The 57,671-nt window shown below is 43.0% G+C and carries 38 protein-coding genes (1 of these 38 running past the window's edge); 23 read left to right on the top strand and 15 right to left on the bottom strand.

Annotated elements, in window-relative coordinates; translation table 11 throughout:
- The first annotated feature begins 418 nt into the window (after positions 1-418).
- From ACE01U_RS10075 to ACE01U_RS10125, 11 genes are all read left to right on the top strand, one after another.
- Positions 419-1,777 carry an MFS transporter gene (locus tag ACE01U_RS10075; RefSeq protein ID WP_086210382.1) on the top strand — a complete coding sequence of 453 codons (1,359 nt, stop codon included), beginning with the start codon at positions 419-421 and terminating at the stop codon, positions 1,775-1,777.
- Positions 1,778-1,911: 134 nt separating this feature from the next.
- Positions 1,912-2,475, top strand: coding sequence for a DUF4256 domain-containing protein (locus ACE01U_RS10080; protein ID WP_395579377.1), 564 nt, complete (start codon positions 1,912-1,914; stop codon positions 2,473-2,475).
- 973 nt (positions 2,476-3,448) lie between these two features.
- Entirely contained in the window at positions 3,449-4,927 is a 1,479-nt protein-coding gene (locus tag ACE01U_RS10085) for a sodium-dependent transporter (protein WP_086210380.1), read from the top strand.
- A gap of 10 nt (positions 4,928-4,937) precedes the next feature.
- Complete coding sequence (locus tag ACE01U_RS10090) at positions 4,938-5,081, top strand: methionine/alanine import family NSS transporter small subunit (protein ID WP_086210379.1); 144 nt, start codon at positions 4,938-4,940, stop codon at positions 5,079-5,081.
- A 486-nt stretch (positions 5,082-5,567) separates the two neighbouring features.
- Positions 5,568-8,072 carry an isopeptide-forming domain-containing fimbrial protein gene (locus ACE01U_RS10095; RefSeq protein ID WP_395579378.1) on the top strand — a complete coding sequence of 835 codons (2,505 nt, stop codon included), beginning with the start codon at positions 5,568-5,570 and terminating at the stop codon, positions 8,070-8,072.
- A gap of 15 nt (positions 8,073-8,087) precedes the next feature.
- Positions 8,088-10,745 (top strand): hypothetical protein, encoded by a 2,658-nt coding sequence (locus ACE01U_RS10100; RefSeq protein ID WP_395579379.1) that lies wholly within the window; start codon positions 8,088-8,090, stop codon positions 10,743-10,745.
- Positions 10,746-10,794: 49 nt separating this feature from the next.
- A complete protein-coding gene (locus ACE01U_RS10105; protein ID WP_395579380.1) occupies positions 10,795-14,613 on the top strand; it encodes a prealbumin-like fold domain-containing protein in 3,819 nt (1,272 codons plus the stop codon).
- Between the two features lie 504 nt (positions 14,614-15,117).
- Entirely contained in the window at positions 15,118-15,612 is a 495-nt protein-coding gene (locus tag ACE01U_RS10110; RefSeq protein WP_086210375.1) for a hypothetical protein, read from the top strand.
- 46 nt (positions 15,613-15,658) lie between these two features.
- A complete protein-coding gene (locus tag ACE01U_RS10115; protein ID WP_395579381.1) occupies positions 15,659-18,385 on the top strand; it encodes a DUF7507 domain-containing protein in 2,727 nt (908 codons plus the stop codon).
- 92 nt (positions 18,386-18,477) lie between these two features.
- Entirely contained in the window at positions 18,478-24,492 is a 6,015-nt protein-coding gene (locus ACE01U_RS10120; protein WP_395579382.1) for an SdrD B-like domain-containing protein, read from the top strand.
- Positions 24,492-25,043: a hypothetical protein gene (locus ACE01U_RS10125; RefSeq protein ID WP_395579383.1), complete on the top strand. Its 552-nt coding sequence runs from the start codon at positions 24,492-24,494 to the stop codon at positions 25,041-25,043. Before ACE01U_RS10120 ends, ACE01U_RS10125 begins: the two co-directional genes overlap by 1 nt.
- Positions 25,044-25,152: 109 nt before the next feature.
- Here ACE01U_RS10125 and rsmB read toward each other — a convergent pair whose 3' ends face one another.
- Positions 25,153-26,460, bottom strand: a complete 1,308-nt coding sequence (gene rsmB, locus ACE01U_RS10130; protein WP_110974722.1) for a 16S rRNA (cytosine(967)-C(5))-methyltransferase RsmB — start codon at positions 26,458-26,460, stop codon at positions 25,153-25,155.
- Positions 26,457-27,419 carry a methionyl-tRNA formyltransferase gene (fmt, locus tag ACE01U_RS10135; RefSeq protein ID WP_395579384.1) on the bottom strand — a complete coding sequence of 321 codons (963 nt, stop codon included), beginning with the start codon at positions 27,417-27,419 and terminating at the stop codon, positions 26,457-26,459. The genes rsmB and fmt overlap by 4 nt, the downstream gene beginning before the upstream one ends.
- A gap of 461 nt (positions 27,420-27,880) precedes the next feature.
- Between fmt and ilvD (ACE01U_RS10140) the strand changes: the two genes are divergently transcribed.
- The 5 genes from ilvD (ACE01U_RS10140) (at position 27,881) to ACE01U_RS10160 (ending at position 36,460) form a co-directional block, all read left to right on the top strand.
- A complete protein-coding gene (ilvD, locus tag ACE01U_RS10140) occupies positions 27,881-29,710 on the top strand; it encodes a dihydroxy-acid dehydratase (protein WP_395579386.1) in 1,830 nt (609 codons plus the stop codon).
- Positions 29,711-30,077: 367 nt separating this feature from the next.
- The gene (gene ilvD / locus ACE01U_RS10145) at positions 30,078-31,763 is read left to right on the top strand and encodes a dihydroxy-acid dehydratase (protein ID WP_395579387.1); all 1,686 of its coding nucleotides are present in this window, start codon (positions 30,078-30,080) and stop codon (positions 31,761-31,763) included.
- Between the two features lie 71 nt (positions 31,764-31,834).
- Positions 31,835-33,133, top strand: a complete 1,299-nt coding sequence (locus ACE01U_RS10150; protein ID WP_395579388.1) for a hypothetical protein — start codon at positions 31,835-31,837, stop codon at positions 33,131-33,133.
- A gap of 323 nt (positions 33,134-33,456) precedes the next feature.
- The gene (locus ACE01U_RS10155; protein ID WP_395579390.1) at positions 33,457-35,562 is read left to right on the top strand and encodes a TonB-dependent siderophore receptor; all 2,106 of its coding nucleotides are present in this window, start codon (positions 33,457-33,459) and stop codon (positions 35,560-35,562) included.
- Between the two features lie 160 nt (positions 35,563-35,722).
- Positions 35,723-36,460: a sulfite exporter TauE/SafE family protein gene (locus tag ACE01U_RS10160; RefSeq protein ID WP_086210366.1), complete on the top strand. Its 738-nt coding sequence runs from the start codon at positions 35,723-35,725 to the stop codon at positions 36,458-36,460.
- Here the strand turns inward: ACE01U_RS10160 and ACE01U_RS10165 are convergent.
- The 4 genes from ACE01U_RS10165 to ACE01U_RS10180 form a co-directional block, all read right to left on the bottom strand.
- Positions 36,457-37,362, bottom strand: a complete 906-nt coding sequence (locus ACE01U_RS10165) for a LysR family transcriptional regulator (protein WP_395579391.1) — start codon at positions 37,360-37,362, stop codon at positions 36,457-36,459. The genes ACE01U_RS10160 and ACE01U_RS10165 overlap by 4 nt on opposite strands.
- A 161-nt stretch (positions 37,363-37,523) precedes the next feature.
- The gene (locus tag ACE01U_RS10170; RefSeq protein ID WP_395579392.1) at positions 37,524-38,825 is read right to left on the bottom strand and encodes a solute carrier family 23 protein; all 1,302 of its coding nucleotides are present in this window, start codon (positions 38,823-38,825) and stop codon (positions 37,524-37,526) included.
- Between the two features lie 299 nt (positions 38,826-39,124).
- Positions 39,125-41,809: a phosphoenolpyruvate carboxylase gene (gene ppc, locus ACE01U_RS10175; RefSeq protein ID WP_395579393.1), complete on the bottom strand. Its 2,685-nt coding sequence runs from the start codon at positions 41,807-41,809 to the stop codon at positions 39,125-39,127.
- Between the two features lie 191 nt (positions 41,810-42,000).
- Entirely contained in the window at positions 42,001-42,642 is a 642-nt protein-coding gene (locus tag ACE01U_RS10180) for a TetR/AcrR family transcriptional regulator (RefSeq protein ID WP_086210362.1), read from the bottom strand.
- Between the two features lie 151 nt (positions 42,643-42,793).
- Here ACE01U_RS10180 and ACE01U_RS10185 point away from each other — a divergent pair, with 151 nt between their 5' ends.
- The 4 genes from ACE01U_RS10185 to dnaJ all read left to right on the top strand — a co-directional run bounded on the left by ACE01U_RS10185 (position 42,794) and on the right by dnaJ (position 48,765).
- Positions 42,794-43,894 (top strand): efflux RND transporter periplasmic adaptor subunit, encoded by a 1,101-nt coding sequence (locus tag ACE01U_RS10185; protein ID WP_086210386.1) that lies wholly within the window; start codon positions 42,794-42,796, stop codon positions 43,892-43,894.
- A 2-nt stretch (positions 43,895-43,896) separates the two neighbouring features.
- Positions 43,897-47,034 carry an efflux RND transporter permease subunit gene (locus ACE01U_RS10190; protein ID WP_395579394.1) on the top strand — a complete coding sequence of 1,046 codons (3,138 nt, stop codon included), beginning with the start codon at positions 43,897-43,899 and terminating at the stop codon, positions 47,032-47,034.
- Between the two features lie 130 nt (positions 47,035-47,164).
- Complete coding sequence (locus ACE01U_RS10195; RefSeq protein ID WP_086210360.1) at positions 47,165-47,542, top strand: hypothetical protein; 378 nt, start codon at positions 47,165-47,167, stop codon at positions 47,540-47,542.
- Positions 47,543-47,646: 104 nt separating this feature from the next.
- Complete coding sequence (gene dnaJ, locus ACE01U_RS10200; protein ID WP_086210359.1) at positions 47,647-48,765, top strand: molecular chaperone DnaJ; 1,119 nt, start codon at positions 47,647-47,649, stop codon at positions 48,763-48,765.
- 63 nt (positions 48,766-48,828) lie between these two features.
- Here dnaJ and ACE01U_RS10205 read toward each other — a convergent pair whose 3' ends face one another.
- Positions 48,829-49,065 (bottom strand): hypothetical protein, encoded by a 237-nt coding sequence (locus ACE01U_RS10205; RefSeq protein ID WP_086210358.1) that lies wholly within the window; start codon positions 49,063-49,065, stop codon positions 48,829-48,831.
- Positions 49,066-49,262: 197 nt separating this feature from the next.
- Between ACE01U_RS10205 and dapB the strand changes: the two genes are divergently transcribed.
- Together dapB and ACE01U_RS10215 are read left to right on the top strand one after the other, a co-directional pair.
- Positions 49,263-50,084 (top strand): 4-hydroxy-tetrahydrodipicolinate reductase, encoded by an 822-nt coding sequence (gene dapB / locus ACE01U_RS10210; protein ID WP_151706321.1) that lies wholly within the window; start codon positions 49,263-49,265, stop codon positions 50,082-50,084.
- A 57-nt stretch (positions 50,085-50,141) separates the two neighbouring features.
- Positions 50,142-50,789 carry an START domain-containing protein gene (locus ACE01U_RS10215; protein WP_086210356.1) on the top strand — a complete coding sequence of 216 codons (648 nt, stop codon included), beginning with the start codon at positions 50,142-50,144 and terminating at the stop codon, positions 50,787-50,789.
- 51 nt (positions 50,790-50,840) lie between these two features.
- Here ACE01U_RS10215 and ACE01U_RS10220 read toward each other — a convergent pair whose 3' ends face one another.
- Positions 50,841-51,245: a hypothetical protein gene (locus tag ACE01U_RS10220; RefSeq protein WP_395579395.1), complete on the bottom strand. Its 405-nt coding sequence runs from the start codon at positions 51,243-51,245 to the stop codon at positions 50,841-50,843.
- A gap of 99 nt (positions 51,246-51,344) precedes the next feature.
- Here ACE01U_RS10220 and ACE01U_RS10225 point away from each other — a divergent pair, with 99 nt between their 5' ends.
- Positions 51,345-52,796: an aminotransferase-like domain-containing protein gene (locus ACE01U_RS10225; protein ID WP_395579396.1), complete on the top strand. Its 1,452-nt coding sequence runs from the start codon at positions 51,345-51,347 to the stop codon at positions 52,794-52,796.
- Between the two features lie 28 nt (positions 52,797-52,824).
- Here the strand turns inward: ACE01U_RS10225 and ahr are convergent, their stop codons facing one another.
- The 7 genes from ahr to ACE01U_RS10260 all read right to left on the bottom strand — a co-directional run.
- The gene (gene ahr / locus ACE01U_RS10230) at positions 52,825-53,847 is read right to left on the bottom strand and encodes an NADPH-dependent aldehyde reductase Ahr (RefSeq protein WP_086210353.1); all 1,023 of its coding nucleotides are present in this window, start codon (positions 53,845-53,847) and stop codon (positions 52,825-52,827) included.
- A gap of 33 nt (positions 53,848-53,880) precedes the next feature.
- Entirely contained in the window at positions 53,881-54,435 is a 555-nt protein-coding gene (locus ACE01U_RS10235; protein WP_086210352.1) for a DNA-3-methyladenine glycosylase I, read from the bottom strand.
- A 21-nt stretch (positions 54,436-54,456) separates the two neighbouring features.
- Complete coding sequence (locus ACE01U_RS10240; RefSeq protein WP_086210351.1) at positions 54,457-54,702, bottom strand: hypothetical protein; 246 nt, start codon at positions 54,700-54,702, stop codon at positions 54,457-54,459.
- Positions 54,703-54,717: 15 nt separating this feature from the next.
- Complete coding sequence (locus tag ACE01U_RS10245) at positions 54,718-55,260, bottom strand: M23 family metallopeptidase (RefSeq protein ID WP_395579422.1); 543 nt, start codon at positions 55,258-55,260, stop codon at positions 54,718-54,720.
- Between the two features lie 99 nt (positions 55,261-55,359).
- Positions 55,360-56,394, bottom strand: coding sequence for an A/G-specific adenine glycosylase (gene mutY / locus ACE01U_RS10250; protein WP_395579398.1), 1,035 nt, complete (start codon positions 56,392-56,394; stop codon positions 55,360-55,362).
- 106 nt (positions 56,395-56,500) lie between these two features.
- Positions 56,501-56,863 (bottom strand): HIT family protein, encoded by a 363-nt coding sequence (locus ACE01U_RS10255; RefSeq protein WP_086210349.1) that lies wholly within the window; start codon positions 56,861-56,863, stop codon positions 56,501-56,503.
- 73 nt (positions 56,864-56,936) lie between these two features.
- Positions 56,937-57,671, bottom strand: partial view of a dienelactone hydrolase family protein gene (locus ACE01U_RS10260; protein WP_395579399.1) — the 3' portion only. It continues 6 nt past the right edge of the window; the window shows 735 of its 741 coding nt (coding positions 7-741); its start codon lies off the right edge, out of view; its stop codon occupies positions 56,937-56,939.

The raw sequence follows: 57,671 nt of genomic DNA on the forward strand, positions 1-57,671 counted from the left end.
ACTCAGAAGTGAAACCTCTTAGCGCTGATGGTAGTGTGGCGTTTGCCATGTGAGAGTAAGTCATCGCCAGCTCATTATTCAAAAGCCCCCTAACTTAATTGTTAGGGGGCTTTTTTTATTATGCGGTTAGCGAAATATAGAGGAAAGAAGAGAATGAGAGCGGAGAATATGCGCTAAATTATACAAAAATACATTTATATAAATTAAAATTATGTGAAATATCTACCATTTATCAAAGAATTTGAAGAAGTGCAAATCGTTTTACCGCATTTTTATACAACTTTAGTCTAGTTTTTCCAAAAAGTGCAGTTTTGATTGCTTTATTTATAGACAAAAAATGAATAATGATTCATTTTATATAAAAGTGAACAGTGATTCACTTTTTATAATAAAGCTCACAATTGGAGGTGAGGAAAAAATGACAGCGACAACAATGAATGTAAATGCTGTAATCGATCAGGCGAAGTTTAAACCCTTTCATCTAACGGTTGTTTTATGGTGTTTATTTGTCGTCTTATTTGACGGTTATGATTTAGCCATTAATGGCGTTGCCTTACCGCTCTTAATGAAAGAGTGGGGAATGACAGCAGTACAGGCTGGTATGCTGGCCAGTACCGCTTTAGCAGGTATGATGTTTGGCGCAATGCTATTTGGGATGTTGGCGGATAAAATTGGCCGAAAAAAAGTTATTATTATCTGTGTCACTTTGTTTAGCGGTTTCACGTTTGCAGGTGGTTTTGCATCAACACCTACTGAGTTTGGTATTTTACGTTTTATTGCTGGTCTTGGGATTGGCGGGGTGTTACCTAATTTGGTTGCGCTGACTTCGGAATATGCTCCACAAAAATTTCGCAGCACTTTGGTGACAGCCATGTTTAGTGGTTATGCCATGGGTGGCATTATGGCGGCATTGTTAGGTGCAGCATTCACCCCGACGTTTGGCTGGAAAATTATGTTCTTCATTGCAGGTATTCCATTACTTTTTATCCCAATTTTATGGAAATTCTTACCTGAATCAGTCACTTTTTTGGTGAAAGCTCAACAAACTGAAAAAGCACGTAATATTATTCAACGTTTGGTTCCTGACGAGACGGTGTCGCCAAATACTGTTTTAATCTTGAATGAAGCAAAAGTGCCAGATGCGTCTGTCGCTGCCTTGTTTAAGAATGGCCGTGCTAGAGGCACTATCTTATTTTGGTGCTGCTTTTTCATGTGCTTATTGATGGTGTATGCCTTAGGCAGTTGGTTACCAAAACTAATGATGGCTGCGGGTTATTCGATGGGGAGTAGTTTGATGTTTTTACTTTCTTTGAATATTGGTGCGGTGATTGGAACAGCAGGAGGGGGTATTCTTGCAGACCGTTTCCACTTGAAACCTGTCATTATCAGTATGTTGATTGTTGGCGCAGTCGCGCTTGTTGGTTTAGGTTTTAATTCACCCCAGCCTGTGATTTATCTATTGGTTGCTCTTGCAGGAGCTGCGTCGATAGGCTGTAGTATTTTATTATACAGTTATGTAGCGCAGTATTATCCGCTGGCTGTTCGTTCAACAGGTTTAGGTTGGGCATCTGGCATTGGGCGTGTTGGTGCGATTGTCGGACCAATTGTCATTGGGGTGCTGCTGGGAATGGAGCTACCGCATAAAATGAACTTTATTGCAGTTGCTATTCCAGCAATTATTGCTGCAATTGCCGTCTCTTTCATTCGTCTGAATAACGCTGAAGAAACTGTAACGTCTCAAGTGAAAGTTTCAAGTTCAGTCAAGGCACCATCTTGATGATATGAATGAAATAAAAGGCTCTCAAACAGAGGGCCTTTTATTTTTGAACAACAGCGTAATGGGAGTGATGTGCTCAATTTGCATGGCCAATGTTATGCTCATAGATGCTTAAAATAAGCAGGATAAGAAGAATGACTAAAGTGCATCAGCAACTCGACCCTCAACAAGCCAATAATCTATTCAAAATTTTGAACCAACGCTTTCAGACACATATGGAACGTCATGAGCATATCCACTGGGCAGATATCCATGAACAACTTTTAAGGCAGCCAGATAAGTTATGGTCATTACATCACATGGAGCTTAGTGGTGGTGAGCCAGATGTGGCTGTATTGCCGAATACTCAAGCATTGTATTTCTTTGACTGTGCACTTGAATCGCCAAAAGGGCGGCGGAGTATGTGCTATGACCAGGAGGCTTTACTCACGCGTAAAGATCATCCTCCTGAAAATACGGTGATGGATTGGGTTAAAGAACATGCTGTGATGCTTATGACTGAATCTCAGTATTATGCTTTACAGCAATTGTTCAGTTTTGATTTGAAAACATCCAGTTGGGTCGAAACACCAAATGAACTACGCCAACAGGGTGGAGCGATTTTCTGTGATCGACGTTATGGGCGGACATTTAGCTATCACAATGGTGCTGCCTCATACTATGCAAGCCGAGGCTTTCGAACCTATATTAAACTTTAATATATATAGGTAGATAAAAAGAAACCCCGACATCCTGTCGAGGTTTCTTTGTATTTCAGTGCTTAGATACAACTCCTGTCATATCTCACATCCTGATGCTCAAACTGATTATTGTTGTTTTTCGTTTGGGAAACGTCCTGTCTCCTGATGTTTTAAATATACGTGATGAGCGATGTGTGTCATAGCGGGTTTAACGACGATGCATGTAAGCCTAAACTGACAAAAATGATTTTTTCATAAAATAGGGATATTCTTCATGTAAATAAATAGGCTTTTGGAGCGGTTTAACTTGGGATCATAGAAGATCTACTGATGTTGGAGAGCTTCTATTTTAAGCAATTTTAATTTTATTCAGAATGAAATGGACTGCTCAATATCTGTTCGATACTAAAGAAATGAGGATATGAATAATGTAGGTGAGATAAAGGGGAGGACAATGGTTTATGGTTTTAACACATAGGTCACATGATCATGGGTTTATCTTCTTCTCTGAGAATATTTGAATAAAAACGTGAAAAATATATTTTTCAAATATGGCGTAATAGAGATAATTAGAATATATGAGATGTGCTCATTGCTACTTTGGCTTTTGTGATTCCTCTAAATAGTTTAGCTAATAAATAACGGAAACAAATCATTCTAAAAAGTTTGTTAATTCATAACCAAAACAGTACAATAAATAAGCTGATAAATTGAACGGTTGAATCAGTACATATTATAAAAATGGAATATTTGAAGCAGAAATTACAGAATATTTTTATAAAAGTGAGTATTGTTGAACCATATAAAAGGGAAGTTTAATCGACACACTTTAACCAAGGTCTTGTGAAAACTTCTCTGTTTGTCATTTAGAACCGGGTACCCAAAAGGTCGAAGCTAAATCAAACACTCAAGATTAATATTGTATGGCACTTTTTACTTGCGAGATAAGCAAATAAAAAGCAGTTAAAAAGTGTCTAGGTTTAGGTGTTTTATGTCAGGAACTCGTGAAAACTGGACATCACGATCTGGTTTTATTATTGCAGCTGTAGGTTCGGCTGTAGGCTTAGGTAATATTTGGCGTTTCCCTTATGTTGCTTATGAAAATGGCGGTGGTGCCTTTCTTATCCCCTATTTATTGGCGTTGATTACGGCAGGTTTACCCCTGTTATTTTTAGACTATGCAACAGGGCATCGCAGTACAGGTTCTCCCCCTAAAGCCTATCGGGCTTTGTTTAAAGGCGGTGAAACATTAGGTTGGTGGCAAGTCTGTGTGTGTATCATCATTGGTTTGTACTATGCCAGCGTACTGACGTGGGCGGGAAGCTATGTTTACTTCTCGATTGGTCAGGCTTGGGGCAGCGACCCTGAAAGTTTCTTCTTTAATACCTACTTACAAACGTCGAAAGCAACGGGTTTCGATTTACAGTTTGTGAGCCATTTATTTTGGCCAATCGTGGGAATTTGGGCACTGACCTTAATTATTTTGTTTGGTGGGGTGAAAAAAGGTGTGGAATTATCGAATAAGATTTTCATGCCTCTGTTATTTGTTTTATTCACCATTTTAGTGGTGCAATCGCTCCGTTTACCAGGTGCAGCAGAAGGCTTAAATGCATTCTTTACACCGAACTGGTCGGCGATGATGGACTATAAAGTGTGGTTGGCGGCTTATGGTCATACTTTCTTCTCGCTTTCCGTTGGCTTCGGGATCATGGTGACATATTCCTCTTACTTAAAGCCGAAAACTAACTTAACGGGTTCGGGTCTGATCGTTGGTTTTGCCAATGCTTCAACTGAAATCTTGGCGGGTATTGGTATTTTTGCAGCATTGGGCTTTATGGCACATGCGGCGGGTAAAGAAGTACAAGATGTCGTCAGTGGTGGTATTGGTCTGGCATTTATTGCGTTTCCAAAAATCATTTCAAGCTTGGGTGCAGGTGCTGATTTATTCGGTCTGTTGTTCTTCTCGTCATTGTTTGTCGCAGGTATTTCTTCCATGGTGAGTATCTTGGAAGTACCAATTGCTGCGATGCAGGACAAGCTAAAATGGAGCCGTAAAAAAGCAGTGACCATTATTGGTGGTGGTAGTGCACTGGTATCGGTGATCTTATTCTCAAGTGTGAATGCGATTAAATTGGTAGATATCGTGGATCACTTTATCAATAATATTGGGATTATCGGTGGTGCATTGTTGTCGATTATCAGTGTGGCTTGGTTTAAGCGCTCTGCTTTACGTGAGCTTCGTGATCACGTAAACCGTATTTCGACCATTCAATTGGGTAAAGGCTGGGATTTCACTTTAACAGTTATTACTTCGCTGATCTTATTAATCACGTTGAGCATGACTGTATTTAACTTGGTGAAAAATGGTTACGATACTTATAGCATGAGTCTACAAGGCGTCTTTGGGTGGGGCAGTGTGATTTTCTGTGCTGTTGTTGCAGTCATACTCAGTAAAATGAAAGATCGCTAGGAGAGCATATATGAATACTTCAGCAATCGTGATGATGATTATTTCAATGGTATTTTTATGGGGTGGGCTGATTTTGTCTATTCTACATTTAATGAAAAATCCAGAAGAGCTCGATGATGTTCTTGAAGATGTCAAGGATCAACATACGTTGTAAGCTTATTCGCTAGAAGGCTTAGTTTTGAATTAGATTGAGTCTTGTTCCACATCAACGCCCAATGAATTTCATTGGGCGTTGTTTTTTGCGCAAAGCGGATAGGGTAGCCATCAGGGTTTGCTTTTATCTGCCTTCTGCTTTGGAGGCTGTAAGTGGCTGAAGGGGGGATGTTGAGTTGGATATATCGGTCATTTATATCTGTAGTTCGACCAGCTTTGAATGATGGATAAATTGCGAAATGGCGCTGTACAAAATTTATCTCATAAATGTGTAAACACAATAACAACTATGATACAAAATAGTATAGAATTGTGACATAGTTTGTACTTTTGCTGGCTAATTCATATGAAAATTAACAAAAAGAAATTTTCTGCTCTGACGTTTATATTTTTTTTTTCATTAGAAGCACACGCATTTCCGCAGCCTGGAAGCTATATTTCTAACGTTGCGTCTGGGGACTATACTGATGAGATGGGGAATGTCTTATTGGTTAATTCCAATCCTGTGGCATTGGAAGTGCAAAAAACCTATGCACTAACTTTAGTACAAAATCAAAACCAATATGGTGTGATAGGTGGCGTGGTAAACCTTCCACATGTGTTAACCAATACGGGTAACACGACTGATCAATATTCACTTAGCTTGGTGCAAACTAATAGCGATAATTTTGATTTAAGTAATGTTAAGGTCTATGCAGACCGCGATCAAAATGGTTTACCAGACAATACCGAAGACTTATTGATAGGTTCAATTGAGCTCAATGCGGGTCAATCTTTAGCTATCGTAATAGTGGGCAGTATTCCGACCAGTGTGTCGTTTAATCAGCTCAGTAGTTTAGAACTTAAAGCGGTGAGCCAGCAAAATACGACGCTTTCTGCACAAGTCACAGATACGATTCGCGTAGTCGATGATGCTGTGATTTCACTGATGAAGGCCCAGAGTGTAAGCGAAGGAAATATAGGGGATCAGATTACCTATACCTTGACCTATCGAAATACAGGGACAGCAACACGTCGTGTGGTATTACAAGATGTATTGGATGATTCTTTAGAGTATGTCGCAGGTTCAGCAATCTGGAACCAAAATACCACGGCATTAACCGATGCTAATGATACAGAAGCATCGGCCAATACAGGGATTGCTTATCAGCTCAAAGCGGATGGAAAGAGTCTCGAAGCGAATATTGCAGCGGTTGCACCACTCACATCAGGCACACTCAGTTTTAAAGCCAAAGTCAAACAAGGTGCTGCCAATAAAATTCCAAACACAGCAGGTTTTGTGCAATATGACACGGATAACACCACTGTAAAACTAAGTAGTTTTTCCAATACCGTGATTTATAACTTGGCGGCTGTCTATGGTGTGGTTTTAAATAATAAATCTAGTTCAGCAACGAACTTAGGCAACCCGAATAGCAGTCCAGACAACTTGGTGATCCAAGCCAGTTTAAAACCCGGCCAAGAAGTTTTCTTTAACAACTATGTTTGGAACGTTGGTAATACGACAGATACTTATAATTTAAGCTATAGCTCAAGTAATTTGCCTAGCTGTGCCAAAGTTAATTTTTACACACAGGATGGAAAAACCTTACTCACAGATACCAATGGCGACGGTAAAGTGGATACGGGTTCAATTTCCAATGCAGCAGTGAAACAAATTCAGCTTGGGGTGTCTGCTTCTACGGGTTGTACCAGCAGTGTCAGTGATATCAATATTGATGTGGTTGCGACATCCATTGCTTCGAGTTCCGCCTCTGACCCAATTCGAAACCAAATTACAAGCTTAACAGCAGCATCCAGCAGTAGTGACTTATACAACGCCGATCAGTCGGGATTAGGTGTGGGTGTTGTGGATAATGCAGGCCAACCTTTGCGGACCGTTAAAGTGGTTTCCGGGAAAGCCGTTTTTCCTTTGGTGGCAAAGAATAATTCAACTCAAGCCAATAACTATAATGTGTATGCTTCATTTAGCGTGATTGATGTAGCCAATATCATGCCGACCAGTAAAACGGGTTTTAGCGTCAAATTTTATGAGGGAGATGCCAGCTGTCAAACGGTGGGTAAGCAGATTACCAATACAGGTACTTTAGCTGCGGGTGCGAGCAAGAGCTATTGTGCGGTGGTTGATGTTGATGCAAGCCAACAGAATTTTACAGCACCAATTTGGTTTGCGATTCAATCACCTGTCAATCAACAAGCGGACTCCATTAAGAACCAAATTGAAAGTAATGTGGCACGCTTACTCACGTTAACCAATGATCAGCAAGGTCAGGTAAGTGTGGGCGGCACAATTGTCTATGCGCATACTTTAAAGAATTTGGGCAATATGGCAGAAGGTGCAAACGCTGGTTCTCAAGTGAATTTGAAAGTGGTTCCACTGAAAAATGATGGCTTTGTTTATACCCTTTATTATGATGCGAATAAAAATGGTCAAATTGATAGTGCAGACCAAATTATAAGCGCAACAACCAGTTTAAATCAGCTTTTGGGCAGTGCGGGTTTAGTGGCTCAGGCTGATATTCAGTTATTACTCAAAGTTCAAGCAGCGCCTTCTGCAACGGAAGGGGTCGTGAGTCAGGCTGATATTTTAGTCGAGATTTCTGACTTTAATGGCATTCATTTAGAGAACTTAAAAAATACTGACGTAACCACGGTTGCAACAGGGCATCTGCAACTACTGAAAACACAAGCTGTGAATAGTAGCTGTACAACCAGTAATTTAGCATCTTTAAGTTATTCCACTCAGTTGGTTTCGGTTAAGCCGAACCAGTGTGTAGTGTATAAGCTAACGCTGAAAAATGATGGTAGTTCCGTGGTGAAAAATGTGCAATTTAATGATGTTGTCCCAGCCTATACCAGCCTAGTAGGCACGCCAGTCATTGTTCCGACTGGAACAAATTTATCTTCAGGTGACAAAGTTTCCGCTTTGGTGAGTAGTTTAGATCCAAATCAAGAAGCCAATTTCTACTTTGTTATTCGTGTTAACCCTTAAGCGTAGGTTCGGAAAATGTTTGCAGAAAAGAAAATGATTCGAAATTTGCGTATGGCGATGTTGGGCTTATTGGGGGCAACTGCGTCGACGTGGGTTTTAGCTGATGCTTTGGTTATCAGTAACATGGCGGTGGGTGAATACAAAGAAGAAGGCTCTACCGTAGTTCAAGTGGCACGTTCCAACTTGGTTCAAACGACGGTGATTCCAGTTTATAACCTCAGTTTAAAGGATAACCGCACGGAATATGTACGTCCGGGTCAGGCGGTTTATTATCACCATATTTTAACCAATACAGGCAATGAACGCGATCTTTATAATTTATTGGGAAGTCAAGTTACAGGTGGCAGTTTTACCCATAACAATATTGAAATTTATTTGGATGCAGATCGCAATGGTGTCCCAGATAATACGACACCAATTACCCAATATAGCTTAAATGCTGGCGAAGCGGTTGCCCTGATTATTAAAGCAATCATCCCTTCAACAGCAGCCGTAAATAGCACCAGTCAGATTCAACTCGTAGCGACGTCTACACAACAGCCGAGCCTGAGTCAAAATAATATTGATACATCTCGTATCACCGATCAGGCGGTTTTAAGCTTAACCAAGAGTTTTGATAAAACAAGCGTCGTAAATGGTGATATTGCAACGGTTCGTTTAACTTATTTTAATAACGGCAATAACAGTGGTGTAGTCAATATCAGCGACCTGTTGGATACGACGCAATTGACCTATGTCACGGGTAATGAAAACTGGAATGGACAAGCACTGAATTCTGCGACAGGGACAAATGATCCGACAGGCATCAATTATTATCTTGATACGGATGGTAAAACGATTCGCGCACAGATCACCAATGTACCTGCCAATGCGCAAGGTTATATTGAGTTCCGTGTTCGCGTGGCGCGTACAGCGCCGGGTGAAATTCCAAACTTGGCCAATATGGACTATGACCATGACGGTCTTTCCACAACAGTAAATTTAAGCACACAGTCGAACACCGCCGTATTAACCATTAAGCCGATTTATGGGGTGGTGATCAATGCTGATGCAAATAGTGTTAGTGGCGCAGATACACTAACTAAATCAGCGGTGAGTAGTGGTGGAACAGTTGTCTTTGAAAACTATGTCTGGAATACAGGAACGGTGGCTGATCGGTTTAATTTAAGTTTTAACAGCCATAATTTACCCGCAGGCAGTGTGTTGGAACTCTATCGTGCAGATGGTGTTACGCCACTATTTGATAGTAACAATGACGGCATTGTTGATACGGGGTCACTCGATGCGGGCGCGAAGCTTCCGATTATTGTAAAGCTTACATTCCCCGCGGATTTTGTGGATACAGCCAACACGACCTATAGCATTGTACCTAAAGCACAATCAATTGCGGACAGTAGTAAAACAGATACAGTACAAGATCAGACATCGTTGATTCAAAGTACAGCTTCTCGTCTGGTGGACTTGATGAATAGTCCAGAAACCAGCGCAAATGGTACAGGAAATGGCAATGTGTCGAATGGAGGTTCGCCGTGGAAAACCTTAGCTGCGGCAAACAATCAAACGGTGGTGTTTCCACTCACGGTACGCCATACAGGTCAAGCGACCACATATAACTTTAGCGCTGATGCGGACAATAATTTTGCAACTGTGGCACTGCCAAGCGATGTCAGCTCGGTACGCTATTTTGCTACATCGACTACAGACTGTTCGGTACTTGGGGCAGAAATTGCTTCAACGCGTTTGCTCAACAACGGCGAGTCACAGTTGTATTGTGCCGTGGTTGAAATTCGGGCAGATGCCAAAACGACAACACAACCGATTCCAATTTATTTTAAAGTGGCTTCTTCTAGTTTGCCGACCTCAGCGCCAAGTAATGGTTATGACGTGATTCAAAACACCATTACGATTAACTCAAATGCGAGTCAAGGGGGTGTGAGTTTAGAACCTGATTTGCGAGGGCAAATTGCACCGGGGGGCAGTATTGTTTATACCCACACCTTAAAACCGTGGGGAACGTCTGTGCTATCTACAACAGATACTTTAAGCATAGTGAATGATCGAACTGGTTTTACAACAACACTTTATTATGATGCCAATAATGATGGGCAGTTAGACGCGTCTGACCCGATTATTCAAAACTTATCTATTGTGAATGCTTCTATTCTTAGCAGCAAAGCACAGATTCGTATTTTTAATAAAGTTGAGAATACCGCATATAACACGGTCGGAGTGGTAAATACCTCTGTGATTAGCCTAAAAAATAGTGCAGGTACGTTATTAGACACAGCAACAGATATTACCACCATCACCAGTGCGCCTGTGCGTCTAACTAAATTACAAGCCAAGGATAATAATTGTGATGGTGTAGCGGATACGGCGTATACCTCAAATGTGTTACCGATCACGCGTAATTCAGATGGTTCTGGGCAATGTGTTTTGTACCAATTGACAGTGAAAAACTTGGGGGCTTCGGCCATTGGGCGATTTAATTTTTATGATTACACCCCTGAAGCGATGGTGATGAGTAAAGCACCAACTTGTACAAGTTGTGAGTCTGGTTCGCTCAGCGCGCCTACACTTGGACAGTCGGGTGCAATTAAGGGTTCAGTTGCGGCAATAAAAAGCAATGAAAGTCATAGCTTAGAGTTTGGGGTGAAATATGTGGGGAATTAATAAACAAGCAAGGAATTGCAGTGCTACGCATTCACAGATGCTCAAACTCATGCACACACTTCGTACTTTGTCATTATTCATTACGAGTTTACTTTTTGTCACGCTTGTAAATGCTGCAACGCCTACACTTGAGATTATGTCGAATTCCTATACAGGAACACCTTATGTGGGAGCGACAGTATCAGCACAAAGAAATACCTATGTATTTAATGCAAATAACCCGAATGATAATACTGGTTCCTTAAATTATTTTCCAAAAATCAATGTTGATTACACATTAACGAATCAACTCTACGATTCAAATAACAACCCTGCACTTTCCTTTGGTGCAACTAATCTTACAGTTTTCCCAAAATTAGTTGATCAAGGAAGCCCAAGTAATTCCCACTTTTCTTCAACCCGAACACTGCCGGGACAAGGTATTGATGTAAATTCAAACTATGGTTTACGGATGACAGCAGATACAAGTAAGTTTTTGGGTAGTCCAGCCAATACGGCTAATGTAAATGGAGGATTGGGATATCAAGTAGGAGAAGTTACTTTAACGTGGGATAGACCCGTTAGGAATCCAGTGATTAATATATCAGGCTTAGGCGCTGTCCGTACACTAACGAGTACTGGTGAAATTTTGTTAGGGATATCTGCTCAGTTCAAATTAACTACTACTGCAAATATTAGCAGTGTATATGCGTTATCTGGTGTAAATTTCTCTGTAACCAATAATGGTGAGATAAGAAATACATCTTCTGTATTGGGAGCGAGTGCGTCAAATGGTGGGGCTAGCGGTAGTATCCAAGTTTTAACATCTGCACCTATTACAGTTCTAAAATTTAATGTTTATTTTAAAACAGACCGAACTACTGGAGTAATTACGGAAAGCTCAACAACAGGTACTGCATTGCAGGATGCTTTTGTGTTTAGCAGTTCTAGTGTTGACTCGATGGTTGGGGATTTAGTTGTTTCTAAAACCAATGGTAAAACTCAAGTCTATTCAGGTGACTCAACGATCTATACCGTTCGTGTGACCAACACTGGGCCTGATACGTATACAGGAACCTTGCTGAAAGATGTAGTCGGGACAGGCTTAACCGCCACAGCTGTGGCCTGTAGTACAGTTGCCAATAATAAATGTACCACTGCCCCAGCTCTCAGTGGTTTGGGCTCGATTGATACTGGAGCTTTAGCTGCTGGTGAATTCTATGAAATTTTAGTTACTGCACGTGTGGATGCGGCCGCAGGCAGTACAGTTACTAATACAGCGACAGTTGAACTGCCAACACTTGGTTCATCCACTGGTGTTAGTTGTACGACCTTAAATGCAAACGGTATTACCCGTTCATTTAACTCCACCACAGGTGCATGTACAACAGCAGACCAAGATACCGTCCTTGCCTCTGCCGACTTAGAAGTTTCAAAAACATCAGAAAAAGCCACTTACAATACGGGCGATGTTGTTAAATATACGATTAAAGCTTGGAATAATGGTGCATTGGCAGTTACCGATGCGATATTAACAGATACTGTTCCTGCAAATATTGCGGGTTTAAGTTGGACATGTACCAAGTATGGCACGGCTGTTTGCCCAACAACTGCAAATATGGTCACTTCAGAAAGTAGCAATAGTTTAACTGCGACTGGGTTGAACCTGCCCGCAAATGGGAAAGATGTCAATTATTTAGAGTTCACCATAACAGGATTGGCTTATAAAGCTGGGGCTGTAGCCAATACGGCATCTATTTCAACCACTGTTTTTGACCGAAACTCTGCTAACAACAGTGCAACTGCGAACATGACCATTACGCAGAATACGCCCATTACAACTGGAAACTCGCAAAATCAGTGTCTATCTAGTCAGGCTGTCAATCTTGTCTCGAATACCGCATTTACCAGCTACGATGCTGATAACACGTTGACCGCTAAGAGTTATGATCTGAAAACGGCGGGGACTAATCCAAGCATACTTCCCAATACGGTGATGTATGGCACAGGAGCAAATGGTGCTTTACAAGTAAAAGGTCGACTCAGTTGGTCTTATGGTAGCCCGCGTAGTAATACGACAGGTGTAACTATGCGAGTGCTGGTTGATGGCGTTATTTATGCAGTGTTGGTTACCCCAGGTAAAAGTTCAAACACTACGGCAACTTTTAATGCCTTAAATGGAGCACAAGTTGCACAAGCAGAATATGCTTTGACGTCTTACCAAACCGATCCTGGATCAATTAATTTTACCATTACATTGCCGACGACAGTGACAAGTGTAAAAGTCGTGAGCACAGAGTTTCAGAGCTATGCCAGTTCTGGTGTTGCAGGGGATGATATTGGTATTGGTTTAAATGAAGTCAATGCCTGTTTAAAGCCAACGTTTGCGATAAACAAAGTATCTGAAAATGGCACAGATAGCTTCAACTTTGGCTCTTTTACAAATTTGACCAATAGCAATGCTGAAACTATTACCAGTGGTGAGGTGGTGACAACAGTGGTTGGAACGGCACAATCGGTACGCTTAAAGAAAAGTACATCTCCTGTCGAGCAAGGTTCTTTATTGGCTTATGCGACACCGAATACCGCAATTAGTTTTGCTGAATCTGCCTCAACGCTATATTCGCTCAAGACGGTAGAGTGTACGGATACGAATACAGCTGTTTCGGGCAATAGTACAGGTAATTTGGGTAGTTTAAGTGGGTTGACTCAAACGATTCCAGCAGCGAATGTGAAATTTGCGTCCAAGTTTGTTTGTCGTGTAACCAACAGCAAAAATGCTGGCTATGTATTCTCTGGACGAGTGTTTAATGACAATAGCGGAACGACCTCAGATACATCTAAGGCTTATAACGCTGTTGTAGATACAGGTGAAGTGGGCATAGCGGGTAGTGTGGTTGAGTTGCAAGACTGCAGTACCAAAACGGTTCTAGCCTCGACTACAACGAATGCAAATGGCGATTTTAAAATCCAAACATTACAAGATGTCTTTTCTGGACGTAGTAATGTTTGTCTTGTACAACGTAATGTGACAGGTTTTGACTCGGTAAGTTCTGCAAAAGCAAGCACGGTCACAGCGACCGCTGATAGCAGCAATGATCAGTTCACTATTCCTAAAGCGAACAATGTCACCAGTTATGACGGCTTCTTATTTGGGGATGCCGAGTTGCAGTTAGTTCTCACCCAAAATGGACAAAAAACCATTGTGGCGGGAGATGTGGTGGATTATCCACACGAGTTAACTGCTAAGAGTGTGATGAATGTTCAAACGCTAACGGAAACTAAAGAACAACAGCCCGCTAATAATCAGCCTTGGCAGAGTTTGGTTTATGTGGATAGCAACTGTAATGGGCAGTTAGATCAAGGCGAGAGTTTGCTTGCGAGCCGAACGATGAAAGCTAATGAAAAAGTCTGTTTGATTCAGCGTGTGATTTCTCCGACAACAGCTCAAGGAGGAGATCGTTTCATTGCTAGCTTTAAAGTGAACGCAAAAGCCTCTTATACTGCAGCAACGCTGAAGGAAACGAATAGTGTCAATGATATTACGACGATTGGAACGGCTGGCTTAAACATCAGTAAACTGGTTCGTAAAACGACAGCATGCCCAGCACCGAGTAATGAGACAACGCCATTTACAGTATCGAACCAAGCAACAAAAGGGGATTATTTAGAATACCAAATCACCTATACCAATAATTCAAATAAAAATTTAGTTGATATTGTTTTAAAGGATAGTGTTCCAATTGGTACGGTCTATGGAACGATGTCTTGTACGGCATCTGGGTGTCAAACTCAGGAAAGTTCAGGGCAGTTAAAATGGACGATTCCAGGTGTGTTAGCACCGAAGCAAAAAGGACAAGTTGGTTTCTGTGTCAGGATTCCAAATTAGTTCATCTGAGCAGTGAAAAGCCCCTTTTCTGAGTAAGATAAAGGGGCTTTTTTTTATCCATCCGTCTTGATATTTTTTCAGTGGTATTTGTGCGTATTTGTTTGAAAAATATATTAAATGGAAGATTTGATGTGAGTGATTTTAAGACAGGTATTGCTCCTATTTTATGCAATAGAGTGGCACATAAAAAGCACAAATTCAGGCTAGAGTTACACATTTTGTATTTTTTTATATATGTAAGTTTTTGTATCACACAGCAATGTTGCCTTGTGTAAACTCACCAAAAAAATAAATATTAATAAATAACAATAAGATAAATATTATTGTGTGACTGTATATATCCATTTATATTTTATTAAGGAGAACCAGTTAACATTTTTTTTTAATAATGTATGGTTGTTTGTGTGTTTTTTGTTTAATATTGCATTGAGATTTGTTGCATTAATTTAAAAGAAAGTGATTAGTGTCACAAAAAATTCGCATTGGTTTGCAATGGATAAAATCATGTTAAACAAAAATTCTATGCTGAAAAAAATGACAATTGCTCTGATGTTTGTTGGAGTTGCAGCCAATGCGATGGCTGTAGCTGCAGCAACCAATAATGAGCCAGTCTCTATTCAGCTTAAAGCTTTCAAAAAAGTTGTCGATAACAAAGGGAATGCACAGTTTAAAGCTGCAGACTCGATTAAGCCGCAGGATGTCATTGAATATCGTGCGACTTATACCAACAACACCACAGGGAATATCAAAAGCTTAAAAGCAACATTGCCTATCCCTGCGGATACTCAATATTTGGGTTCAAGTTTACCTTCAGGTGCACTAGCAAGCACAGATGGGGTCAACTTTGCCGCAATGCCATTAAAGAAAAAAGTAGACGGCAAATTAGTCAATGTCCCATTGAAAGAATACCGCGCTCTACAGTGGCAAATTGCTGAACTACCTGCAAAGAAAGCCGTAACGGTCAGCGCACAAGCCAAAGTAAATACTTCAAACGATTAATTTCTAAATTTCACACACATCATTCCGATGGAGTCGGGGGACTTTCATGTCTATGAATTTGAAAACAACAAAGCGAAATAACCTTTATTTGTCTATTGCGACAGTTCTAGGTGGCTTTGCTTTCTTCGCTACAGGTGCCACACATGCAGCTGCACCTGCTGCGGGAACGAATATTAGTAACATTGCTACGGCATCGTATGTGGATGGCACATCGACTACACGTACAGTGACGTCAAATGAAGTAAAAACGACTGTATTACAAGTGGGTAGCTTCACACTTGAGCAGAACCGTACCGCAACTGCTAACCCGAATGGTGTAGTGACTTTATCGCACGTATTGACCAATACGGGTAACGGAACGGATGAATTCACGCTAAGTTTAGCGAATGTGACAGGGGATAATTTTGACTTCTCGAACATTGCTATTTATTTAGATGCGAATAAGGATGGTGTGCCAGACAATGGTACGAATTTGGCTGGGCAAAAAGTGACTTTAAATGCTGGTGAGTCTGTAGGCTTGGTGGTGGTTGGTACAACAGCCGCAACAGCTACAGCTGGCAATACGGGTCAATTAGAACTGTCTGCAGCAAGCACGTACATTACTGTCGTAGCAGACAAAACCAAAAAGAATACGGACACCGTAACGATTGTTTCAGGTGCGGTCATTCAAGTGACGAAGTCTGCCAATGTAACGGCAGTGGCACGTGGCGATACTGTAACGTATGAATTAACCTATAAAAACACGGGTAATGCAGACGCAACCAATTTAACTATTGAAGACGTTTTACCTACAGGTGTGACTTATGTTGCAGGTTCAGCACGTTGGAGTGGTCAGACTGCGGCATTGACCGATGCGACTGGTGATGAAGCGGCGGCAGCAGCGAAATACGAATTTACGAGCAATAAAGTGCAGTTGGTGCTTGCTTCTGTGGCGCGCAACAGTACGGGCAAATTAACCTTCCAAGTGACGGTAGATAGTACCGCTCCTGCAGGAAAAATTACCAACATTGCGACATTTGATCCAGATGGTCCAGGCACTGAGACTTCTCAACCAACTAACCCGTATGATGTCACTGTACAGTCTACTTATACAGGTACGATCAACGATAACGCGACCGATACTTATTCGGATGCACAAAAAGTATCTGGTAATACCGCTAAAGATGACTTGATCACTACAACAGCAGTACAAGGTTCTCCTGTTTTATTTGGTGCCTCAAGCTCTACAGAAGATATCTGGATTCACAATCTGGGTAACGTATCTGAAACCTATAACATTACAGTTAATAAATCTGCATTACCTGCGGGTTCTATTGTTGAGCTATTAAAATCAGATGGTAATACCCCATTAACTGATACTAATGGTGATGCAAGTGTGGATAGTGGTCCATTGGCATCTGGTGGTCATCTTGAAATCTCTGCACGTATTACTTTGCCAAATGGTTATACAGGCCCGATTACAGCACCTGGTCTAGATACAATCTTAACCATTACACCTGTACATGCCCCTGCATCTTCAGATACGGTGACTTTAAGAATTACCAATATCACAGCGTCAAAAGTCGATTTAAGTAACGGTAAAGGTAATAAAAACTATACTGAAGACGATACAGGCTTAACGGGTGAGGGTGCTTACGTTTCTGGTAATGTTGTAACTACCGTAACAACTAAACCTGGTGTGGCGGCTACGTTCCCTATTGCTGTAACAAATCATGGTTCAACATCAGATAACTATAACTTTGGTACTGAGCAAGCATTGCCATCTGGTTGGACAGTTGAATACTTTGTTGCGGACTCAAGTGGTGTATGTACATCAACTAAAGTAACCAACACAGGCGCAATTCAGCCAAATGCAACGGCTTATTTCTGTGCCAAAGTAACACCTTCAGCGGATGCGACTCCTACTAATAGCCAAGATATCGTCTTTACGATTAACTCTCCTGCGACAGGCTTAACCGACAAGATGAAAGATCACTTGACGGTAGAAGCAGTACGTGGACTGTCGTTCTTGGCCGACCAACAAGGTCAGGTAGCACCAGGTGGTACCATTGTTTATAAACACACTTTAACCAACAACGGTAACGTTGTGGAGGGTGTTTCTGGTGGTAGCACACTTCCGTTTACAGTTACGCATGATCCATCAAACACAGGCTTTGTAACTTCTGTTTATGTTGATAAAAACAATGACGGTATTGCAGATGCGAGTGAGTTGGTTACAGGTGCTGACCTTAATGCATGGTTAACGGCAACTAACGGTGCAGATGGTCTTTCTCCAAAAGAAAGTATCAACATCTTGGTCAAAGTTGAAGCGCCAAGTAATGCAACAGCAGGTCAGGCCGACTTGTCGATCATTACGGTAACGCCGACAGGTGATCTCAATGGTACGGTAGCTCCAACAGCAGTTACTGTAACAGACAAGACCACAGTCAACATTGGTCAGGTACGTTTGGAAAAACTACAAGCACTTGATGCTGCTTGTGATGGTACGCCAGATGGTAGCTTTGGTACTTCGACTCTTCAGGCAAAACCAGGTGCTTGTATCATTTACCAAATTAAAGCGGTGAACGACGGTAACCAAGCAGTAACTGATGTTGAAATTACCGATGCAGTGCCAAGTTACACCACTTTGGGCTCAACGCCAGTTGCGGCTTTAGAACCTGTGTCAAAAGGGACAGTGACGAATACTACAAATAATTTGAAGTCTTCGAAATTTGCCTTGGCACCTTCTGAAACCGTGACGATGAAGTTCAGCGTCAAGGTCGATGGACAATAATTAAGCCATAACATTAATAACAACTTTTGTGGATAGGCATTTTTTCGTGCCTATCCCATTCACTTGCTTTTGCTCGGTATTGGGGTATTTTCGTGATTAAACGAGTTCAGCCGTTACAGAATCATAAGATCAAGCTTATTTTCTCAAGCTTAGCGACCGCTATGGCTTTGGTAAATCACGCTTATGCTGTGATGCCTGCTGCTGGGCAAAATATTACCAATACTGCGTATGCAAGTTTTGTACAAAGGGACGGTTTGATTGGTCAGGCCGTTTCAAATACTGTTCAAGTCACGATTACACCACAGTACGTGATTAGTCTGACTTCACCTGCGCGACAAGAAATCAATGCGGGTGATAAAGTCATTTGGTTAAATACGTTAACCAACCATAGTAATGCGCAAGCCGAGATTTCAATTGATCCTACTTTGGTTGCAGAATTATCCAATATAAAAATATATGTCGACAGTAACCAAAATGGTGAGTTTGATCGTTCAGACTTATTGGTAACGGGGCATCTCACTTTAGAAAGTGGTCAAAAAGTTGACTTATGGGTCGTTGCAGACTCATCAACTAGTTTAAAAGACAGTCAAAACGTTGATCTGCCACTTCGTGCTTATGTCATTCAAGAGCCTACAGTAGTTGCTGATGCAGTGAATGGATTGGTGAGTTTCTTGCCACAGCTCATCGCAACCAAATCTGTAAATAAAAGCAGTTTTGAACCACAAGCTGGGCAGTCTTACGATTTAACTTATACCTTAAATATTAAAAATACCTCTGCACGTAATTCGGGTACAAAACCGATTGAGGTCGATGGACAGACCATCAATGCAGTGGTGTTATTAGATGATTTACCTGCCAACACCACGTTTAAATCGGTAAAAGCAAATAATTCCAATGCCTTGATTTTATATCCATTAGGGCAAGATAAATTTACCCAGCAGATTCCGAACGATAAATCACTCATCAATACCTTGGTGGTGGCTTATCCGCAGGCTTTAGCAGCCAATGCGACTGAAAGTGTCGAATTGGTTGTGGCCATGAACTCGAATATTAGTCGTACCTCGATTTCCAATATCTTTAGTGTCGAGCATGGCTTAGTTTCAAATATTAAAAAAACGCTGTCGAATGAAGTCGTGACGACTGTGGGGGGAAGTTCTTCCATCAGTAATAACAGCAAAGATTATTCCAGTATTTTAGCAACAGGTAGTTTAAGCAAGCCGTTGTATATCGCAGCAAATAGTGCCATGTGTAATGCAACACGTAGCAGTGCCGATAAAGTTAAAATTAAAGTTCAGTCGACGAAAACGGGTGATATTGAATACGTACAAGGTATTGAAACAGGTATCAATACAGGCATATTTCGGTTCTCTTTAGCAACGCAGGAATCTGCAACTGCAATACAAAATGACCAAATTTTACAGACGGTTAAGCGCGATCAAGTGCTGGTGAGTTTAACTGATTGTTTAGATGAAAATGGTAATTCTACGGCCAGCATCAGTGATGTCGATACCAATGTGTTGATTGATCCATATGGTGTGGTTTTTGACGCGAAAACCAATCAACCTGTTGCGGGTGCAACCGTGACATTATTGGATGCCAATGGTAAGCCTGCTGACAATGTCGCTTATAAACTAGATGAAACGACAGGGGACAAAGTTGCTATTCCTGCAACGCAAGTCACCAATAGCGATGGTGAGTTTGTTTATCCTTATGTCGAGAATGGTACTTATAGTTTATATATCGACACTTCAACGATTGCGGGTGGAACCAGTTATAAATTTACCAGCGATAAAACGGTATATAACAATTTTAACAATCGCGTAGTTGATGCGTCATGGTCTTATGGCGGAAACTTTACCTTAAAAACGGGTGATGCGGCACTTAATATTGATATCCCAATTGACCCTGTTGATATTGTGACGCCAATTAATGACAAATTGGTCATCAAGAAAGAAGTGGTGGGCGATAAAACGGCTGAAATTGGTGACTTTAAAGATTATATGGTAACGGTTGCCAATATGGGTGACTCAACGCTATATGATGTCGATATGAAAGACACTCTGCCACGTGGCTTTGTGTATGTATCAGGCACTACGCGTGTCAATGGTCAAAAGAGTAATGACCCACAGGGTGGCAAAGGTCCTTATTTAACTTTAGGTTTAGGGACACTGACACCGAAACAAGAAGCGAAGATTCAATACCGTGTATACATTGGCCCAAATGCTTTAAGTGGCGATGGGATTAACCGTGTTTATGCGCAGGACAATAAAAATACGACTTCAAATGAAGCACGTGCGGCGGTTAAGGTTACGCCTGGAGTATTTAGTCCAGATGGTTTTGTGGTGGGTAAAGTCTTTACTGACTGTAACCGCAACGGTGTGCAAGATGCAGGTGAGCTAGGTGTACCGGGCGTTCGTATTTACATGGAAGATGGGAACTTTGTGGTCACTGATCGTGAAGGGAAATATAACTTCTATGGCATTAAGCCCATTACGCATGTGCTGAAAGTCGACAATACCACTTTACCGAATAATGCTGAATTGGTACTGATTAGTAACCGTCAAGCCGGTGATCCTGCCAGCCGTTTTGTCGATTTAAAACGTGGCGAATTACACCGTGCCGATTTTGCGATTGCGGATACTGCGGGTGAATGTAGCCAAGCTTTGGCTACACAAATTGAGGCACGCCGTAGCAAAATTGATGCGCAACTGGATGCACTTGAACAAACTTTACGTCAGGACTTAACGGTAGATCCGCTCAGTAGTTATGTGACCGATGTTCAAGGTCAACCTGCCAGTGGTTGTATTAGTGCTTCTGGAGCTTCGGCAAACTGTAATATTGAATATAAAAAAGAACAGATTAAAGATGTGAAAACGGTTCAGCTTGAACCAGTTAAAGCGCCCGTAATTTTAGATTTAGAACAGGAATTACAACGTTCTGAATCGAACCAACTTGCCATTTTGAATCTAAAAGAACAACAAGTCTTGCCAGCCCAACAAGCCACCATTCAGGTGAAAGGGGCTTTAGGTACGGATATCCGTTTGTTTGTCAATGACGAGCAAATTTCGGAAAAACGCATTGGTAAAAAAGCCACCTATCAAGAGCATGGCGTTGCGGGTTTAGATTTTATTGGTGTGCCACTTACGGCAGGAAAAAATACGGTTTCTGTGCGTCAGTACGACAGCTTTGGCAATTTACGTGACCAACAGCAATTGACTGTGATTGCACCCGATGCAATGAGCCAATTGGCCACACAGTCTGTAGAGCAAGTGGTCTATGCCAATGGTAAGGACGTTTATCAAGTTGTAGTGAAGATTCTGGATCGTAATGGCACGCCTGTTGCAACGCGTACCCCTATCACTATAGAAACATCGGTAGGCACGATTCAGCTCAAAGATTTAGACCCTGATAAACCGGGTATTCAAGTTTTTGCAGAAGGCGGTTCTATTGTTGTTCCAGTACTCGCGCCATTGGAAGCGGGTTCAGGTGTGCTACGTATTCGTAGTGGTATTTATGAACAGACTGTACCTGTACATTTCTTGGCGGAACTGCGTCCAATGTTAGTTGCCGGGATTATCGAAGGTTCATTTGCACTGAATAAGTTCGACCCAAAAAATCTGTCGAAAAGCTCGACTCAAGATGGCTTTGAAGAAGAACTGAATGATTTATCCAGTTCAGGCGATGGTGAAACGGCCATTCGTGGTCGCGCCGCATTGTTCCTGAAAGGAAAAGTGCGTGGGGATTATTTACTGACTTTGGCTTATGACTCAAGCAAAGAAAATAATCAGCGCTTATTTCGTGATATTCGTCCAGATGAATATTATCCCGTGTATGGTGATGCATCTGCCAAAGGTTTTGATGCGCAATCTACCAGTAAACTTTATGTCCGTGTAGATAAAGGCCGCTCTTATGCGATGTATGGTGACTATGTTACACGTACAGAAAACGATGAAGGGCTTTCATTGGGTCAGTATAGCCGTTCATTGACAGGTCTGAAGTCTACTGCTGAAGGGGAGCGTTACCAAGTTTCTGGTTTTGCAGCTCGTACCAATGCAACGCAAATCGTGAATGAATTGCGCGCAATGGGGGTTTCTGGTCCGTACTCTTTGGGTATAGATAGTGACGATATTTTAGAAAATAGTGAAAAAGTGGAAGTGATAGTCCGTGATCGTAACAATCCTGGCTTGATTATTTCACAGCGCACATTAACCCGTTTTAGTGACTATGAAGTTGATACCTATACCAACAGTCTTTACCTGACCTCACCTTTAAGCAGCATTGATGAGAACCTGAACCCTGTTTATTTACGTATCACGGTTGAGTCTGACCAAGGTGGTAAAGAATATACAGTTGCAGGTGTGAATGGTCGTTATAAGCTGAATGATAAAGTGACGGTGGGTGGTTCTTATGTGCAAAATGATGATCCAATGGATCAAGAGAAAATTGCCAGTGCCAATACCGTGATTCGTTGGAATGATAAAACTAAACTCATTGCGGAATATGCCTACTCTGATCACGATGCGTTAAACCTTGATCAATTAACCGATGTGAATGCATCAAATAGTACAGACAAATCTGGCGATGGCACCGCAGCTCGCGTTGAACTTGATTACAAAAATGACAAGGTTGATTTACGGGCTTACCATCAACAGGCGGATGAAAACTTCCGTAACGCCGCATCTTCGATTAGTTCAGGACGCAAAGAAAGCGCAGTGAAACTGAATGCACGTTTAGATCAATTTGGGATTTTACGTGTTGAAGCAGTACGGACTGAAGATATTGCCAATGAAGGTATTCGTTATGGCGTCAGTGCATCAATTGAAAAAGCAATTAACCGCATAGTGAGCTTGGAACTGGGTACACGGTATTATAACGAATCGGCGAGTGCAGCGAGTGCTTCAACGCAAAGTGTTGAAACGCCGTATGACGGCACTACGGTTCGCGCTAAATTGAAAACAGCGCTCCCTTTTGATGGCTCAAGTGCTTTCTTAGAATATGAGCAAGATATCGCTGATAGCGACCGCCGTGTATTTGCTGTTGGTGGTGATGCTCAAGTCTATAAAAATATTCATGCCTATGCGCGCCATGAGTTCATTTCAAGTATTGGTGGATTATACGAACTCAATGACACGCAAAAACGTAATACGACTGTTTTTGGTTTAGACAGCGAATACATGCGTGATGGCTCAGTATTCAGTGAATACCGTGTACGTGATGGTATGAGTGCACGTGAAGCTGAAGCCGCGATGGGGGTGCGTAACCGTTGGCAGCTCAAAGAAGGCCTATTCTTTAATACCAGCTTTGAAAAAGTGAAAGTGTTTGAGGGTGAAAATAAAAATTCTTTAGAGTCAACTGCGGCAACCTTCGGCTTTGAACATCTGTCTAATCCACGCTGGAAAAATGTGGCACGCATAGAAGGGCGTTGGTCGAATCAAAGTGATAGTTATTTAAATACTTTAGGTACCGCGTACAAGTATTCAGACGAAGTGACTTTATTGGCTAAGAATGTACTGAACATTACCGACAATAAGTCTGCGGACTCTGGCGATCGCATCATTGATCGTGTTCAGGTTGGTGCTGCATATCGTGATTTGGCGACCAATCGTTTTGACTCATTGAGCAAAATTGAATATCGCTATGAAAAGAATGAAACAACGCTTGATGATCCGTATGAACGTAATGTTTATATCATGTCTCATCATATGAATTATCACCCAACACGTTCTATTCATTTATCAGGGCAATATGCTGTTAAATACCTTGATGAAACCTATGATCTTCTACAAACCAGTGGTATGACGCAAATGCTCAACAGTCGGTTTATGTATGACATTAATGAGCGTTGGGATGCAGGTGTCAATGCTGGAGTAATGTGGAATAGTGTTTCGGATGGAACCAAATATATGGCTGGAGTGGAAGTCGGTTATCTACTGGCAGCGAATCTTTGGGTTTCTGGGGGGTATAACTTTGTTGGCTATCAAGATAAAGATTTAATTGATAGTGATACAACGATGGATGGCGCATATTTCCGCTTCCGCTTCAAGTTTGACGAAAACTTATTTAATAAAAATAAAACCTCAGTCAATAAAGCTTTGGAGTCAAAATAATGTTGAGAGTCGCGACTAAGCATCTGTTATGGCTGACAGCAGTAGGTGTTGTGCTGACACATGCTAACGAAGCCCCAGTTCCTTCAACCTATCAGGCTTCGCAGCAGCAGGTGCATGTAGAATTACAAAGTGCATTTGGGCAAGCAACGGATATAAAAGAAAAATATCAGTTAGAAAAAGCGCGAGCGTGGCTGAGCTATGCTGACCATGCCTATAGTGCAAAAGCGAAGCGTCAAAATATTGAATTGATTTACCAACAGGTCTTAGACATTTTATATGCAGATCAGCGTGCAAATTTAAGTGTAGAAACAGCAATACTGCCGTTTTCTCAAGTCATGCGTCATGATTTATGGACGCGCGCTGAACGTATCAAAGTACAAACGGGGTTTCAGTGTGCCTATAAAGAACTGGCACAAGCGGAAGTGAATTTGGTTTGGGCCGCTGCTGAATACCGTCAATTGGGTTGGCGTCATTCGCGTGAGATTTTTGCTTCAGCAGAGCGTCTGATGGATCAAGCGATCTATTTGTCTGAGAACTGCAGTACGCTTTAAGTTTGGTCGATATTATAACAAGACAAAACGCGAAGATTACGGTGCATATTGGCATGGGGATTTGTATTTCATCACAATAAAAAAGGAACCATTTTGGCTCCTTTTTTATTTAAATCTTTTCAATACGGCAATAATAAAAACCATCACCATGGTCAGGTGTCGGGAAAAGCTGACGACCGTGAATCTGCTCAATACCCCAATCTGCGTGAATTTTCACTTCTGTGGCATCTGCATGTTGTGCGAAGAAATGTTGCATCTGCTGTTCATTTTCAGCTTTTAAAATTGAACAGGTGATATACAACAAGGTGCCACCGACTTTCAGCTGTTTCCACATCTGTTCCAAGATCTGCTGTTGTAGTTCAACCGTTTGCTGGATGTCGGTAGATTGGCGCAGTAAACGAATATCAGGATGGCGACGCATCACTCCAATGGCTGAACATGGAGCATCTAAAACGATGCAATCTACAGGTTCAGATGTTTCCCAAGTCGTTGCGTCGGCCGCGAGAATTTCAACCTCGGTGAATTGGTTGAGCTCAAGCCGTTCTAGGTTTTCAGCCACACGGACTAACCGTTTAGCATCCTGATCAAGTGCGATGAGTTTCTTCGGTGTATATTTTTCCAGTAAGTGTGCTGTTTTGCCACCAGGTGCCGCACAAGCATCAACGACGAATTTGTCATCTAAGTTGGGCAAAAGCGTTGCACAGAGCTGCGCATGTTCGTCTTGAACGGAAAAGCCACCATGCTCAAATCCTGGGAGTGCAGGAATCTGTACAGCTTGTTCTAAAACAATCCCTACTTCAGACAGCTGACAGGCATGAGCATCAATATCTTCTTCAGTCAAAATTTCGAGGTATTCTTCACGGCTGACCACGCGCTCATTGGTGCGTAAGGTTAGAGGTGCAACACCTTTTAAGTCACGGCAAAGCTGTTCAAGTGTGTCGACGCCCCAATCTTTTTTCAGGCGCTTAAATAGCCAGCTAGGTAAGCCATGTGCTTGTTCTAAGCTGTGTTGAAATTCAGATGTTTCACGTGAAACACGGCGAAGAATTGCATTGACAACACCACTTAAGGCTTGATAGCCGAGCTGTTTGACCGCAGTCACCGTTTCTGAAATTGCTGCATGGTCTGCAACACGGGTGCATAAAATCTGATACAGGCCTACATAGAGGCAGGTTTCAACTGTTTCATTGTTCAGCGGTTTGACCAAGAGTGGCAAGGTAATACTTTTTAAACCGTACCATTGGCGCAATGTTCCGAGAACTAACTCATGAAAAAGTGCGCGATCACGATCGGCGACTTTAAGCAAATGCTGAGGAAGCACGCTTGCTAAAGACTGACCTTGTTGTACAGCTAAAAGTGTGCGAATCACTTGCGCACGTAGGTTTAGGTGAGACGTGCCGGGTTCAATTTTACTCATGCGAAAACTTGTCCTACCTGTAATTTTTGAGTTTGCTGGATTTGTACAGGGTTAAGCGTTTTACCCCCTGGCCATTGTAGTGCGGTTAAACACACCGCTCGTCCATCTCCACACACGACATGCACGCCTTGTTTGTCGATGGCTAAAATACTGCCAGCGGTTTGGTTTTTGGGGGGTTCTGTAGACAGTACAGAACCCCAAACGCGTAAATTATTATTTTCATCCAGTGCAATAAATGCCACAGGCCATGGGTTAAAGGCACGAATATTACGGTCGACTTGCGCTGCAGTTGATGACCAATCAATACGCGCTTCTGCTTTTGACAACTTATGCGCATAAACTGTTAACGCTTCGTCTTGTACTTCACGTTGCTCTAAATGGTGCTGTAATGTGCTTTCAGAGGCCAACACTTTAACGATAGCTTCTGCCCCTTGAATCGCCAATTTGTCATGCAAGCTTGCAGAGGTATCTGTGGCTTCAATTGAGCAGTAGGTTTTATACATCATATCGCCCGTATCCAAGCCTGCCGCCATTTTCATAATGGTGACCCCAGTTTCTGCATCTCCAGTAGAAATTGCGCGTTGAATCGGGGCAGCACCGCGCCAACGCGGCAGGAGTGAACCGTGAATATTGAGACAACCATATTTCGGCGTATCTAAAACCACTTGTGGCAAAATAAGACCATAGGCAGCTACGACCATCACATCGGCATTTAAGGCTTTGAGTTCAGCCTGAGCCGCCAAACCCTCTTCCGTTGAAGACTTAAAGTGCAGTGGTTGATAGACAGGAATTTGATGCGCTAAAGCCAGCTGCTTCACGGCTGAGGCAGTCAGTTTTTGCCCACGACCTGCTTTACGGTCAGGTTGTGTATAGACCGCGACAATCTCATGTTCTGTTTTTAGCAACGCGTCTAAGGCTACAGCCGCAAATTCGGGCGTGCCTGCGAAGATGATTTTCAATAAAGACTCGAAAAAAATGACAAGATTAGATCAATTATAACAAAACTGGAGCAGTTACTGATTTTACCATTATAAAAAGCTGACTAAGACCGTCTAAATGAATGATGTATTAATATTTTTATGAAGAAAAAAGTTGCGGGTATTCGGCACAGATCAAGGGGGGATTTGCATTTTATATAAATAAAACTCATGCAAAATTTAAAAATTATTCATAGAAGTTTTGTATTGAAAGGTCAGTGAACGGGTTATAGTAGCTTCAATATGCAATTGAATGTCAACTCATTGGTTAAAATGTAGTGTCTAGCCTAGATGCCTGATCTGTTTTCGGTCGAGATGCCTAGAAACGATATTGGGAAAGAATACGGAGATGCTATGTTTAACTGCTTGACACTCATCGAACTCAGATTTTAGCCAGAGTGAATGTGCACATTCATCTCAAGCACACTTTGTTGGAAAATATAATGCCTGACTATCGTTCAAAAACATCGACACACGGAAGAAATATGGCGGGTGCGCGTGGCTTATGGCGCGCAACGGGGATGAAAGACGAAGACTTTGGTAAGCCGATTATTGCAGTGGTTAACTCATTCACTCAATTTGTACCAGGTCACGTTCATCTTAAAGACTTAGGTCAACTGGTGGCTCGTCAAATTGAAGCGTCAGGTGGTGTAGCCAAAGAATTTAATACCATTGCGGTCGATGATGGGATTGCGATGGGACACGACGGCATGTTGTATTCATTGCCTTCACGTGACTTAATCGCAGACTCGGTGGAATACATGGTGAATGCACACTGCGCTGATGCCATGGTGTGCATTTCAAACTGTGACAAAATCACCCCGGGCATGTTGATGGCGTCTATGCGTCTAAATATTCCTGTGGTTTTCGTCTCTGGCGGACCAATGGAAGCGGGTAAAGTGAAAATTCGTGGCAATGAACACGCGATTGACCTTGTCGATGCCATGATTGTCGCAGCAGATGACAGCTTTACTGATGAAGAAGTAGCTGAGTATGAACGTTCAGCATGTCCGACCTGTGGTTCATGTTCAGGCATGTTCACTGCAAACTCAATGAACTGTTTAACCGAAGCTTTGGGTCTATCACTTCCAGGCAATGGTTCAACTTTAGCAACCCATGCGAATCGTAAAAAATTATTTGAAAAAGCAGGTCAGTTGATTGTTGAAATCACCAAACGTCATTACGAACAAAATGATTACAGCTTATTGCCACGCTCAATTGCGACTAAAGCTGCCTTTGAAAATGCCATGACCCTTGATATTTCAATGGGTGGTTCAACCAATACCGTTCTTCACTTATTGGCCGCTGCGAATGAAGCAGAAGTTGATTTTACCATGACAGATATTGACCGTCTGTCACGTAAAGTGCCTGTACTGTGTAAAGTTGCCCCTGCAAAACAAGATGTACACATGGAAGATGTACACCGTGCAGGTGGCATCATGTCGATTTTGGGCGAATTAGATCGTGCAGGATTGTTGGATACATCTGTACCGACCGTTCATGAAAAAACGCTAAAAGATGCTTTGGATAAGTGGGACATCATCCGTACAGAAGATGAAGAAGTGTATCAATTCTTCCGTTCAGCACCGGGCGGTGTACCGACGCAAACGGCATTTTCACAAGACCGTTACTACTCTCGTTTAGATGGTGACCGTGACAATGGCGTCATTCGTAATGTGGAACATGCTTTTTCTCAAGATGGTGGTTTGGCTGTCCTGTATGGAAATATTGCACTTGAAGGCTGTATTGTCAAAACAGCAGGTGTGGATGATTCCATTTTGAAATTCAATGGCACCGCACGTGTTTTTGAAAGCCAAGATGCTGCGGTAGAAGAGATTCTCGGTGGAAAAATCACTGCTGGCGATGTGGTAGTGATTCGTTACGAAGGTCCACGTGGTGGTCCGGGTATGCAGGAAATGTTGTATCCAACCAGTTACTTAAAGTCGAAAGGGCTTGGTAAGGATTGTGCTTTACTTACCGATGGTCGTTTCTCAGGTGGGTCATCGGGTCTATCTATTGGTCACGTGTCTCCTGAAGCAGCTGAAGGCGGTGCGATTGGCTTGGTTGAAGATGGCGACCGTATCGAGATTGATATTCCAAACCGTACCATTCACTTAGCTGTGGATGAGGCAACCATGGCTACGCGCCGTGAAGTGCAAGAAGCTAAAGGCTGGCAACCTGCTGAACAGCGTCCACGTAAAGTCTCTAAAGCCTTAAAAGCTTATGCGATGCATACCACCAGTGCGTCTAAAGGTGCGGTTCGTGAAATTTAATCGCTAGTCTTTGACTGATTAAAAAGAGCACTCCATTTGGGGTGCTTTTTTATTGATTGATGAAAATAGTACAGTCGCATTTTACAGTACGATTTGCTCTGTTATTGCGTAGATGAGGTTTTACTTTTGATGGTACAAAAGTAACAAAATGCCTTTGTTTCCCTGATATGGCATCCCTGCCATACAGTGAAACAGCGACATCCATGTCGCTTCATCATGTGACTTGATTTGGGTAAAACAACAATAAATGGGTTTATGTAATACCTAGCGAGTCGCTTTCATGTGTAGCCTGCTTTCTATACAATAAAAACAGAAAAAATTGCCAAGACTGTAGAGCAATACGCAGCCATCGCTAAGGACAAATACAATGAGTAAAGACAATATCCGCGAACATTCAGCTCCTGTTTATGAGGGCATTGAAAATGCGCCTGCACGTTCCATGATGCGTGCAACAGGCTTTAAAGATTCCGACTTTACCCGTCCGTTTGTCGGTATTGCGTCTACGTGGGCCAATGTCACGCCGTGTAATATGCATATTAATGAACTGGCGCGTGAGGCTGAGAAAGGGGTCAATCAAGCTGGCGGCAAAGGCATTATTTTTAATACCATCACCATTTCAGATGGTATTTCTAACGGCACTGAAGGCATGAAGTATTCATTGCTGAGCCGTGAAATTATTGCTGATTCGATAGAAGCCGTGGTGGGGTGTCAAGCCTATGATGGGGTGATTGCCATTGGTGGTTGTGACAAAAATATGCCGGGTTGTATTATGGGCTTAGCCCGTTTAAACCGTCCAGGTTTGTTTGTTTATGGTGGGACAATCAAGCCGGGCGCAGGGCATACTGACATGATTTCAGTCTTTGAAGCAGTGGGTCAGCACGCCAAAGGTGAAATCAGTGCCATTCAAGTCAAACAGATTGAAGAAGTGGCGCTGCCGGGGCCGGGTTCATGTGGCGGTATGTACACTGCAAACTCGATGGCTTCTGCGATTGAAGCCTTGGGCATGAGTTTGCCGGGCTCCTCTGCACAAGAAGCAGTTTCAGATGACAAACGGATCGACTGTCAAAAAGCAGGCGAAGCGGTGATGAATTTGCTGCGCTTAGATTTGAAACCACGCGATATCATGACCAAAGCTGCATTTGAAAACTCGATTAAAGTGCTAATAGCCTTGGGTGGTTCGACCAATGGCGTGCTGCACTTACTGGCAATGGCACATACTGCTGGGGTTGAACTGAGTTTGGATGATTTTGTCCGTATCGGGCAAGATATTCCCGTGGTGGCTGATGTGCGCCCATCTGGCAAATATTTGATGTCTGAGCTGATTGCGATTGGGGGTATTCAACCGCTGATGAAGCGGATGTTAGATGCTGGCATGCTCGATGGTTCATGTTTAACGGTAACGGGCAAGACCTTGGCAGAAAATTTGGCGGAGGTGGAAGATTACCCTGAAGGTCAGCAGATTATTTTACCCTTCGACGCGCCTATTAAAAAAGACTCTCACTTGGTGGTGCTTAAAGGTAACCTATCTCCAACAGGTGCTGTGGCTAAAATCACGGGTAAAGAAGGCCTGTACTTTGAAGGGCCAGCGCGTGTCTTTGAAGGTGAAATTGGCGCGATGCGCGGCATTTTAGACGGTGAGGTTCAAGCGGGTGAAGTGGTGGTGATTCGTGGAGAAGGGCCTAAAGGTGGGCCGGGTATGCCAGAAATGCTGAAACCGACCTCAGCGATTATTGGTAAAGGTCTCGGTAAATCTGTGGCCCTGATCACCGATGGTCGTTTCTCTGGCGGCAGTCATGGCTTTGTCATTGGTCATGTAACCCCAGAAGCCTATGAAGGTGGGCCAATTGGTTTGGTGCAAAATGGCGATAAAATCTCGATTAATGCAGAAACCCGCGAAATGACGTGGCATGTTTCGGCAGATGAGATCGCCGCACGTCAAGTGGCTTGGGTGAAACCGCAGCCGAATTATCGTTATGGGGCCTTGGCCAAGTTTGCAAAACTGACCACTGGCGCAGAAAAAGGCGCGGTAACTGATCTAAATTTAGATGTCTAATTGATCATTTTGCTGTGAATTGATATAAACCCTTGTAGTACTTTCAAGGGTTTAATGTAGAGGCTTTGCTCATGTCACTGTTGCGTCGATGGTTCGATCCGATTCGATCGCGTTGGTTTTACCAAAAACCGATTCGTCAAACGGTCGTATCTACAGAACAAGGCTTGAGTATTCATTTACGCCTCGACGATGTATACAGCTATTTAGCCGTTCAGCAGTTACCCCAAATTGAAGAAATTTTAGCGGATGAACTAAAACCATTGACGGTGGTCATTTCTCGTCAGGCTGCTGAACCGCCAAATCAGATGTCAGCATTGGAATGGCAGACCTATTGTTTAAATGATGCCAAAATTCTGTCGCGTCAGCACCGTTTTAGTTTTCATGAAACCCCGGAGCAACCCAGTATAGAGGCATTAAGCCAAGCAGAAACTATTTTGCGACTTACGCCGCTACGTGGGCAGGACTTTTTGTATTTGCTCGAAGACGTGTTTCATATGTTATGGCAAAAGCAAGAGGGGAAACTGCGGACTTTATATGCGATGGCCAGTCGTCATCATCAGGAGCAAAACTTTCCAGAACGTATTTTTAATGATGATGTGGTGCTGGCGAGCTACTTTCAACTCGGTGACCGCCAATATCATGCTGTTGATGATCTACTACGTTTAACCCGTCGTTTAAAACAACAAAAACTATTTACCGATAATCCGATTTTCTTAATCAATCATATAGATTGGCGTGAGCATTTGATTAGTGATGCGGAAGAGTTAAATGAAATTCAGGCACTCGATCCTGAGTTGGATTTATACGTTGCACTTGAAGATCCGATTTCATGGTTATTGTTGGCTTATATCAAAGAAGAGCTGGCAGATTATTATAATATTCAGCTTAATGTTTACCCACTGAGTTATCATGGTCGAGACTGGTTTGACTGGAGTTTGGCAACGCGGTTGTCTAAGCGAACAGAAGTACAGTTCACGCCGTTTTGTCGCCCGACCCAAGTGGCAACTTTGGCGATGGCACAGTTATTTTATAGTGTGCCCGAAGAGCAACGTATTGATGCCATGTATCGGATATTGAAAACGGTTTGGACTCAAGGTAAGGATTTATCTTATAAAGCACATTTTGATCAGTTGATGCAGGAGCTCGATATTACAGCGTTGAGTGTTGACAATGTAGAGACCAAGCTCAAAGAAAACGATATCTTGTGTGAAATGAAGTCTCAACCCGATTTTCCCGTGCTTGAACTGCGTGTTGATGGTCAGAGCTATGTCTTTAATAGTCTGTATCGGGTTTGGATGATTGAAAGTATTTTCAGTAACGTACTGGAAGACCAGTACAAAGCAGATAGTGCTGATGAACAGCAAGGTTAAACGGTTTATTGTATTTAAGTTGGGTTCAAAGTGCGCTTGAACCTGCATGATAAAATTTATCTTAAAAATAAATACTTAGTTTGCTAATGCTGAAAACGTTTTCAGTTGTCTTGAGGGCATGCTTGTTTAATCTGTGTGAAGGCCAAGCCCCTACGATATAAGCAACATGCTTAATCTGGATCATTATTTTTCAGGCACTTGAATTCTTATTTATAAATTTAATGAGTGTTAACAGTTTAAATCATTGTTAAATTCTATTAATTAATATGTTTACAAATGAAAATGATTATAATTGAGATTCTTTCTGTTTGTTGATTGATGCTATGCGTTTTCATATTTCTTCTTTGAGCTTATCCATTCTGGCCGTGATGACTACAGCAGCGTTTGCTCAGGGCGAGACACAGGAGACAGCATCATCTCAAGTTTTACCGACTTTGCAATTTGAAGCCCAAGATGCAGATGCAAAAGCGGCATATGCAGCCAAAACGGCCTCAGCCGTGCTACGTTCCGATGCGCCACTCTTTGAAACTGCACAATCGATTAGTGTTATTAGCAATCAACAAATTGAACAAAAACAAGCCAAAACAGTGGCGGAAGCACTTGAAGGTGTTGCAGGTGTGACGTCTGGACAGTATGGACGCCGTGGTTGGGATGATTTTATTATTCGTGGGCAAATTTCTAGCTCACAGACTTATGTCGATGGCTTGCGTATTCAAACTTCGGATAATGCCCTACGTTCAGAAGACATCACTGGCTTGCAGTCGATTGAAGTGGTGAAAGGGCCAACATCGACAGGTTTTGGCTTTGCCTTACCAGGTGGTTTAGTCAATTTAACCACTAAGCGTCCACAAGCAGGGACCGCTTATAAAGGGGCATTAAGCTATGGGAGTTATGGTTTAAAAGAAGCGACTTTCGATCTTAATTATGCACCAAACAATACAGAGAAAGGGGCATTTCGTGTTGTTGGACGAGTGTCTGATCAGGATGATCCAACCGATCATGTTTATTTTAAAAATTATTATATCGCACCATCTTATAATTTTGATTTAGGCGAAAAAGATGATTTGTCTGTCATCGCCAGTTACCAACGCCGTGAATATGTCCGTCAACAGGGTATTCCATATAGTGGTGGAAATTATAAGAATTATTCGCATAGTCTGTTCTTTGGTGATCCTGACTATGGTTATGACGTCGATGTTTATCGTTTAGGTGCAAATTATGCACATTATTTTGACAATGATTGGACCTTTAAACAAAACTTCGCAGTAACGAAAACCGAGACATTAGGTGATTCGATTTTAGCATCTGGTCGAAATACATTACCTACAATTAAACGTGCGATTAATAATCAAGATAAACAAGATGTGAATTATACCTTGGATAATAATTTACAGCGTAACTTCAATTTAGGACGTATCAACTATGATGTGATGGTTGGTGTGGATATGATGCGTGAGCGCAGTGATTATTATCGTCGTACAGATACAATCAATGACTTTGATGCAAGTAATCCTAGTTATGGCAATATCAGTATTAAAAAAGTAGGTACGCCAACTGAAGAAATTACCTATAGCCAATATACTGGTTTATACCTACGCAACACCATTAAAATTGATGATGACTGGATTATTGGTTTGTCTGGTCGTCATGATTGGACACAAGTTGAAATTGACAATATTTTAGCCAATACAACGACTAAAAATTCAGATAATGCTTTTACCGGTAGTGCTTCGGTGATGTATCGTATCAATGATATGTTTGCGCCGTATATCAGTTACTCGACCTCTTTTATGCCAGTGACCGATTCTGGTGAAAATGGTTCATTACTTGATCCAGAAGAGGGGAAACAAGCTGAGGTTGGGGTAAAACTACAGGCATTTGATCAACGTTTTCAGGGGTATTTAGCTTATTATGATTTAACCCGTCAGAATGTCACTGAAGCAGATGCTTCTGGAAATTTCTCTATTCAAACAGGTGAGCAGGTGACCAAAGGCTTTGAAACTGAATTATCCGCAGCTTTAACTGATCAATGGAACCTGACCGCAACCTATAGTTATATTCCTACAGCCAAAATTACTGAAAGTGAAACCAGCAGTGATATTGGCAAGCGAATTAATCATGTGCCTAAAAATACAGCGACATTGTCGACGCAGTATTATTTTGCCCCTGATCAATTGGGTTGGAATATTGGCGCCGGAATTCGTTATCAAGGTTCTCGTACTGCACAGCGTAGTACGGATTATGTTTATCTACCAAGCTATGCTTTATTTGATGTCAATGCAGGCTATGAGGCGAAAAAGTGGGGTGCAGGCTTAAGTATTAAAAACCTATTTGATCGTGAATACTTGGCTGGAACAACGCCAAATGCACAGTTAGTGAATTGGGGTGATCCACGTATGATCCGTTTTAATGTGAAATTCAAATACTAAGCAGAATCACAGCCATCACATCTGGATTCAGTAACAGTTGAGTCCAGAGCATGCTTTCCAGTAAGCCTCAATCTTTGATTGAGGCTTACTTCTAAAAACAGTGATATGACCCCGCATTCAAATTTTATAGCATGGCACTAAGTGTTTAGAGAGAATCGTCATGCTTGCTTTTGTTATTTTTGTTTTTGCTGTCGCAGGTATGATTAAAGGCACCATTGGATTGGGCTTGCCCGCCGTGTCGATGGGACTTTTATCTTTGGTGATTAGCCCATTTCAAGCGGCAACTTTGCTCATAATCCCTTCCATGGTCACGAACGTTTGGCAATTGTTCGCAGAAGGGCGTGTACTGCGACTGCTACAGCGCTTTTGGCCCTTGTTGGTGGGCATGATCATCGGTTCAGTTTGGAGTGTTTTTCCTACGCTCGGACATGGCGAATTTCAAAGTGAAGCGTTGTTGGGCGGAATGCTGGCCATTTATGGTCTATATGGTTTGTTTGCCAAAAACATGCCCAACTTAGCCCCCTATGAAAAATATCTATCGCCGATCATGGGCTATTTGGGTGGTGCTTTGACAGTCGCGACAGGGGTGGTGGTGATTCCTGTGGTGCCGTATTTGCAGTCTTTGCATTTAAAGCGGGATGATTTGGTACAATCGCTTGGCCTTGCCTTTACCGTTTCAACTTTGTGTCTAGCTGCATATTTACATCTGAATCCTGTTGAAGATACCCCAATTGACTATCAATTGTCGTTGATCGCACTACTGCCTGCATTGCTCGGAATGTGGTTGGGCACTAAAATTCGCTACCGCATCCCTGAGCAAGCCTTTCGTAAGGTGTTTTTTGTGGGCTTAGTGCTATTTGGCAGTTATATGGTTTTACATCAATTGGGCTGGCTTTAATGCGCAATGAGTTGATCATGTTGGCTCAAGAGGAATTGACTAAAGCGTTGGTAATCTGCGGGGAGCTGATCAAAATACCGTGTCGCTAGCAGCAACTTGCGGTTGGCCCATTTGCCTAGTAGTTCAATCTGCTGAAAGTCATACTGCACGTTTAAACGCTGTGCTGCCCGTTTGGGAATAATGGCAATGCCGACGCCATTGGCAACGACTTGTGCGATTGCGGCAAAGTTCGGGACCCGTAGCCGATAGTGAATCTCACAGCCTAAACGTTTGGCTTGAGCCTCGATTGACTGTTGTAGGGAATGGTATGGCATGAGGCCTACAAAAGGATGTTGCACTAATTCACCCAGTTCCAGTTGAACCACAGTGGCAAGTGCATGCTGATTTGGACAGATCAGCACCAACGGATCGTCAGCAAATTCTTGGGTTTCAAGTTGTCCTGCATCGAAAAAACTGGAAATCAGTCCCAACTTCGCCGTGCCTATGCTGAGGGCCTGAATAATGTCATTGGTTTCAGCTTCCTTTAATTCGATATGAAGTTTTGGATTTTCCATCAAATACTGTGGCAATAAATGGGGTAAGTACTCACTTTGCGCTGATGAGTTGCACCACAGAATAATGTTACTCGTTGCACTGTGGGCAAAGGGCAACATAGCCTGTTGTAATTGTTGCTGCTGTTGTAGCAAATGTTGTGCATGTTCAGCAAAAGTTTGTCCAGCAAGGGTCGCTTTTACCCCTGTTGCATGGCGGGTAAATAAACTGACTTCAAAATGCTGTTCTAATTTTTTAATCCGCTCACTGGCTGCCTGTAAAGAAATGGCGGAACGTTCTGCACCTTTGGTGAGACTGCCTGTACTCAGGATATTGATAAACAATTGCAGATCAAAAAAATCAAGGCGCATGGCAGGGTCAACGCGGAAAAAGTTGCTTTATCTTAGTCCTTTTTGCGTTTTGAGACATCCCTTTAGCAGAGTGGCATATGAAATAGAAGGTAGCGCATCCGACCAAAAAAAAGCAGCCCGAAGGCTGCGATCAAAAACGAATACTCAAAAAATAAGGCCGATTAATCTTTTTGCCCTAAGCTGAAGAACCAGTTGAGGAACAAAGCTGCAAAGGTTGCAGTACCAATACCGCCCAAGTTAATACTGCCAACTTGTAAGGCAAAATCACCTGTACCTAAAATGATGGTGACTGCAGCCACCATCAGATTTTTATTCTGTGAAAAATCGACTTTGTTTTCAATCCAGATTTTTGCACCTGCGATGGTGATCAAACCAAACACCACAATCGACGCACCAGTTAAAATCGCGGTCGGAATGGTATGGATGATGGCACCAAACTTCGGTGACAGGCCTAAGAAAATGGCAAACACACCTGCGATGGCAAAAATGATGGTCGAGTAAACTCGTGTGACTGCCATGACCCCAATGTTTTCACCATAGGTGGTCATGCCTGGTGCACCGACGCCCCCGGCTAATGTCGTTGCGACACCATCGGCAACAAACGCTTTACCAATGTGCGGATCAAGGTTTTCACCAGTCATCGCACTCACGGCTTTAATGTGACCGAGGTTTTCTGCCACCAAAATTAACGCGATCGGTGCAATGATCATCATGGCATTGGCATTAAATTCAGGCGCATGAAAAGTCGGTAAACCAAACCAAGCGGCTTGCTGAATCGGGGCAAAATTAATCGCTGTGCCATAGCCCATGACATTGGTCACAATAAAGTAGACCAAGTAAGACAGTAACAAACCAATTAATAGTAAGAGACGTTGCAATAAGCCACGGGTAAAGACTGCAATTGAGCCCATACATAACACGGTAACCAGTGCCATCCACATATTAAAGGTATTGCCAGCAACGCCTTTGACTGTAACAGGGGCAAGGTTTAGACCGATGATCATGACTACAGCACCTGTCACTACAGGTGGCATCAGTTTTTCAATCCACTTGGTACCTGTTGCCATAACCATAAAGCCAAACAATGTATAAAGTAGACCACAAGCGATGATCCCGCCACCCGCCATGGCTAAATTTGGATTGAGTGCGCCTGTGCCCGATGCAGTATAGCCCGTTGCAGCGATCACCACGCCAATAAAGGCAAAACTTGAACCCAAATAACTTGGAACACGACCACCCGTCATAATAAAGAACAAGATGGTACAAATCCCTGACATTAAGATGGCAAGATTAGGATCGAAACCCATTAAGAATGGTGCAAGAACTGTTGCACCAAACATAGCAAAGGCATGCTGAACACCTAAAATTGCACTTTGTGAAGCTGGAAGATATTCACTTGTACCAACAGGGCGTGCATCTATGTTGCCTTCGTACGGGCGCCATTTGGGGAACCAATTGGACATTTTTTGAGCACTCTAAAGATAAATTGTGCACATCATACTCTTGTTTTTTAGAAGATTTAATCAGTGATACAAAAAATTGTTCAAACTAATCTTATGACTTTTCAGAACTTTTTACCGCATGGTAAAAGTTTTAATTTTTAAAAATAACGATAAATCAAGGCTTAATTGGTAATTTTTGCCAACTATTTATTCATAAATAATTATGATTAGATTGATAAATTTTTTTAACAGGTTTGACCATGCGGTCAATAAAAAAGCACACCATAGTGATGTGCTGTAAATTAAACAGGCTTAAAATTTTAACCAGTATTTCGTAATCCAGCCGCAATGCCTGCAATACTGACCATCAGAGCATGGTCTACAGGTGTATTGGTTTCTTGGCTACTTTCTAAGTAACGGCGACGACGTTTCATTAACTCTGCCTGAAGCAAATGTAGCGGCAATAAATACGGCTTACGTACACGCATGGACTGGTCTAAAACTTCGTTACTGCTCAGTAGTTTCGATTCACCTTTAAGTGCTAACAGGGTTTGCACTGCATATTTTAAACGTTGACGCAGATGTTCCCCAAGCACTTTCAAATCTTCATCATTGGTCAGGTGTGATTCATAATACAGCGCCACATGACCATCCGATTTTGAGAGCACCATTTCCAACATATCAATCAGGGTCTGGAAATACGGCCATGCCACCAGCATTTCATCTAAGGTAGCTTTATGTCCTTGATCAATCACTTGGTTAATTGCCGCTCCTGTACCTAACCAAGCGGGTAGCATCAAACGAATCTGTGTCCACGCAAATACCCAAGGAATAGCACGTAAGGACTCAATGCCGCCAGTGACTTTACGTTTTGCAGGGCGTGAGCCAAGCGGTAGCATTTGCAGTTCAAGCTCTGGCGTGACTGTGCGTAAATATTTGACGAAGTGAGGGTTTTCTCGCACGGTTTGACGATACACCTGTACCGACAAATCGGTCATGCTGTGCATCAACTCACGCCACTCAGGTTTTGGAACGGGCGGTGGCAGTAAAGTGGCTTCTAAAGTGGCAGCGGTATAAATCTCTAAGTTTTGTAGCGCAATACCTTCTAGGCCAAACTTGAAGCGAATCATTTCGCCTTGTTCAGTGACTCGGATGGCACCTGAAATTGAGCCGGGTGGCTGTGAAAACAGGGCTTGTTGTGTTGGTGCACCGCCACGACTGATGGAACCGCCACGACCATGAAATAGCGTAAGTTGTACGCTATGCTTTTTCGCAACCGCGGTTAATTCTTCTTGCGCACGGTACTGTGCCCAATTGGCCGACATAAAACCTGCATCTTTTGCCGAGTCCGAATAGCCAATCATCACTTCATGCTTGCCCTGAATATGCTGTTTATACCAATGCATATTGAATAGGGTATTCATCGTGCTTGCGGCGCCATCTAAGTCTTTTAATGTTTCAAACAAAGGCACCACACGCAGCGGATGTTGGATCCCTGCTTCTTTTTGCAAAAGTAGTACCGCCAGTACATCACTTGGATATTCCGCCATCGAAATAATGTAGGCACCTAAACTTTCTTGAGGCTGCGCTGCCAAAGTGCGCATGGTGGCAAACACTTCTTGTACTTCGGGTTGTTCAATTAAGCTTTGTGCAGGCTCATTTAAATGTTTCGGCAACAGCGGACGTTTGCTTTGTAGTTCCTGCAATAAAAAGTTTTGGCGCGCTTGTTCAGTCCACGTTTCAAAATTACCCAGACCTAGATATTCAGTAATCGCGGAAATCGCTTGGCGATGCCGTCCTGACTCTTGGCGAATGTCCAATTTCAGCAGTTCAATCCCGAAACAGTTCACCCGATGGATAAAATCGAGCAGTTTCCCATTGGCAATTTCAGGTAGATTGCTGGCAATTAAAGAGCGATAACACAGTAGTAAAGGCTGTAGCAGTTCATCTTTAGCTTTAATGACACGGCTGTCATCGGCATCGGCACCGCGCAGTTTTTCTGCTAACCAATGGCGCGTAGCTTTTAGCCGTTCGCGAGTATCGCGTAAATATTCACGGTAGGGTTCAGGATGGTCTTGACCCAAGGCTTGACGCAGTTCATCGCTACAGCTTTGAATCGAGAGTTCCCAACGTAAATCTTCAATGTCACGTAAGTACAGATCAGCCGCTTTCCAACGGGATAGCCACAGGACTTCTTGAGTAATATTGTGGGTTACATTTGGGTTGCCGTCACGGTCACCGCCCATCCATGAAGCGAAACGAACAGGTGCAACATGGAGGGGCAGACGTTGCCCACAGTGCTCAATCACCATGTCGTCCAGTTCACGCATGAACTTCGGTACTGCATTCCATAAGGTTTGCTCAATGGTGGTGAAGCCCCATTTTGCCTCATCCACAGGGGTTGGGCGATGTTGACGGATTTCATCGGTCTGCCATGCCGAACAGATCAATTGTTTTAAGTCTTCAAGAACTGTTTGGCGCTCACGTGGGGTGAGTTTCTGCTGATCCATTTTAAAGAGAGCGTTATTGATACCATCATATTTTTGGATCAGGGTTCGGCGACTGACTTCTGTTGGATGAGCAGTCAGCACCAGTTCAATATTCAAATCACAGATTTGCTGAAATAGCGTATCAGTGGGAATGTCATTATTCTTGAATTTTTCAAAGAGGTGGTCGAGCGGATTCGGAGACGGGGTGTTTACATCAAATTCGCTTTGACGACGGCTACGTACAACGTGATATTGTTCAGCAATGTTGGCAAAATTCAAAAAGTGAGTAAAAGCACGAGTCAGTGGGAGAATTTCATCATCTTCAAGACTTAAAAAAAGTTGTTCGAGCTGTTTTTCAGCTTCAACTTGTCCGTCGCGAGCACCTTTGGATAAGGCACGAATTTGCTCGACCTGATTAAACAAATCTTGTCCAGCATGCTCCTTGAGGGTTTCACCCAACAAGTTGCCGAGTAATCGGACATCTTCACGTAGTGGAGCATCAATTTGTTGAATCATGATTATTATTCCCTCGTTGTTCTTAATTTGACTATACCCCGATTCGGTGACAATCCAAGTAGGGGCAGACAAAAGTAGGGGATTAATTGCTGAATTTAGAAACAAATGAAAGACTTATATCGCTGCTCTCTATTGAGTCAATCACATGAATAAGTGACAAATCACTGAATTTGTTATTAAAAAATTCAAAGTCACTCTATTTGCTTTTCGTGTTTTTGTATCGGGTATCTGAATAAAAAAATGCTGATCGCTTCTTGAATGATTTGTTCACATTGTTCTGCACTAGGAACCTCGTTCATCCCCAATAGCATTTCTTGATGACGATAACCAAAGAGCAAAGACATTAATAAGGTGATGGCATCATTGACTTGTTCAAACTGAAGTACGCCTAGTGTTTGGGCCTGATGAAAAAATTGCTCCCAAATAGTCTGCATTTTAAGATGAGATGCTTTATAGAAGTTATGTAAAAGAGGATTTTGCTCTGCCGCTAGTTGTAATAACAAATGTTCCAGTTTAATTGCTTCGGGCAGATTAATAATATACATCGACAGCGTACAGATTTGTTTGAGCATAGGTTGGAAGTCTTCTGCACATTGCAATTGAAATGAACGACCCAGCATCAGCTTTTCACAGGTTTCCTCAATCGCACAACTAAACAGGTTGGCTTTATCCTGAAAATGATTATATACCGTCAGTTTAGTGACATGGGCTTCTTTGGCAATCTGATCCATACTGGAGCCATGATAACCATGTTGTAAAAACAACTGACGTGCAACATTCAAAATCCGTTGCCGTTTTTCTAAATCCTTTGGACGTCCTGCTGAAGCTTGCACAAGTGATCCTAAAAAAAAGTTCAAAAAGTCATTTACATCTTAGTCTATTTTTAATTAGTGTACTATGCAGTATATTAATTAAAAAACAACCATGTTGCATCTGGATATTGTGCCTGATGAGCAGGTGATTTTGGAAGAAGAGCAGACTTCAATGAGCAGAATTCAGACCCTTGTGGCAAGTATGATGGTGGTATGTAGTATCACCTTGTGGGGATGCAGCAAAGACACGGCTGAATCAGAACCCATCCCTCTAGTTATGGTGAGCCAACCGAATACCACACATTTAGAACAAAAAAGTTATGCGGGTGAAGTACAAGCCCGCCAACAAACAGCATTGTCGTTTCGTGTTGGGGGGCAAGTTACAGAGCGATTGGTCGATGTGGGGGATCAAGTCAAAGTTGGACAAGTCTTAGCACGCTTAGATGTGCAAGATGCTCAGTTACAGTTAAATTCTGCCAAAGCCCAACTCGAGAGTGCACAAGCGGCTGAGAAAAATGCACAGGATGAACTTAACCGTTTTAAGCAATTATTACCCAGTAATGCGGTCAGTCGTTCACAGTACGACAGCGTTGAAAATCAATATAAAGCAGCACTGTCGAGCTTAAAACAAGCCCAAGCCAATTTTAATGTTACACAAAACCAAACCAGCTATAACCAACTGATTGCCAATAAAAATGGCGTGATTACCGAGCGAAATATTGAAATTGGGCAAGTGATTTCAGCAGGACAGCCCGCTTTTCAACTGGCGATTTCAGGTGATCGCGAAGTCGTGATCGGTGTCCCTGAACAAGCTATTCCTAAAATTACAGTGGGACAGGATGCCGTCGTTACGCTATGGTCTCAGCCCGATCAGCGTTTTGCAGCCTATGTACGTGAAATTTCCCCTGCAGCCGATCAGTCCCGAACCTTTAGTGTCAAAGTGGCGCTGCGTGAAGGGCAAAATGCGATTCAGTTGGGGCAAAGTGCACGCGTATTCTTTAGCTCCACCGAGAGTAATGTGCTGAGTGTGCCGTTAGCCAGTGTTTCAGCGAGTGGGAAAAATGCCTATGTCTGGGTGGTAAACAGCGATAACAGTATTCGTAAGGTGCCTGTGGTTGTTGGCGAGTATGGTCGCGATACGGTCACTATTCGCTCAGGGTTACAGCCAAAAGACTATGTGGTGGTGGGCGGAGTCCATTTACTACGTGAAAAACAGAAAATTAAACCGATTAGCCGTGATAACAAAGCGGTCCAGATTGCGGCAGGGAGTTAAGCATGAACTACAACCTGTCCGAATGGGCACTTAAAAATAAAGGTTTGATCCTCTATTTTATGTTGTTACTCGGGATCATTGGGGTGGTGTCTTATTCCAAACTTGCTCAAAGTGAAGACCCGCCTTTTACCTTTAAAGTCATGGTGGTGCAGACATACTGGCCTGGTGCAACTGCGCGTGAGGTATCGGAACAAGTCACAGATCGTATTGAAAAAGAACTGATGACCACGGGTAAATACGAACGCATTATGGCGTATTCACGACCTGGCGAGTCCATGGTCACTTTTGTAGCACGTGATGCCATGCGCTCGAGTGAAATACCTGATGTTTGGTATGATGTTCGTAAAAAAGTCAATGATATTAAGCATGAACTCCCAGATGGTGTTCAGGGTCCTTTCTTTAACGATGAGTTTGGTGACACTTTCGGTAATATCTATGTATTGACTGGTAAAGACTTTGACTACGCGGTGATGAAAGAATACGCCGATCGTTTGCAGTTACAACTACAACGTGTCAAAGATGTGGCTAAGGTGAACCTTGTTGGTTTACAAGACCAAAAAATTTGGATTGAAATTTCCAACACCAAAGCTGCGCAGTTAGGTATTCCCGTCACAGCTATTCAACAAGCGTTGCAACAGCAAAATACCATGGCCAGTGCAGGTTTCTTTGAAACGAAGTCTGACCGCATTCAACTGAGAGTCACAGGGCAGATTAAAAGCGTTGCAGAACTGCAACGTATGCCACTCTTGGTCAATGGAAAAACCATCCAGCTGAGTGACGTTGCTGATGTCTATCGAGGCTTTAGTGAGCCAGCTCAACCCCGTATGCGTTTTATGGGCGAAAATGGTATCGGGATTGCGGTCTCGATGCGCAAAGGTGGCGACATCTTGGCTTTGGGTAAAAACCTAGAGACTGAGTTTTCTAATCTGCAAAAAACCTTACCCCTTGGTATGGAACTGAAAAAAGTTTCAGATCAGCCCGTTGCGGTGAAGCGCAGTGTCAACGAATTTATGAAAGTGCTTGCAGAAGCGGTCATTATTGTCCTGCTAGTGAGTTTCTTTTCACTGGGTTTCCGTACTGGGCTGGTGGTGGCATTCTCCATTCCACTGGTCTTAGCGATGACCTTTGCAGGCATGAATATTTTTGATGTTGGCTTGCATAAAATTTCGTTGGGGGCTTTGATTTTAGCACTGGGACTGTTGGTTGATGATGCCATTATTGCAGTCGAAATGATGGCCATTAAAATGGAGCAGGGCTATAGTCGGCTACAAGCCGCGGGGCATGCGTGGCGAACCACGGCCTTCCCAATGCTGACGGGAACATTGATTACCGCTGCGGGCTTTTTGCCAATTGCAACAGCAGCTTCAAGTACAGGTGAATACACGCGTTCTATTTTCCAAGTGGTGACCATTGCTTTAATTGTGTCGTGGTTTGCGGCTGTATTGTTTGTACCTTATTTGGGCGACAAATTATTGCCTGATTTCAATAAGGATCTCATCCAAAAAGCACCGTGGTATAGCCGGTTGTGGGCACGATTGCGCCAGCAGCCTGAGCCACAGTCAACGGTGCATCATCCTGGTGAGCAGCATGATCCCTATCAAACCAAGTTCTATCAAGGTTTTCGTCGTTGGGTCAATCTGTGTGTGACTTATCGAAAAACGGTCATTGCGACAACGGTTGGGATCTTTGTGCTCTCGGTGCTCATGTTTAAATTGGTACCACAACAATTCTTCCCGCCTTCGAATCGCGCAGAAATTTTGGTCGATTTAAAACTCGAGGAAGGTGCGTCTTTAACCGCAACTGAAAATGCAGTGAAAAAGGTCGAACAGTTCCTATCGAAGCAAAAGGGGATTGATAACTATGTGGCTTATGTGGGCACAGGTTCACCGCGCTTTTATTTACCGCTCGATCAGCAACTGCCACAGGCAAGTTTCGCACAGTTTGTGGTTTTGGCCTCTTCATTGGATGATCGAAATGAAATTCGCAAGTCTTTAGATACACAAATCCGTCAGTTACTGCCAGATGTTCGTACTCGCGTTTCTCTGCTTGAAAATGGGCCACCTGTTGGTTATCCAATCCAGTATCGAGTATCAGGTGAAGATTTGACACAGGTTCGTGCATGGGCGGACAAAGTAGCTGCGCTCATTGGCACAAACCCGAACACAACGAATGTACACCTTGACTGGGGTGAGCCAAGTAAGGTGATTAGCTTAGAGATTGATCAAGACCGTGCCCGCCAAATGGGGGTGTCTAGTTTAGATTTAGCCAATTTCTTGAACAGTTCTATTTCGGGTGCCACGATTAACCAATACCGTGAAAAGCGAGAACTGATTGAGATCCGCTTACGCGGAGACCAAGCGGAACGGGCTGAAGTAGAGTCCCTTTCCAGTCTGGCTATTCCAACCTCAAGTGGTGGCACAGTGCCACTCGCGCAAATTGCGAAAATTAATTATGGTTTTGAAGATGGATTGATCTGGCACCGTAACCGCTTACCGACCATTACGGTGCGTGCAGATATTCGAACCAAATTACAGCCTGCCACTGTAGTGGATGAAATGGCTGAACAGATGGATCAGTTACGTGCCGAATTGCCAAATGGTTATTTGGTTGAAGTGGGTGGTACCGTGGAAGAGTCTGCACGTGGTGGTAAATCGGTTGCAGCGGGCATGCCTTTGTTCTTGGCCGTGGTCATGACCTTGCTGATGATTCAACTGCGCAGTATGTCGCGTGCGACAATTGTACTGCTTACCGCACCTTTAGGCTTAATTGGTGTGGTGCTATTCTTGCTGCTGTTCAATAAACCCTTTGGTTTTGTTGCAATGTTAGGCACTATTGCCCTGTCGGGGATGATTATGCGTAACTCGTTGATCTTGATTGATCAGATTGAGCAAGACATTCAAGCAGGGCATGAAACATGGGATGCGATCATTGATGCAACCGTGCGACGCTGTCGTCCGATTGTGCTGACGGCATTGGCGGCTGTCCTTGCCATGATTCCACTGTCCAGAAGTATTTTCTTTGGTCCCATGGCTGTTGCGATTATGGGTGGATTGATTGTAGCGACGCTATTAACCCTGTTCTTTTTACCTGCCTTGTATGCGCAGTGGTTTAAAGTAAAAAAAATTAGCCATAAGCTGTAAATTTATGCCAATATCAGGTGCGAAACATTGAAAATTTCAATATAGTAGCACCTGAAATTTATGGCATTTTTATAAAGCAGTTTTTGCTACACATTACAAAACGAACGATGTAGCAAATGGGGTTAAACGCATGATGCAAGACAATATTACCAAGTATCGCCGCTCTATAGCGATTTCTTATGTCTTCATGTTTTTAGCTTTGTTTACTGTGATTAGTGGCGCATTTTCATATTGGTATGCACGGAAAGTCACGCAGATTGATCACGCTGAGGTCTGGTTACAAGCCCAAGCCCTTTGGGTGATGCGTAATATTGTGATTTATAGCATCTTGGCTTTGTTTGCAGCATTGTGGTTTATTCCGCTCATGTTTTTCACTTGGGACAGCGCATTGTGGGTCACTGCATGTACTGTTGCAGGTGTCGTTTTTAGCTGTATTGCATTTCTTTTTCTTTTAAATGCATGGTTTAAAGGCTTCTCTAAATTTTTGAAAAATAAGGCTGTTTTCTAAACATACTGATTTTTTTCAAACATCCCCTTGTAAAACTTGGTTTGACCCCCAATTTCAGACCACAGCCCAGTATTAAATAAATTCCGTGAGGAGCATCGCCAGACATGGCTAAACGTGATTATTATGAGGTTTTAGGTGTTGCTAAAACCGCTAGTGATGATGAAATTAAAAAAGCCTACCGTAAGTTGGCGATGAAATATCATCCAGATCGTAACCCTGATAATGCCGAAGCTGAAGAGAAGTTCAAAGAAGCTGCTGAAGCTTATGAAATTTTGTCGGATAGCGAAAAGCGCAGTATGTATGACCGTATGGGGCATCAAGCCTTTGAAGGTGGTATGGGCGGCGGCGGTGGCTTCGGTGGTGGTTTCAGCGCAGAAGATATCTTTAGTCAATTTGGTGACATTTTCGGTGGCGCATTTGGTGGCGGCGGCGGTCGTGGTCAACAGCGTGCACGTCGTGGTTCTGACTTACGTTATGTAATGGAACTGACCTTGGAAGAAGCAGTAAAAGGAGTGAAGAAAACCATTACTTTTACTGCACCAGCACCGTGTGAAACGTGTGATGGCAAAGGTTCTAAAAACCCGAATGATGTTGAAACCTGTAAAACCTGTCATGGTGCAGGTCAGGTTCGCATGCAACAAGGTTTCTTCTCTGTACAGCAGACTTGTAGCACTTGTCGTGGTCAGGGCAAGATCATTAAAAACCCATGTAATACTTGTCATGGTTCAGGTGTTAAAGACCGTCAACAAACCCTTGAAGTGACGATTCCTGCGGGCGTCGACAATGGTGACCGCGTTCGTTTAACGGGTAAAGGTGAAGCGATTCGTGACGGTCAGTCAGGTGACTTGTACGTAGAAGTGGTCGTGCGTGAACACGAAATCTTCCAACGAGATGGTGCAGACCTGTATATGGATGTGCCTGTAAGCATTGCCGATGCTGCTTTGGGTAAAGAAATTGAAATCCCGACACTCGAAGGTCGCGTGAGTTTGAAAATTCCTGAAGGTACACAAACGGGTAAAATGTTCCGTTTACGTGGCAAAGGGGTTAAACCTGTACGTACCAGTATGCAAGGTGACTTACTCTGCCGTATCGTGATCGAAACGCCAGTCAACTTAACAGCACGTCAACGTGAGTTGTTAAAAGAGTTGCAAGAAACTCTGGATGGAGATGATCACAAATCATCACCGAAGAAAAAGTCTTTCTTTGACCGTCTGTTTGACTGATAAAACGTCATATCGGTTAAATAAGATTGAAAAGAGCGGGAAAATTTTCCCGCTTTTTTTATGTTACTGCACTTCTGTTGGAAGTTCAGGTTGATCAATCTGATCTACAGAGACGGTCTCTTCAACAGGTGTAACAGATGGTGCTTGTTGTTCAGTATTGACCTTTGGGTGTGTACTGGTGCTAATTTTGACTTGTGACAAACTTTCCAAAGTGTCGCCTGCTTGAACAGCAGGTTCAGCCTGAACATTTGCCAGACAGCCCCCAAACGCGATCGCTAGAAAAAGTACCTTTGCTTTCATTCTATTTTCCTCATTTTAAAGTTGTTTTTTAACGCGAACCTAGTCTGCGTAATATTGATTGCAAATTTGTGAAAATGACGAGAAATGATGTTTGAAAATAAAGCGATTTTTTCGATGAAAATGGCTAACAAAACTTAGTCTGGGCAATGAGTTTTGCTATAGTAAGAACAATTTTGAAGCTACATTAGGAATATATTATGTCAGCAGCTCCACGCATTGGTGTCTTGGGTGCAGGCGGTCGTATGGGTCGCATCCTTATTCAAGCAGTAAACGAAGCAGGCTATCAATTGGCTGCAGCCGTTGAACGTCCTGAAAGTTCATTGATTGGTGCAGATGCAGGTGAGCTTGCAGGAATTGGTAGCCTTGGGGTGAAGGTGGTGGGTAGCCTAGAAGCGGTAGTGAAAGAGTGTGATGTGGTGATTGATTTCACTGCACCAGTAGCGACTGTTCAACATTTAAAAATTTGTCGTGAAGCGGGTGTAGCCATTGTGATTGGTACTACTGGCATGAATGACGAACAAAAAGCCTATTTGGATGACTCTGCGACTCAAACACCTGTGGTGTATGCAGCCAATTATTCTGTGGGTGTCAACGTTTCGATTAAACTGTTGGAATTGGCTTCTAAAGTCTTTGGTGACACGGTGGATATTGAAGTGATTGAAGCACATCACCGTCATAAAGTCGATGCGCCATCAGGCACAGCGCTGATGATGGGTGAAGCGATTGCTGGAGCTTTAGGGCGTGACTTAAAAACGGATGCAGTATACTGCCGTGAAGGTCATACAGGGCCTCGTGAACGTCAAAGCATTGGCTTCCAAACTATTCGTGGTGGCGATATTGTCGGTGAACATACCGCGATGTTTATTGCCGATGGCGAGCGTGTTGAAATTACCCATAAAGCGACCAACCGAATGAACTTTGCTTCAGGTGCAGTACGTGCTGCGGCTTGGGTCATCGGGTGTGAAGCAGGTAAATATGATATGAAAGATGTGTTAGGTTTTAACGATATCCAGGTATAAAACCCGTTTCATTCGTAATAAAAACAAGATAAAAACGAAAATAAGACGAAGAATAGAATGAAAAAAGTCATGTATATGGCTTGTGTTGTTGCCCTAATGAGCACAGCACAAGCCAAGCCTATGGATCAAGCCAAACTGAGTATTCATAAAAATAATATTAAAGTTTGGACTTATCAAAATGCACAAAACCCCGTTTTTTTATATAAGGCTGAAACCACGTTTGATGTGCCGATTGAAAAAGCCGTTTCACTGATTTTGGATGTAGATCACGCAGTGAAATGGGTACCGTATATGGGCAGTGTCAAAGTTTTGTCCCGCGATGATAAAAAAGGTGAATTCCAGTTGTATATGGTGCTCGACTTTCCTTTTCCTTTAAAAGATCGCGACTTGGTGGTGCAAGGCAAAATGATCAAGGACAGTCAGGGGGTGATAAGTATTAAAAACAAAGCCATTGATAAAAATATTCTGAAAAATCCAGACTATGTACGCTTAAACCACTATGAGGGCGATTGGACTTTCCAAAAACTCGGACCAAACAAAGTGAGAGTTTCCACTTCGGGTTATGCCAATCCTGAAGGCTCGATTCCACTGAGTATCGTGAACATGTTCGTCCAACAGCAGCCTTATCAAATGCTACAGAAAATGAAAAAGCAATTGCAGGAACAGCGTGATCTGCCTGTGCAGTTACCTGTGGCTTTACGTTAGAACTGCTGAAAGCCTGCACTGCGGTACAGGCAATTGATTTTGATGGTGGTTTTATTTAGGCTGTTGGTAAGCAGTCAGTTGCTGAAAAGTCGACGCCTGAGGTAAATCTAGGTGCATTAAACTCAGCATGACATGTCCTTCACCAGCAAGTGAGATTTTGAAATGTTTGGCACTGCTTTGATCACATTGAAATTCTAAATGTTTCTTGTTGGGTAAATTTATCTGCATTTGTCGTTCATCGTTCAACCGATATTCATAGGTTCGCTGTGTTGCCGTTTCCGTCAAGCTCGGCTGTAAACTTAAAAATTGGTAGTCATTTAAGTTCTGTGTTTTGAGAAACCCTTCAATGAGCGCTTTACAAATAAAGTGCTGTTGCTGTACTTGCTGTGAAACCTTTTGCGGTTGGCATGCAGATAAATTCAATACACAAAATAAAGAAATCATTATTTTTTTCATAAAGGCACCTATTGACGTTCGTTGACGGATGACAGGAGCATAATTCTGTGCGCATAATGGATACAGATACATAAAATTTAAAAAAATAGGTACAGATGCATGGCTTTTCAGTATCAGAGCTTGGCGACGCAGTTACTTGAGAAAATTCAAAATGCGGAATTACCCGCAGGACAGAAATTGCTGTCTTTGCGACAGTTTGCAACTTTACAAAAGGTCAGTCTAAATACTGCCAAAAGTTGTTATGAACTGCTCGAATCGCAGGGCTATATTCATGTAAAAAATAAATCAGGCTATTTTGTCAGCTATCAGAAAAAATCCAGTCCCTCTATTCCTGTGCCACAGCATCCAGACTTTCAGTCCCAAGAGCGTGAGATCTCAAATTTAGAACTGCAACTTGAAATTCAACAGTCTTCTATTAACAGTCGTCTCATTCATTTGGGTGCTATTCAGCTTTCGCCTAAACATGTGCCTGTAGAGGCACTCCGCCGTTCAATCCAACGTGCACTAAAGCATAGCCAACCAGAAGACTTTTTATATAGTGATAAGCAAGGTCATATTCGCCTAAGACAAGCTTTGTCGGAGCATTGGGCTGAAGATGGTTTTTACATTTCGCAGGATGATATTTACATCAGCAATGGCTGTATGCCTGCATTGTCGGTAATCATTCAAAACTTAAGCCAAGAAGGGGACAGCGTGATTGTCCCAACACCGAATTTTAATGGTCAGCTGCAAATGTTGGCTGGCTTAAAGCGAAAAATCATTGAAATTCCAGCCGATACTCAAGGTTTTGATTTGGAACGTTTAGAGCAAGTCATGCAAAGTTCAGGCGCAAAAGCATGCTTACTTACGGCCAATTATCAAAATCCCTTGGGGTTTTGCCTAAGCAATGCAGAAAAAGAAAAAATCGCACAACTGGCTGCACGTTATCAATGCTATGTAATTGAAGATGATATTTATGGTGAGTGTAGCTTCAGCTCGAGTCGTCCGTTGCCGATTAAATATTGGGATCAGCAGGGTTATGTGATTTTCTGTGGTTCGGTTTCCAAGTCACTTTCAACTGCGTATCGGGTAGGTTGGTTCTGTATTCCGCAGCGCTTAGCGCATTTGAAGGCTACTTTGCTGATGCAAAATATCACCGTGAATACACCTTTGCAGTTGGCACTGGCTGACCTGATTTATAGCCGTGCCTATCGCGAACATTTACAGCAGCTTAAACCGATTTTGAAACAGCAAGTTGAACAATATCGACACATGATCATGCATGCCTTTGACGGGGTAGAGTTACGGATCAATCAGCCCTTGGGAGGATATGCGCTATGGCTACAACTTCCCGAAAGTATTGATGGTTTAGACATGTACTATTTTGCGCAACAACATGGTATCAATATTGTGCCCGGAGAGGTTTTTGGAGAAGGGCAGCGTTATAAAAACTGTATCCGTCTCAATGCTGGACATGAACTTTCAGGAGATATTCGGGAGGCCGTTAGCTTGTTGGCCGATTGGGTCAAAGCGCAAATTAATCGTTCGGTAGGGGTTAAACAAGCGGTCTAAAAAGCGCCTCTTTTGAGGCGCTCATCGTTTAAAAGTCGGCTTTGAGGACAATACGATAACGTGCTTGCCCTGAATGTAAACGTTCCAGCGCTTCATTTAACTGCGACATGGGATACAGTTCAATTTGTGGCGCAATATTTTTACGTGCAGCGAACTTGAGGAGTTGGCGTAATGCCGCAGGAGATCCTGTCGGTGAACCTGTGATAGATTTGGCCCCACCAATTAGACTACCCGCAGAAATTTGCATCGGTTCTAAGGGCAGTCCCAACATATGTACCGTACCATTCGGAGCAAGTGTGGCTAAATACGCTTGCCAATTGAGCGTGACATTCACCGTACTGAGCAACAGATCGAATTTGCCTCTTTGTGCTTTAAGTGCATCCACATCTCGGCTATTTACGACATGGTCTGCCCCCATAGCCTTGAGCTCTTCAGCTTTGTCTAAATTGGACGTGAATGCCGTAATTTCACAGCCCCATCCTTTCAGAAGCTTAATCGCCATATGGCCAAGCCCACCAATGCCAATCACACCAACATGGTGAATAGCTTGAATTTGGTGCTTTAAAATTGGATCAAAAACAGTAATCCCGCCACACAGCAAAGGCCCTGCTGATTCAGGGTCTAGATCTTCAGGTAAGGGAATAATCCACTGCCAGCCTGCCCGAACTTTGTTGGCAAAACCACCTGCATGCCCTACGATGGTTGCTGTTGAACCGCCTGTACAGAGCACCTGCTGCCCCGACACGCATGGGTCACAGTGTTGACAACTTTCAGCGGTCCAACCGATACCTACGCGTTGCCCCAGTTTTAAGCCTTTGGCCTCTGAGCCTAAGCGAATGATAGTACCAATAATTTCATGGCCTGCAACCACAGGGTAGACCGATGAATTCCAGTCATTATTGATGACCGAAACATCAGAATGACACAGTCCACAATATTCCACCTGCACTTCAACTTGATGTGCTTGCAGTTCGCCTGCATCGAATTGATAGGGTTGTAAGGCCTCGCCTGCTTGCATCGCCGCATAGGCACGAATGGTGTTGTCAGTCATATTCGGTGTCCTTATTTATCGTTTGAGATGGTTTTATTTAAAATGACAGCCATTTTCATGATCATTGACCATGCCGACCGCTTGCATAAAGGCATAACAGGTGGTCGGGCCAACAAACTTGAAGCCCTGTTTTTTCAGTGCTTTTGACATGCTTTGGCTTTGAGGTGTTTGTGCAGGTGCTGTGCGGTAGTCAGGAACATCATTGTGGATGGCATGTTGCTCGACAAAGTTCCAGAGCCATTCCACAGGGTTGATGCCTTGTTGTTTCAGTGCAACCCATGCAATCGCATTGTCACGAATCGCAGTGAGTTTTCCGATATGCCTGATTAGCCCTGCGTCTTGGACTTTAGTGGCTAAGTCTGCTTCGCTAAAACTTGCAATTTGCTCGATGGAATGCTGGAAAAAATGGCGATGATAGTGTTCACGTTTTTTCAGGACGGTAATCCATGACAGCCCCGCTTGTTGACCTTCGAGGCAGAGCATCGCAAAGAGCTGCTTTTCATCATGTAGTGGTTTACCCCACTCATGATCATGGTAGTCGATGTAGAGCGGGTCTGAGGAGCACCATCCGCAGCGTTGAGTGGTCATCTGGAAATGCTCCTTTTTTATTTATAGGGTAAACGTTGCCCATTGGTCGAGTTGATTATCCCAATAAAATAATTGGGCGTGTTCGAGCTCGGAGAAGTTAATCCAAACATCTTTTCCGGTCTTTTCTGCAAATCCAGTGCTGATTAAGAGTGCATCTTCAGTAATTTCCATGATCCAGCCTTGGTGGCTTTGTCCTGCCAAGATAATTTTTTGTTGATTGCCTGATTCAGCAAATTCGACCAGACGGTTGATCAACGCTTCTGACATGAAAAATTCCTAAAGTTAACGTAAATAAGGATAGGGATTTACTGCACCACGACCTTTGCCTTGTAAATACAGTCCATAATGTAAATGTGGGGCGGTGTATCGTGCATTGCCTGTGTTGCCAACATAGCCAATCACATCGCCTTTTTTAACATAGTCTCCGACCTTTAAACCACGTTTATGATCATCAAGGTGAGCATAATAATGCCATGTGCCAGCGGGTCCCATAATCCAAACCACTTTACCACCCAAATTGTTATTACGTAAGTCCGCGACTAGGCCTTCTGTGGCGGAAAAAACTTTGGTTCCCTTTGGTGCCAAAATGTCGATGCCTTCATGCGTTCGCCCACTGCTGCGTGAGGCACCCCAAGTGTCTTTGAGCGCATGACGTTTGATGCCCTGAACTGGTACCGGGAATTGTTGGGCTAAACGCATATTTTTAAGCTGCTGAACTTGAGCTGCGGGTAATTGGCTACCGCTGGGCACAGGGGGGGGGGTACGACAAGCAGCAAGTAAAAGGAGAAGAATACTTAGACTGCTAATGGCAGAAATGCGAGGCAAACAATAACGCACGAACAATCCTTTCTTATCTCTGTGATCTCATTTTAAAGTGAGCTAATTTTAAGTTTTATCATCAATCAAATTGATGACATCACTATGTCACAGTTGAATTGCTGAGATCAATTTTTTCATGGCGGTTGGGATGCCCATTTCTGTGACATTTTGTACATCGAACCACATGCCTGCCAGTTCAATACTTAAATGTTCGAGTTGATCGGCATCGACTTCAAAGCAAAGTGCTTCCAGTTGCCAAGTGAAGTGGGTAAAACTATGTGAAATTTCGGCGCGTTGTGTAACTCCTTTAAGCCCTAAACTTTGGCAAAGTTGCGTGAGTGCATCACAGTTTTCAAAAATAGGTAAACACCATAAACCGCCCCACAGTCCACTATTGGGGCGTTGTTGCCACAGCCATTGATTGTGATGACGCAGCACCAATACTTGAGCCGACTTTATTGGGACAGCTTTTTTGGGTTTTTTAAAGGGTAATTCCATTTCTAGCCCTTGTGCATGGGCCTTACAGTGTTGCTGCATGGGACAGTAGAGGCACAACGGTTTTTTCGGTGTACAGACGGTTGCCCCCAAATCCATGATGGCTTGGGTGTAGTCATGGTTACGTTCATTTGGGCAAAGTTCGTCAGCCAGTTGCCACATGCTACGCTCATGCGCGGGTTTACTCAGGTCGTCATCAATAGCAAAAAAACGTGCGAGAACGCGCTTTACATTACCATCCATAATGACGCCGTACTGACGTAAACCCAAAGACATCAGTGCCCCTGCGGTAGAGGGTCCAATACCGGGCAGCTCAATCCATCCTTCCAAGGTTTGAGGAAAAGCACCATGGCGTGCCACAATACTAGCCGCTTTATGCAGATTACGCGCGCGTGCGTAGTAGCCGAGACCTGCCCAGTAAGGTGCGACCTCATCCCATGATGCTGTCCCTAAAGTTTCAACCGTTGGGAAGCGTTCGATAAAACGCTCGAAATATTGCAGTACGGTTTTGACTTGGGTCTGTTGTAGCATAATTTCAGACACCCAAACTTTGTAGGGGTCATCGGCCACTTGCCATGGTAGGTCATGTCGACCATGAACATCGAACCAAGTCAGTAACGCATCTGAAAAAGAGAAAGGAGACATCTGAAGCACAAACAAAAAATTCGACTTAGTATAACGGAATGTCTTTTATACGCATGTATTTTGCCTATAAAAAATGGCGCCGAAGCGCCATTGATCAAATGAGCATTTAGTCGTGTGTCATGCCCCAGCGTGCATCGAGTTTGAGCTCTTGGTCTTTGTAGCGTGGAATAATATGGATATGTAAGTGTTCAGACACATTTCCAAATATTTCACCATCATTAAACCCAATATGGAAACCTGAAGGTTGATGACGCAATTGGAGTTCATTACGTGCCAGTTCTAACAAAGACATTAAGCTCTTACGTTCTTTGTCAGTGATATCAAAGAATGAACTGATATGGCGTAGAGGGATAATGACGCAATGACCTTTAGAGAGCGCATTGGGTTCGGGTAAAATCACCCCAAACTCGTTTTTATCAAGCACATCAAATTCATCAAAATTACAATATTGGCATTGGGTCTCAGTCATTGTTATCTCCTCTAAAATCTAATTATCTATCCTACTGGATATGAGCAAGTGATATTTGCTTGCTCGTCTCTAGTTAAGCACTGAGATTGCGTTCTAGCAAGTCATACATTGCTTCAAGACCCTGTCTTTCTGCTTCAGGGTTATAGCCCAAGTCTACACCATTGGCTTTGGCACGTTCATCGGCTAACGGATTACTAAAGCCATGCTTCGCATCTTCAAAAACAATGACTTCATGATTTACTTTCGCTGCATGCATTTCTTCACGGAAGCTTGCAACATCATCCAAGGTGACCATGCTGTCTAACTCACCATGTAAAACTAAAATTTCACCTTGAATTTGACCTTCGACCGCAGGGGCTTTCGGTGCCAAAGTTGCATGGAAGGTTGCGACAGCTTTGAGTGGAGCACCAGAACGTGCCAAGTCTAAAACCACTTTGCCACCATAACAAAAACCAATGGCCGCCAGTTGATCGGCATTCACTTCAGGCTGGGCTGCAAGCGTCTCTAAACCAGCTTGCGCACGGTTGACGATGGTGTCTGCATCGGCAAAAGTTTGCATCATCCATTCATAGGCTTGCTTGGCATCAATGGTGACTTTTTTGTCGCCGTACATATCAATCGCCAGAGCAGCATAACCATGTTCAGCTAGCTCGCGAGCACGTTGTTCAGTATATTCATTTCGACCCCACCATTCGGGTGCAACAATGATTCCTGCATGGGGTGTTTGGCCATTGGGTGCTGCAAAATAACCGACTAAGCGTTGTCCATCTGCTGTGTTATATTGAATTTCCCGAGTTTGAATACTGAT

The sequence above is a fragment of the Acinetobacter halobius genome (assembly GCF_044130335.1).
GTDB lineage: Bacteria > Pseudomonadota > Gammaproteobacteria > Pseudomonadales > Moraxellaceae > Acinetobacter.

Excerpts from the sequence above, each read along its gene's own strand:
- ACE01U_RS10075 (WP_086210382.1), top strand. The coding sequence starts at position 419 with ATGACAGCGACAACAATGAATGTAAATGCTGTAATCGATCAGGCGAAG.
- ACE01U_RS10080 (WP_395579377.1), top strand. The coding sequence starts at position 1,912 with ATGACTAAAGTGCATCAGCAACTCGACCCTCAACAAGCCAATAATCTA.
- ACE01U_RS10085 (WP_086210380.1), top strand. The coding sequence starts at position 3,449 with ATGTCAGGAACTCGTGAAAACTGGACATCACGATCTGGTTTTATTATT.
- ACE01U_RS10090 (WP_086210379.1), top strand. The coding sequence starts at position 4,938 with ATGAATACTTCAGCAATCGTGATGATGATTATTTCAATGGTATTTTTA.
- ACE01U_RS10100 (WP_395579379.1), top strand. The coding sequence starts at position 8,088 with ATGTTTGCAGAAAAGAAAATGATTCGAAATTTGCGTATGGCGATGTTG.
- ACE01U_RS10105 (WP_395579380.1), top strand. The coding sequence starts at position 10,795 with ATGCACACACTTCGTACTTTGTCATTATTCATTACGAGTTTACTTTTT.
- ACE01U_RS10110 (WP_086210375.1), top strand. The coding sequence starts at position 15,118 with ATGTTAAACAAAAATTCTATGCTGAAAAAAATGACAATTGCTCTGATG.
- ACE01U_RS10115 (WP_395579381.1), top strand. The coding sequence starts at position 15,659 with ATGTCTATGAATTTGAAAACAACAAAGCGAAATAACCTTTATTTGTCT.
- ACE01U_RS10125 (WP_395579383.1), top strand. The coding sequence starts at position 24,492 with ATGTTGAGAGTCGCGACTAAGCATCTGTTATGGCTGACAGCAGTAGGT.
- rsmB (WP_110974722.1), bottom strand. The coding sequence starts at position 26,460 with ATGAGTAAAATTGAACCCGGCACGTCTCACCTAAACCTACGTGCGCAA.
- ilvD (WP_395579386.1), top strand. The coding sequence starts at position 27,881 with ATGCCTGACTATCGTTCAAAAACATCGACACACGGAAGAAATATGGCG.
- ilvD (WP_395579387.1), top strand. The coding sequence starts at position 30,078 with ATGAGTAAAGACAATATCCGCGAACATTCAGCTCCTGTTTATGAGGGC.
- ACE01U_RS10150 (WP_395579388.1), top strand. The coding sequence starts at position 31,835 with ATGTCACTGTTGCGTCGATGGTTCGATCCGATTCGATCGCGTTGGTTT.
- ACE01U_RS10155 (WP_395579390.1), top strand. The coding sequence starts at position 33,457 with ATGCGTTTTCATATTTCTTCTTTGAGCTTATCCATTCTGGCCGTGATG.
- ACE01U_RS10160 (WP_086210366.1), top strand. The coding sequence starts at position 35,723 with ATGCTTGCTTTTGTTATTTTTGTTTTTGCTGTCGCAGGTATGATTAAA.
- ACE01U_RS10165 (WP_395579391.1), bottom strand. The coding sequence starts at position 37,362 with ATGCGCCTTGATTTTTTTGATCTGCAATTGTTTATCAATATCCTGAGT.
- ACE01U_RS10170 (WP_395579392.1), bottom strand. The coding sequence starts at position 38,825 with ATGTCCAATTGGTTCCCCAAATGGCGCCCGTACGAAGGCAACATAGAT.
- ppc (WP_395579393.1), bottom strand. The coding sequence starts at position 41,809 with ATGATTCAACAAATTGATGCTCCACTACGTGAAGATGTCCGATTACTC.
- ACE01U_RS10185 (WP_086210386.1), top strand. The coding sequence starts at position 42,794 with ATGAGCAGAATTCAGACCCTTGTGGCAAGTATGATGGTGGTATGTAGT.
- ACE01U_RS10190 (WP_395579394.1), top strand. The coding sequence starts at position 43,897 with ATGAACTACAACCTGTCCGAATGGGCACTTAAAAATAAAGGTTTGATC.
- ACE01U_RS10195 (WP_086210360.1), top strand. The coding sequence starts at position 47,165 with ATGATGCAAGACAATATTACCAAGTATCGCCGCTCTATAGCGATTTCT.
- dnaJ (WP_086210359.1), top strand. The coding sequence starts at position 47,647 with ATGGCTAAACGTGATTATTATGAGGTTTTAGGTGTTGCTAAAACCGCT.
- ACE01U_RS10205 (WP_086210358.1), bottom strand. The coding sequence starts at position 49,065 with ATGAAAGCAAAGGTACTTTTTCTAGCGATCGCGTTTGGGGGCTGTCTG.
- dapB (WP_151706321.1), top strand. The coding sequence starts at position 49,263 with ATGTCAGCAGCTCCACGCATTGGTGTCTTGGGTGCAGGCGGTCGTATG.
- ACE01U_RS10215 (WP_086210356.1), top strand. The coding sequence starts at position 50,142 with ATGAAAAAAGTCATGTATATGGCTTGTGTTGTTGCCCTAATGAGCACA.
- ACE01U_RS10220 (WP_395579395.1), bottom strand. The coding sequence starts at position 51,245 with ATGAAAAAAATAATGATTTCTTTATTTTGTGTATTGAATTTATCTGCA.
- ACE01U_RS10225 (WP_395579396.1), top strand. The coding sequence starts at position 51,345 with ATGGCTTTTCAGTATCAGAGCTTGGCGACGCAGTTACTTGAGAAAATT.
- ahr (WP_086210353.1), bottom strand. The coding sequence starts at position 53,847 with ATGACTGACAACACCATTCGTGCCTATGCGGCGATGCAAGCAGGCGAG.
- ACE01U_RS10235 (WP_086210352.1), bottom strand. The coding sequence starts at position 54,435 with ATGACCACTCAACGCTGCGGATGGTGCTCCTCAGACCCGCTCTACATC.
- ACE01U_RS10240 (WP_086210351.1), bottom strand. The coding sequence starts at position 54,702 with ATGTCAGAAGCGTTGATCAACCGTCTGGTCGAATTTGCTGAATCAGGC.
- mutY (WP_395579398.1), bottom strand. The coding sequence starts at position 56,394 with ATGTCTCCTTTCTCTTTTTCAGATGCGTTACTGACTTGGTTCGATGTT.
- ACE01U_RS10255 (WP_086210349.1), bottom strand. The coding sequence starts at position 56,863 with ATGACTGAGACCCAATGCCAATATTGTAATTTTGATGAATTTGATGTG.